Below are 54842 nucleotides of genomic sequence, written 5' to 3'. Positions count from 1 at the left end.
CGAGGATATCGACGGCGTCAGCCGTGGCGACGCGCTCGTAGGGATCGGCGAAGGCATCGGAAAAGGCCGGATGAGCCTTCACCATCTCGTTGAAGCGGGCTTCGCCCATCACCGGGATGTACTTGTTGTACAGGAAGGTGAAGGCCTGCTCGAAGTCGTTCTCGACCGCCAGCTTCTCCGAAAAGCTCTTCGAAGCCAGGCACTTGACGTCTTCGAAGCGCGGCAGCAGCAGGCGCCGATAATGGTTCAGCGCCGGCATCGCGTGGCCGTAGGGCAGCACGCAGACAGGGTCGCAGACCAACGCTTTGCGACCGACACGGCCAGCCGTCAGCATATCTTCCATAGGATCACCCGACCGGAATCGAATTGTGCAGCGTGGATTGGCGTCGCCCTCAGGCGGCCTTGGCCGCGCTTTCGGAAAGGAAGGCCTCGAAGGCCAGGGCGATGCCCTCTTCGAGGCCGTGCTTGGCGGTCCAGCCCAACCCTTGCAGCTTGCTGGTGTCGAGCAGCTTGCGCGGCGTGCCGTCCGGCTTGGAGGCGTCCTGGCGGATCTCGCCCTCGAAGCCCACCACCTTGGCCACCAGCAGGGCGAGCTCTCCGATCGAGATCTCCTGGCCCGAACCGACGTTGACGTGCTCGTAGCCGGAATAGGACTTGGTCAGGAAGATGCAGGCGTCGGCCAGATCATCGACATACATGAATTCGCGCAGCGGCTTGCCCGACCCCCAGACTTCCACGCTGCTCGCCCCCGAGCGCTTGGCCTCGTACATCTTGCGGATCAGGGCCGGCATGACGTGGCTGGAGTTCAGATCGTAGTTGTCGCCGGGACCATAGAGGTTGGTCGGCATAGCCGAGATGTAGTCGGCTCCGTGCTGCTTGCGGTAGGCTTGGCAAAGCTTGATGCCGGCGATCTTGGCGATCGCGTACCACTCGTTGGTCGGCTCCAGCGGGCCGGTCAGCAGCGCGCTCTCCGGGATCGGTTGCGGCGCCAGGCGCGGATAGATGCACGACGAGCCCAGATAGAGCAGCTTTTCGACGCCGCCCTCGAAGCACGAATGGATGATGTTCGTGGAGATCGCCAGGTTGTCGTAGATGAAGTCGGCCGGATAGCTGTCGTTCGCCAGGATCCCGCCCACCTTGGCGGCGGACACCAGGGCCACGTCCGGGCGGTTTTCCTGCACCCAACGCCGGACGGCGCCGGAGTCACGCAGGTCGAGCGTCGCCCGGTCGGCGACCAGGACTTCGCAATTCTCGCTGGCGAGGCGGCGAACGAGCGCCGAACCGACCATGCCGCGATGTCCGGAGACCCAAACCCGCTTTCCAGACAAATCCGCCATAATGGCCCCGTTCCCCGTAAAATCTCATAAACCCGCGATCGCGCGGACCGCTCGTGTGGAAAAGCCACGCGCCCCGCATCACCCCACGTGATGCGACGGCCGGGCGCCCATCCTCACCCAGCCGGTTTCCGATTGAGCCTCGTCGCCACGCGTCCACCGCGCGCGGCAATTTAGAGCTCCCGCTTCTCGACAAGCAACGTGAGGACGACCACGTAGCCCGCTTCCACCACATTCGGAGACGAGCGTCCAGAGCCGTTAAACACAGGAAGCGCCGGAATTCCTCGGCAGGCCGTAGCCTGGATCGATGTCGAGCTTTGATACTTTCGGTCGCATTCCGGTTCGGCTACAGCGGGAACATGGGCGCCAGCGTCTCAGCCAGGAAACAGTGATGCACGATTTGCCGACGTCCGAGGAGGGCCTGGACATGAGCTATGTGAAACCTCGGCAGACAGTCGATTGGAAGGGACGCGAGGTCGCCTTCTGCGACTGGAACCATCCGCTGGTCAACGAACCCCCGATCAGCGAACTGCTGCGCCGCTATTCGCAGACCTACCACTGGGACCGCCTGATCAAGCCGGGCTCGCTGTGCGTCGACGTCGGCGCCCACAGCGGCGACACGACCATCCCAATCGGCGTCTTCAGCTACGACCACGCGACCGGCAAGCCGGGCAAGGTTCTGGCCGTGGAGCCCAACCGCGACGTCTATCCCGTCCTGGAGGTCAACACCTCGCTGAACACGTCCTGGGCCGAGTTCACCCTGTCGCGCTACGCCGTCACCAAGAAGGACGGCGAAGTGGTCGAGCTGGTCGACAACGGCAATCAGAACTGCAACGGCGGCCTGATCGACCCCAACTTCTCCGAAGCCTTGCAGGCCCAGATGCAGGGCCTGGCCCAGGTGCGCACCACGGTCGAGGGCATCCGCCTGGATACGCTGCTGAAGCGCACCTACAGCGACGCCGAGCTCGCCACGCTATCGTTCGTCAAGACCGACTGCGAGGGCTTCGACAAGGAGATCCTGCGGGCGTCCAAGGATCTGATCGTCGAGTACAAGCCCTTCCTGTTCGTGGAATGGTACGACCTGTTCCCGACCATGGAAGACCACAACGACCTGTTCGACGCCATCAGCGACCTTGGTTTCGAGCCGCTGAACCCCGAGACGCTGCAGCCGGCCAGCTACGAGACGGGCAAGCTGACGGACCTGCTGCTGGTTCACCCGAGCCGCCGTCCGGAAATCGCCGACCTCTGAGCCGCCAGCCCCCTCGGCGCACCGCGCCGAGGGGGAGCCGCAATCAGCCGGCGGCCGCTTCGACCACCGCCTCGGTGGTGATGCCGAACTCCTTGTAGAGACGCTCGAACGGGGCCGAGGCGCCGAAGCCCGTCATGCCGACGAACTTGCCGTCCTCGCCGATGAAGCGTTCCCAGCCCTGGCGGATGCCCGCCTCGACGGCCACGCGAACCGGCGCCGAGCCGATCACGGCCTTGCGGTAGGCGGCCGGCTGCTGGTCGAACAGCTCCCAGCAGGGAACCGAGACCACGCGGGTCGGCTTGCCTTGCGACTGCAACACTTCACGCGCAGCGACGGCCAGGCCGACCTCGGTGCCGGTGGCGAAGATCGTCACGGCCGCTTCACCGCCTTGCGCGGCCAGCAGCTCGTAGGCGCCCTTGGCCACCTGGTTCTCGCCGGCGAAGGTGCGCACGTGCGGGGTCTTCTGGCGCGACAGGCACATCACCGACGGGGTGGTGTTCTGCTGTAGGGCCACCTGCCAGGCCTCGGCGGCTTCCACGGCGTCGGCCGGACGGAAGACCAGGAGGTTGGGGATGGCGCGCAAGCTGGCCACATGCTCGACCGGCTGGTGGGTCGGGCCGTCTTCGCCCAGGCCGATGGAGTCGTGGGTCATCACATGGATGACCTTGGCCTGCATCAAAGCCCCGAGACGGATGGCGGCGCGGCTGTAGTCGGCGAAGGCCAGGAAGGTTCCCGAGTACGGGATCACGCCGCCATGCAGGGCCATGCCGTTCATGGCCGCGGCCATGCCGAACTCGCGCACGCCGTAGTGGACGTAGCGGCCCTTGTAGTCGGGCGTGTCATAGGTGCCCATGCCCTTGACCAGGGTGTTGTTCGAGCCGGTCAGGTCGGCCGAGCCGCCGATCATTTCCGGGATGGCCGGGATCAGCTGGTCCAGCGCCGAGCCCGAGTGGACGCGGGTGGCGTTGACCGGCTTGCTCTCTACGGCCGAAGCGATGTGGGCTTCCAGCTTCTCGAAGGCGTTGGCGGGCAGCTGGTTCTTGACCACCGCTCGGGTGAACTCCGCGCCCTTGTCCGAGGCGGCGACGGCGGCTTCCCAGCCCTTGCGGACGCGGGCGCCGCGGCGGCCGACGCTCTTCCAGGCCTTGGCGATGTCGTCCGGCACGGTGAACGGCGCGGCGTCCCAGCCCATGGCGGCGCGGGCGGCGACGATCTCGCTGTCGAACAGGGTGTAGCCGTGGCTGTGGGGGTCGCCCTCCTTCGGGCCGGCGCCCTTCGAGATCAGCGTCTTGCACGCGATCATGGTCGGGCGGTCCTGCTTGGTCGCCCAGCGCAGGGCGGCGGCGATCTTGCCGTGGTCGTGGCCGTCGACGACCTTCACGGCCCAGCCGGCGGCCTTGAAACGGGCGACCTGGTCGCCGGTCTCGGAGATGGTGGCCACGCCGTCGATGGTGGTGTTGTTGTCGTCGAACAGCACCGTCAGCTTCGACAGCTTCAGGCGGCCGGCCAGGCTGATGGCCTCATGGCTGACGCCTTCCATCAGGCAGCCGTCGCCGGCGATGACCCAGGTGCGGTGATCGACGAGATCCTTGCCGTAGACGGCGGCGAGATGGGCCTCGGCCATCGCCATGCCGACCGAGGTGGCCAGGCCCTGGCCCAGGGGACCGGTGGTGGTCTCCACGCCCGGGGTGTGGTGCACTTCGGGGTGGCCAGGGGTCAGCGAGCCCCACTGACGGAAGTTCTCGATCTCCTTCATCGTCACGGCCTTGTAGCCGGTCAGGTGAAGCAGGCTGTAGAGCAGCATCGAGCCGTGGCCGGCCGACAGCACGAAGCGGTCGCGGTCGGCCCAGTCGGGCTTGGAGGCGTCAAACTTCATGAACTTGCTGAACAGCACGGTGGCCACGTCGGCCATGCCCATGGGCATGCCCTGGTGACCCGACTTGGCCTTGTGCACGGCCTCCATCGAGAGGACGCGGATGGCGTCGGCCATCTTGATCGGCGAGACGGGCATGGGCTCTGGCTCTTCGGCTTTTATGTCTGTGGACGGCGGGGGCGCCTGCGCGGCCCGCACGTGACATGCGAGGCCGCCAGGGTCAAGCAACCGGGGCGCAACGCCCGCGGGCTGAGGCCGCTATGCAACGGCGCGTGGACCGGATATAGCTGGACGCAGACTTATGCTCATTTTCAGCATAACCTCGAAAGGTCGACCGCGTGGGTAGCCCGTCGTTCTTCTCTCCCTATCGCCACGGCTTCGTCCGGGTCGCCGCCGCCGTTCCGAAGGTGAAGTTGGTCGATCCGGCCGCCAACGCCGCGAGCGTGCTCGACCTCGTGCGCCAGGGCCACGACCAGGGCGTGGCGGTCATGGTGTTCCCGGAGCTGGGCCTGACCGGCTACTCGATCGACGACCTGTTGCAACAGGACGTGCTGCTGGACGCCGTCGAGGCGGCGATCGCCACCCTGGCCGAAGAGAGCAAGACGCTTTCCCCGCTGTTCGTGGTCGGCGCGCCGCTGCGCGAGGCGGGGCGCCTCTACAACACCGCGGTCGCGATCCATGCCGGCCGGGTGCTGGGGATCGTGCCCAAGAGCTTCCTGCCCAACTACCGCGAGTTCTACGAGCGCCGCTGGTTCACCCCCGGCGCGGGCGTCACCGGCAGGACCCTGAGCCTGGCCGGCCAGGAGGCGCCGTTCGGGACCGACATCCTGTTCAAGGCGGACGGCTTCACCGTCGGCGTGGAGATCTGCGAGGACGTCTGGACGCCCAATCCGCCCAGCACCGCCCAGGCCCTGGCGGGGGCCGAGATCCTGCTGAACCTGTCGGCCAGCAACATCACCATCGGCAAGTCGGAGACCCGCCGCCTGCTGTGCGCCAGCCAGTCGTCACGCGCGATCGCCGCCTATGTCTATTCCGCCGCCGGCGCGGGCGAGAGCTCCACCGACGTCGCCTGGGACGGCCACCTCGACATCCATGAGATGGGCGCGCTGCTGGCCGAGACCGAGCGCTTCTCCACCGGGCCGACCTGGACCTTCGCCGATGTCGACGTCGAGCGCCTGCGCCAGGAGCGCATGCGCGTGGGCAGCTTCGGCGACGCGATGATGCTCGCGCCCCCGGCCGTCCCGTTCCGGATCGTCCCGTTCGAGTTCGTCCCGCCGGCCGGCGACCTGGCCCTGGCCCGGGCGGTCGAGCGCTTTCCGTTCACGCCGTCCGACCCCGCCAAGCTGCGCGAGAACTGCTACGAGGCCTACAACATCCAGGTCCAGGGCCTGGCACGCCGCCTGGAGGCCTCGGGCCTCAAGAAGCTGGTGATCGGCATCTCGGGCGGGCTGGACTCCACCCAGGCCCTGCTGGTGGCGGCCAGGGCCATGGACCAGCTTGGCCTGCCGCGCGACAACATCCTGGCCTACACCCTGCCGGGCTTTGCGACCTCCGACCGCACCAAGGACAACGCCTGGGGGCTGATGCGCGCCATCGGGACCACCGCCGCCGAGCTTGATATCCGGCCGGCCGCGACCCAGATGCTGAAGGACCTGGGCCACCCGTTCGGGCGCGGCGAGCCGGTCTATGACGTGACCTTCGAGAACGTGCAGGCGGGGCTGCGCACCGACTACCTGTTCCGGCTGGCCAACCACAACGGAGCGCTGGTGGTGGGCACCGGCGACCTGTCGGAACTGGCGCTGGGCTGGTGCACCTACGGCGTCGGCGACCACATGAGCCACTACAACCCCAATTGCGGGGCGGCCAAGACGCTGATCCAGCACCTGATCCGCTTCGTGGCCCATTCGGGCGACGTCGACGCGGCGACCACCGCCCTCTTGGAAGACATCCTGGCCACCGAGATCTCGCCCGAGCTGGTGCCGGGCGAGCAGACCCAGGCCACCGAGAGCTTCGTGGGCCCCTACGCCCTGCAGGACTTCAATCTCTTCTACATGAGCCGCTACGGCATGGCGCCGTCGAAGATCGCCTTCCTGGCCTGGAGCGCCTGGCATGACGCGGACAAGGGCGGCTGGCCGGTCGGCCTGCCGGAGACGGCCCGCCGCGCGTACGAACTGGCCGAGATCCGCAAGTGGCTAGAGCTTTTCCTCAAGCGCTTCTTCGCCAACCAGTTCAAGCGCTCGGCCGTGCCCAACGGGCCGAAGATATCGTCCGGCGGCGCGCTGTCGCCGCGCGGCGACTGGCGGATGCCCTCGGACGCGAGCGCCGAGGCCTGGCTGGCCGAACTCGCAGCCAATACAGCCACCTAGCGTTTCGGCCGCGACGCCGATGAGGTAGACTTGGGCGTAGACCGAAAAGGCAATGTCCTATAGGTCGCGCAACGTATCCGCGTGCGAGTTTGTGGGGGGAATCCTTTGGTCGACGCCATTTATCCGGTCATTCTCTGTGGTGGGTCGGGCACTCGACTCTGGCCGTCGTCGAGGTCGGATCGTCCCAAGCAGTTCCTCAAGCTGATCGGTGATCGCTCGAGCTTCCAGGAAACCATCCTTCGCGTGATGGACCTGCCCGGCGCCCACGAGATCGTGGTGGTGACGGGCCGTCACATGGCTGAGCTGGTCGAACGCCAGGCCCGCGAGATCGGCGCCAACCTGGTGGTGATCATCGAGCCTGAAGCCCGCGACTCCGCGCCGGCCATCGCCGCCGCCGCCGCCTATGTCCGCGCCAAGACGCCAGACGGCGTCGTCCTGATGCTGGCGGCCGATCACCACATCGCCGAGGTGGACGTGTTCCGAGAGGCGGCCCTGACGGCCGTGAGCGCCGCCCGCACCGGCCTGATCGTGACCTTCGGCGTCCAGCCGACCAGCCCCGCCACCGGCTTTGGCTACATCAAGCCGGGCGACGCCCTGCCCAGCGGCGTCAAGTCGATCGACGCCTTCGTCGAAAAGCCCGACCTCGAGACGGCCAAGCGCTATCTCGCCGAGGGCTATTACTGGAACAGCGGCAACTTCGCCTTCGCGGCCAAGACCCTGCTCGAGGAACTCGACACCTACGAGCCGGCGATCAGCAACGGCGCCATCGACGCCGTCGAGAAGGGGTCTCGCGACGGCATCACCCTGCGCCTCGACGCCGACGCCTTCTCCACGACGACCAAGAAGTCGCTCGACTACGCGGTGATGGAGCGCACGGACAAGGCGGCGGTCGCGCCGGCCGCCTTCACCTGGTCCGACCTCGGAGCCTGGGACGCCATCTGGGAAGCCTCGATCCGCGACCTTTCGGGCAATACCGCGACCGGCGACGTCCACCTGATCAACACCCGGGGCGTGCTGGCCCGCTCGAACGGGCCGTTCGTCGGCGCCATCGGCGTCGAGGACCTGCTGATCGTCGCCGAGAGCGACGCCGTCCTGGTCTGCCGCCGCGACGACGCCCAGGCGGTGAAGACCCTGGTCGACGTGCTGAAGGCCAGCGGCCGGGATATCGCCCACCGCCACGCCATCGCCTTCTCCGGCGGGATCGAGCGCCAGCCGGTCACCCGTTCGGCCAAGGCCGAGGTTTCCCTGTGGCGCTTCGAAGCCGGGGCGATGACCAGCCTGCCGGTCAGCTCCATCCAGGTTCTGGACGGAGCGCTTGAGGCAGAGACCGAAACCTACGCCCAGGGCGCCCGCGCCGACCTGCACTCGCCGGTGATGGTGCGCGCCGGCGAAGCCAGCACCGCGCTGGTCACGGTCTGGCGCTGACCACCCTGTCGAGCTCCAGGATGGCGCAGACGATGTGATAGAACGAGCTGGCCGGCGCCGGCTCGTCCACGAACGTCCCGTCGGCCTGGAGCTTGTCTCGCCAGAGACCCGGCACGGCGACGTCGAGGTACTTGAGCAAGGCCTCGGCGCCGTCGGCCGCCACCTCCAGCCAGGCGTCGTCGCCCGTGACCTGGGCGGCCAGGACGCCGGCCTTGATCCATTCGGTCTGCGCCCACAGGCGCGCGACGTCGTCATGCACGCTCATGTCGTCGAGCAGCGCGAAGATGGCCACGCCGCGCGCGGGATCCACGCCCGGCCCCTTGCCGATCTCGATCATCCGCAGCGCCGCGGCGCGAGCGTCGGCCCGCCCCGAGAGTTGGCTCCAGCGGAGCAGCAGCCAGGCCCACTCGAACTGATGGCCGGGCTCGACGATGCGGCCGGCCACGCCAGGGGCCGCGTTCCAGTCGCCGTCGTAATATTCGCGCAGGCCGCCGCTGGCCGGATCGATGAACTTGGCCAGCGCCAGTTCGGCGATCTCGTCGGCCAGGGCCCGCCAACCGGCGTCGCCGCCCGCCTCCACCCAGGCCAGGCTGGCCTCGAAGAGGTGCATGTGCGGGTTGGACAACAGCGGCAGGGTGCGCGGAACGCTTTCCTCGAACCCGGCCACGGGGTGCTTCAACGTCGCCTGCAGGGCGTTCCTAAGCTCGACGGCGATGCGGGGCAGATCCTCGCGCTCGGGCAGGGCCTGGCTCGCCATGGCCAGGCCGAACAGGCCGAAAGCCTGATCGTAGAGATCGACCTTGTCGTCCAGCGGCGAGCCGTCCGACGCCACCAGCGTGCGGAAGAAGCCGTCCGGACGACGGTAGCGCGCCAGATAGAACTCCAGGCCATGAGCCAGGGCCTCGCGCCAGGGTCCTTCCCAGCCTAGGGCCCCCGCCGCAGCGTACGAATAGATCTGGCGCGGCTGCACGCGCGCGCGGCGCGGCGCCTCGACCGGCGCGCCGTCCAGGGCGATCTTCTCGAAGAAGCCGCCCTTCTCGCGATCCGCGCCGACGGTCCACCACAGGGGGAAGGCGTCGTTCAGCGCCCAAGCCTTGAGCTGGTCGCGCAGGCGGACGATGCGGGCCGAAGCGGTCATGCTGTTCTCCAGTAGAGTCGAGCGGTTTTCTAGCGTCCGGGCGCCGCTACGCAAGCCTCGGCTTGTGACCGACCGGGCCGTCGCGTAATGGCGAGACAACATGCATGACCACAACCCCTTGAAGGCCGTCTTCTTCGATCGCGACGGCGTCCTCAATGTCGACCGGGGCTACGTCCACGATCCGGCCGACCTGGAATGGGTCCCCGGCGCCCGCGAAGCGATCGCGGCCCTGACCCTGGCGGGCGTCCGCTGCATCGTGGTCACCAACCAGTCCGGCGTCGCGCGCGGCTACTACGGCGAGGAGGCGGTCCACGCCCTGCACGCGCACATGCAAGGCGACCTGCGGCGTCTCGGCGGCCAGGTCGACGCCTTCTATCACTGCCCGTTCCATAAGGACGCCGTGGTTGAGGCCTATCGCTGCGACGATCATCCCGACCGCAAGCCCAACCCCGGGATGATCCTGCGCGGCCTGGCCGAGGCCGGCCTGTCGCCGCAGGAATGCGTGCTGGTCGGCGACAACGACAGCGACGTCGAGGCCGCTCGACGGGCCGGCGTCGAAGGCTTCCTGTTCACGGGCGGCGACTTGCTGCACTTTCTCAGAACCAAGCTCGGCCGGCGTTTCCCGGCCGGCCCGGGAGGCCCGGCTTGAAACTCCTGATCACCGGCGGCGCCGGCTTCATCGGCTCGACGCTGGTCCGGTCGGCCCTGGCCGCCGGCCATGCGGTGGTCAATGTCGACGCCCTGACCTATGCCGGCGACCTCGCCAACCTGGTCGAAGTCGCAACCCACCCGGCCTACGCGTTCGAGCAGGCCGACATCGCCGACGCCTCGGCCATGGCGGCGATCTTCGACCGCCACGACCCCGAAGCCGTGCTGCACCTGGCGGCGGAGTCGCATGTCGACCGCTCGATCGACGGTCCGCTGGCCTTCGTGCGGACCAACGTCATGGGTACGGCCGTGCTGCTCGAGGCCGCCCGCGCCCACTACGGCCAGCTGAGCCCGGACCGCGCCGCGCGCTTCCGCTTCGTGCATGTCTCGACCGACGAGGTCTATGGCGCGCTCGGCCCGGACGACGCCCCCTTCGACGAGCGCTCGCCGATCGATCCGACCTCGCCCTACTCGTCCAGCAAGGCCGCCTCGGACCTGCTGGCCCGCGCCTGGGGCCGCACCTATGGCCTGCCGGTGATCGTCACCTCGTGCTCGAACAACTACGGCCCGCGCCAGCATCCCGAGAAACTGATCCCGACGGTGATCTTCAACGCCCTGGCCGGGCGCCCCATCCCGGTCTACGGCGACGGGCGGCAGGTCCGCGACTGGCTGCACGTCGAAGACCACGCCGCGGCCCTGCTGCGGGTGCTCGAGGCCGGCGCCCCCGGCGAGACCTATCTGATCGGCGGCGACGCCGAGCGCGCCAACATCGACCTCATCCGCACGATCTGCGCCGCGCTCGACCGCATCCGCCCGGGCAACACGCCGCGCGAGGACCTGATCACCCACGTCACCGACCGCCCCGCCCACGACCGCCGCTACGCCATCGACGCCGGCAAGCTGCAGCGCGATCTCGGCTGGTCGCCGGCCCTGACCGTCGAGGAAGGCCTGGAGCGGACCGTGCGCTGGTACCTCGACAACGACGGCTGGTGGGACGCGCTGCGCGCCAAGGGTTTCGCTGGCCAGCGACTGGGCGTGACCGCGTGATCCGGATCCTGCAGTTCGGCGCCACCGGCCAGGTTTCGCGGGCGATGATCGCCGCCGCGCCGGGTCGCGCCGTTCTCGTTCCGCTCTCGCGCAACGAGGTGGATCTCGCCGACGCAGCCGCGATCGAGGCGGCGATCGCGAAAACCGACTGCGACCTCGTGGTCAACTGCGCCGCCTTCACCCTGGTCGACAAGGCCGAGGCCGAGCCCGAGGCGGCCCGCGCCGCCAACGCCCTGGCCCCCGCCGCCATGGCCAGGGCCTGCGCGGCCCGCGGCCTGCCGCTCGTCCACCTGTCGACCGACTGCGTGTTCGACGGCGCCCTCGACCGCCCCTATCGCGAGGACGACGCGCCCAACCCGCTGTCGGTCTACGGCGCGACCAAGCTGGACGGCGAGACCGCCGTCCTGGCCTGGGAAAAAGGCGTGGTGCTGCGGGTGTCCTGGGTGTTCTCGCGCTTTGGCCGCAACTTCATCCGCACCATGCTGCAACTGGGCCGCGCGCGGGACGAGCTGCGCGTGGTGGCCGACCAGTACGGCTGCCCGACCGACGCGGCAGCCCTGGCCGACTTCATCCTGGCCGCCGCGCCGCGCTGGGCCGCGGCTGACGCGGGCGATCCGGCCTTCGGCCTGTTCCACTTCACCAACGGCGGGGCGACCTCGCGTCACGACCTGGCCGCCGCCGCCCTGGCCCGCGACCCGCAGACCCGCGCGCGGCTGTCGCCGATCGCCAAGCGCGACTTTCCCGAGCCCGCCGCGCGGCCGCTCAACGGCGCGCTCGACAACAGCCGGGTTTCCGCCGTTTTCGGCTGGCAAGCCGAGCCCTGGACTAGCGCCGTGGCGCGCGCCGCCGACCAAATCATCGCCGAAGGACTGGACACATGAGGCGTGGGATCATCCTCGCCGGCGGCTCTGGCAGCCGGCTGGCGCCCCTGACCCTGGCTGTTAGCAAGCAGCTGCTGCCGGTCTACGACAAGCCGATGATCTACTACTCGCTGACCACCCTGATGCTGGCCGGGGTGCGCGAGATCCTGATCGTCACCAATCCGCATGACGAGACCGCGTTCCGGCGCTTGCTGGGCGACGGCTCGCAACTGGGCCTGCGTATCGAATACAAGCCCCAGCCGTCTCCCGACGGCATCGCCCAGGCGCTCATTCTCGGCGAGGACTTCCTCGACGGCGCCGACAGCGCCGTGGTGCTGGGCGACAACATCTTCTTCGGCGCCGGCTTCGCCGACCTCCTGCAGAAGGCGGCCGGACGCCAGAGCGGCGCGACCGTGTTCGGCTACAGCGTGGTGGATCCGCAGCGCTACGGCGTCGTCGAGATCGGCCCCGACGGCCGGGCCCTGAGCATCGAGGAAAAGCCGGCCAGGCCGCGCTCGCGCCACGCCGTGACCGGACTCTATTTCTACGACGGCCAGGCTTCGGCCATCGCCAGGAGCCTGAAACCCTCGGCGCGCGGCGAACTTGAGATCACCGACGTCAACCGCGCCTATCTCGACGCCGGCGACCTGACGGTCGAGCGGCTGGGCCGGGGCTACGCCTGGTTCGACACCGGCACCCACGACTCCCTGATGGAGGCCGCCGAGTACGTGCGCGCCATCGAGCTGCGGCAGGGCTTCCGCATCGGCTGCGTCGAGGAAGTGGCCTTCCAGATGGGCTTCATCGACGCCGACCAGCTGCGCGCCCTGGCCGGCGAGACCCCCAAGACCGGCTACCACCGCTATCTGCGCCAACTGGCGGACGGCGAAATCTGAAATCCTGGCGCGGCGGCCCCCGAGGGGCTAAACCCGCTGCAAATTCTCCACAACAACAAGGCCCGCGCGCAGAGCCATGCAGATCTTCCTCGACAGCACCGACACCAAGGTCATCGCCGACTTCGCCGCGACCGGCCTGATCGACGGCGTCACCACCAACCCGACCCTGATCGCCAAGTCGGGCCGTCCGATGCTCGAAGTGATCGCCGAGATCTGCGACCTGGTCCCCGGCCCGATCAGCGCCGAAGTCGCCGCCACCACCGCCGACGCCATGATCGCCGAAGGCGCCAAGCTGGCCCAGATCGCCCCCAACGTCGTGATCAAGCTGCCGCTGACCCGCGATGGCCTGATCGCCTGCGGCCACTTCGCCAACGAAGGCGTCAAGACCAACGTCACCCTGTGCTTCTCGCCGGCCCAGGCCCTGCTGGCCGGCAAGGCCGGCGCGACCTACGTCTCGCCGTTCATCGGCCGCCTCGACGACTACGGCTTCGACGGCATGGACCTGATCCGCGACATCCGCGCCATCTACGACAACTACGGTTACGAGACCGAGATCCTGGCCGCCTCGGTGCGCAACACCAACCACGTCAAGGAAGCCGCCATCGCCGGCGCCGACGTCGTCACCATCCCGCCGGCGGTGTTCGGCGACATGTTCAAGCACCCGCTAACCGACAAGGGCCTCGAGCAGTTCCTGAAGGACTGGGCCAGCACCGGCCAGTCGATCCTCTAGGTCGACAATTTTCTGATCGCCGCAATCCCTTGCGGCTCAAGGCGCGGCCCCGGATTCGTCCGGGGCCGTTTCTTTTTGCGACTGCGAAGGTGGTTCGCAAACGCGAACTGGCGCGTTAGGGTCGGGAAACCTCGAGTTCTGAGGAGCGCGCCCATGAAAGCCGCCGACATCGCCGTCGACATCTGCCTGGCCTCGGCCGAGGAAGCCCTGCGCTTCTCGCGCTTCGTGCAGAGCTTCCTGGCCAGCAACGGCTTTCCGTTCGTGATGATCCACAACACCCCCGAACTGGGCGCCGAGCGCCGCAAGGTGGTGTTCGAGGACGTCGGCGTCGGCAAGAAATTCGCCCGCGAATGGCGGATGGACCGGCTGGCCGCCGCCGGGGCCTGACGGCCAGGCTTTCAGAACGGCGTTTCCTGTTTCCGGTTTTGGGCGTTACACAGGGTGATCGTTTCGCCCTGCCCCAGAGTCGCGCCATGAACGACCCCAAATCCGCCCTTCCTCCGGTCGCCGGTTCCGCGCTCGACCTGATCGGCCGCACGCCGATGCTGGAGGTGCGCAACCTCGACACCGGCCCCTGCCGGCTGTTCCTGAAGCTGGAAAGCCAGAACCCCGGCGGCTCGATCAAGGATCGCGTGGCCCGCTCGATGATCGAGGCGGCCGAGGCCGACGGCAGCCTCAAGCCGGGCGGGACGATCATCGAGGCCACCGCCGGCAACACCGGCCTTGGCCTGGCGCAGGTGGCGACGCTGAAGGGCTACAAGCTGATCCTGATCGTTCCCGACAAGATGGCGCGCGAGAAGATCCTGCACCTGCGGGCCATGGGCGTGGACGTGCGCCTGACCCGCAGCGACGTCGGCAAGGGCCACCCCGAATACTACCAGGACATGGCCCAGGCCCTGGCCCAGTCGATCCCCGGCGCGATCTACGTCAACCAGTTCTCCAACCCGGCCAATCCGCTGGCCCACGAAACCGGCACCGGCCCTGAGATCCTCGCGCAGATGGACGGCGACGTCGACGCGGTGGTGGTCGGCGTCGGCTCGGGCGGCACCCTGACGGGCGTCGGCCGCTACATGGCCGCCCACTCTCCCAAGACGAAGATGGTGCTGGCCGACCCGGTCGGCTCGATCCTCTGCGACTACGTGGCCACCGGGACCTATGGCGAGGCCGGCTCGTGGATCGTCGAGGGCATCGGCGAGGACTTCATCCCCGACAACGCCCAGATGGACCTTGTCTCGAAGGCCTATTCGATCAGCGACCGCGAGAGCGTCGACACCGCCCGCGAGCTGCTGCGCAAGGAAGGCGTGCTGGCCGGCTCGTCCTCGGGCTGCCTGCTGGCCGCGGCCCTGAAATACTGCCGCGAGCAGACGCAGGCCCAGCGGGTGGTCACCCTGGTCTGCGACACCGGCGCCAAGTACCTGACCAAGATGTTCAACGACATGTGGCTGGCCGCGCACGGCTTCGACCAGCGCGAGCTGCACGGCGACCTGCGCGACCTGATCGCCAAGCGCTACGCCGACGGCGGGGTGATCGCCATCGGCCCGCAGGACACGCTGCTGACCGCCTACAACCGCATGCGCTCGTCCGACATCAGCCAGCTGCCGGTGGTCGACCACGGCAGGCTGGTGGGCATCCTCGACGAGAGCGACATCCTGGCCGCCGTCGAGGGCGGCGATGAGCACCACGAAGAGCACCGGGGCGCCCGCTTCAAGACCCCCGTCGCCCAGGCCATGACCCGCGAGATCAACACCCTGCAGGCCCACCAGGGCGTCGAGGCCCTGCCCGAGGTGTTCGACCGCGACGAGGTGGCCCTGGTCGTCGACGGCGACGAGTTCGTCGGCGTCATCACTCGCGTCGACCTGCTCAACCACCTGCGGCTGGAGGCGTGATGGTTGCGGTTTTGTTCCCACAGAGTCATGCTGCGATCGAAATCGACAAGAGGGTCGCATGACCATCCAGGTGAAACTGACGCCCGCCTTGGAGAAGTTCGCCGAGGATTGCGTGGCGGACGGGCGTTTCGGCGACGTCAACGAAGTCGTCGAGGCCAGCCTGCGCCTGCTGCAACACCAGGAGCAGAAACGGCAAGCCTTCTTGCAGTCGCTCAAGGACGCCGAGGACGAGGCCGACCGGGGAGAGGTGTTCACGCTCGAGGAGGTCATGGCGGATCTGGACGCCATCATCGAGGCCGCCGAAGCCCACGCCGCCGAATAGATGCCTCCCGCCACGCTTTCAGCCACGGCTCGCCGCGACATGATGGCTGCGGCCAGCTGGATCGCCGGAGACAGCCCGAAGGCTTCACGCCGGTTCCAGATAGGCGCTGGCCCTGCTGGGAAGCTTCCCCATGACCGGCGCGAGCCGCCCAGAGCATGCGCCCGAGCCCTATCGGTTCTCGCTCCTGCCCGACTTTCCCTATGTCCTTGTCTACAACTGCCAGCGCCGACCACCCGTGATCATGCGCATCCTGCATGGATCCCAGGACTTACCGGAAATTCTGAGCACGCTGCCGTCCGCCGACGACAGCGCCCCATGAAAGCCCTTCCCGCATGACCGACATCCCCGGCAAGAACCGCCTGGCCTTCGCCACCCGCGCCATCCACGGCGGCCAGTTCCCCGATCCCACGACCGGCGCGGTGATGGTGCCGATCTACGCCACCTCGACCTACGTCCAGTCGAGCCCGGGCGAGCACAAGGGCTTCGAGTACAGCCGCAGCCAGAACCCGACCCGCTTCGCCTTCGAGCGCGCCATCGCCGACCTGGAGAGCGGGACGGCCGGCTTCGCCTTCGCCTCGGGCCTGGCGGCGGCTTCGACGATCCTGGAGATCCTCGACAGCGGCGCCCACGTGATCGCCAGCGACGACCTCTACGGCGGCTCGTTCCGGCTGTTCGACAAGGTGCGCAAGCGCTCGGCGGGCCTGTCGTTCAGCTTCGTCGACATGGGCGACGTCTCGGCCATCGAGGCGGCGATCCGGCCCGAGACCAAGATGATTTGGGTCGAGACCCCGACCAACCCGATGCTGCGCCTGGCCGACCTGGAGGCCATCGCGGCCCTGGCCAAGCAGCGCGGCCTGATCACCGTGGCCGACAACACCTTCGCCAGCCCCTACGTCCAGCGACCGCTGGAGCTGGGCTTCGACATCGTCATGCACTCGGCCACCAAATACCTGAACGGCCATTCCGACGTGGTCGCGGGCGTGGCCGTGGTCGGCGACAATCCCGAGCTGATCGACAAGCTGAAGTTCCTGCAGAACGCCGTCGGCGCGGTGCTGGGACCGTTCGACAGCTTCCTGGCCCTGCGCGGGGTCAAGACCCTGGCGCTGCGCATGCAGCGGGCCTGCGACAGCGCGCTCGAGATCGCCCAGTGGCTGGCCACCCGCAAGGACGTCGAGCGGGTCATCTATCCGGGCCTGGAAACCCACCCGCAGCACGACCTGGCCCGCCGCCAGATGCACGGCGGCTTCGGCGGCGTCATCTCGGTGGAGCTGAAGGGCGACGAGGCGACGGCCCGGCGCGTGCTGGAGCGCACGCGCCTGTTCACGTTGGCGGAGAGCCTGGGCGGGGTCGAGAGCCTGATCGAGCATCCGGCGATCATGACCCACGCCTCGATCCCCGCCGATCAGCGCAAGGCGCTGGGCATCAGCGACACCCTCATTCGGCTTTCGGTGGGGATTGAGGACTGCTCGGACCTGATTTCCGACCTCTCCTCGGCGCTCGCAACTTGAACAGGTGATGGTCCTTGTCGCCGGGCATGGCCGGCGACGGGTCCGGAGCCTTGGAGGCCCGGGGCGGCGGCAGTTCCCGCGTCGGGTCCTCGGCCCACAGGTGGGCGGCCAGCATGAGGTCGGTCTTGACCGGGCCGAAGTCCTCCTTGGCCGTCCAGACGCGGATGGCGGCCTGGGCGAACACCTCCGACAGGTCGGTGACCTCGATCATCGGCGCGGGATCCTTGCGCACCCGGGGATCGTGCTCGGCCCGCTCGCGCATCTTCTGCAGCACCACGACGAGATCGGTCTTCAGCGGCACCTTGAACAGGATGTCGGCCCGGCGCGTGCGGTGGGTCGAGTAGTTGAGGATGACGTCGCCGAACACCTTGCTGTTGGGGATCATCACCTTGACGTTGTCGGGCGTAGCGATCTCGGTGAACAGCAGGTCGAGCGACTTGACCGTGCCCTGGCGTGTGGCGGTCTCGATGACGTCGCCGACGCGATAGGGGCGGAACAGCAGGATCATCACCCCGGCCGCCACGTTCGACAGCGCGCCCTGCAACGCCAGGCCGATGGCCAGCGAGGCCGCGCCCAGCACGGCGATGATCGAGGTCGCCTGCACGCCCAGCTGCTGCAGCACCGCCACCAGGCCGACGGCGACGATGGCGTAGCGCACCAGCGACGAGACGAAGCTCTCCAGGGTCGGGTCGGGATTGGTCCGATGCACCCGGCCCAGCGCCCGCCTGGCCACCCCGGCCAGCCAGCCGGCGGCCCAGAAGGTGACCACCACGATGATCGCGGCCACCACCAGGTTGACGGCGATCTTGCCCAGCCAGTCGAGGAAATGCCCGAACATGGTCTCGTCGGCCTTGATGTTGGCGATGGACGGCAGGGAAAGGTCTTGCGGTACGATGGTCGGCTTGCTCATGAAACTCTCGATGGCGCCCCCGCGCCGGCCGGTCAACGACACGCGGCCAAGGTTCGTTCCCGCGTCAGGATCCTCCCCCTGAAGGGGGAGGTGGCCCGGAGAGCCGGAGGGGGAAGTTCCTGATGAGGTCGAGGCGGCTGCCAGACGAGCAACGCCTTCCCCCTCAGTCGCTCCGCGACAGCTCCCCCTTCAGGGGGGAGCATTTGGCGAAACAGTCGGTTACATCAATTGGCTCGAAACCGCCGCCTTTGAACTCTAAGAGCCGCGCCCATGAGCATGCCCTTCATCGACCTCGCCGCGCAGCAGCGCCGGATCCGCGACAAGATCGACGCCGCCGTGGCGGCCGTGCTGGACAGCGGCGCCTATGTCTTGGGCCCGCAGGTCCGCGAGTTCGAGGCCCAGCTGGCCGCCTTCGGCCAGGCCGGCAAGGCGCTGTCCTGCGCCAACGGCACCGACGCCATCGCCCTGCCGCTGATGGCCTGGGGCGTGGGCCCCGGCGACGCGGTGTTCTGCCCGTCCTTCACCTTCGCCGCGACGCCGGAAGTCGTGCCGTGGGTCAACGCCACGCCGGTGTTCGTCGACGTGCTCCCGGACACCTACAATCTCGACCCCGCCAAGCTGGAAGCCGCCATCGCCGAGGTGAAGGCACAGGGCAAACTGACCCCGAAGGTGGTCATCGCCGTCGACCTGTTCGGCCAGCCCGCCGACTATCCGGCCATCAAGGCCATCTGCGAGCGCGAAGGCCTGAAACTGATCGCCGACAGCGCCCAGGGCTTTGGCTGCACCCTGCACGGCAAGCATCCGCTGCACTGGGCGGACGTGGCCACCACCAGCTTCTTCCCGGCCAAGCCGCTGGGCTGCTACGGCGACGGCGGCGCGGTGCTGACCAACGATCCGGTGCTGTGGGACCTGATGGACAGCTACCGTGTCCACGGCAAGGCGGTCGGTCCCGACCTCGAAGGCAAGACCTTCGACCACGACCCCAAGTACCTCAACACCCGCATCGGCATGAACTCGCGGCTGGACACCATCCAGGCGGCGATCCTGATCGAGAAGCTGGCGATCTTCGCCGAGGAAATCGAGCTGCGCCAGGCGGTGGCCGATCGCTACGCCGAGGGCCTGGCCGGCGCGGTGCTGTCGACGCCCCAGGTCATCGACGGCGGCGTCTCAGTCTGGGCCCAGTACGTCATCGAGCACGAGAACCGCGACGGCCTGGCCGCCCACCTGAAGACCAAGGGCGTGCCGACCGCCGTCTACTATCCGGTCCCGATGCACGTGCAGGCGCCGTACGCGGCCTTCCCGCGCGGCGCCGGCGGCCTGCCGGTCACCGAGGCCAAGGCCGAAACGGTGCTGGCCCTGCCGATGCACCCCTATCTGCCGGAAGCCGACCAGGCGGTGATCATCGACGCGATCCGGGGGTTCAACGGCTAAGCTAGGCCTCATTGAGGCCTCAACTTCTGGCATTGTGCACTGCGCAAAACCCAGGCAGAAGGCCCGCATGCACGATCCCGTCACCAGCTTCGTCGTAGCCGTCTTCAGCGCCCCCAGCGCCGCCCTGATCATGGCCGGGGCGATCCTGGCCCTGGCGGTCGGCCTGATCTTCCAATCGGGCCATTTCGAATATGCGCCGCTGCGGGACGACCTGAGCCGCCGCAGCGACCTGCTGGCGGAACTGGGCGGACCAGACCGGCAGAAGGCCTTCGCCGAAGCCTTCCCGCAGATCGACAAGCGACTGGGCGGGGCGGCTCACCCTGCCCTCGAACTGGGCTGGGCCAATTATCGCGGCCAACTGGCGGAAACCGGCGATGGGCGCCTGGCTTCCTCGATCCATGCCTCAGACGCCTTCGAACATGCGGATTCGCCGGCCCGCAGCCTGGAATGGTGGGCCAACCTGATGGTCGCCATCGGCCTGGTCATCACCTTCATGGGCATCGTGGCCGCGCTGACCGAGGCCGTCGACGCCATGCAGCGCCAAGGCGGCGCGGGCATGCAGACCGCTCTGATGGGCCTGCTGGCCGTGGCGGCGACCAAGTTCTGGACCTCGATCGCCGGCGTGCTGGGCTCCATCATCCTTCGCCTGGTCGCGCGACGTCGCCGGCAGGCCATCGAGGCGCTGGAAGCCCACTTCTTCGCCCAACTCGACGGCTGCGTGCGCTTCGCCCCGCCCGAGAAGGTCATGCTCGAGCAACTGGCCGTGCTGTCGCGCATCGAGACCGCCCTGGCCGACGCTCGCGCGTCCCAGGCCCTTCCGGCGCAGAGCCTCGCCTGATGGCGGCCCTCGGTCGCGCCCGTCGGCGCCGCACGCCCGACCTCGAGGAGGGTGAAAGCTACTACGTCTCGATGACCGACATGATGGTGGGGGTGATCTTCATCTTCATCATCATGCTGAGCTATTTCGCGCTGCAATTCCGGCAATCGACCCAGGCCCTGACCGAGGCCAAGCACCCCGAGACGGCCGCCCTGCTGCAAACGGCGACGGCCCTCACCCCGCGCGACGTCACCGTCGAGATCGACGAGAAGGCCCGGGTGCTGTGCGTGCCGGAAACCGTCATCGGCGGCGCGGGCCAGGACCGCCGCTGCTTCTCGTTCGGTCCGCCCACCAAGACCACCCGCAAGAGCGCGGCGGCTGGCGAGGCGCAGAGCACGCTGATGCACTTCCTCGACGCCGATCTGCGCGACGCTGGCGCTCCACTGGCCGGCGATACGGCCGGCGGCACGCTGTACTTCCGGGCCGACCAACTGTTCGAGCCGAACTCCGCGACCCTGTCGGCCGGCGGCCGCAAGATCGCCGACGATGTCGCCGCCTCGCTGGCCAAGCGCCTGCCCTGCCTGTCCTACGGCGGCCCGACAACGAGCACCTGCCCCGAGGGCGAAGCCAAGCTGGCGCTGGTCAACGTGGTCAGCCAGACCAGCATCGACGCCTTCACCCCGGAAGGCCAGAACGCCGCCGCCCTCGCTCTCAAGCGTTCGGCCGCCTTCCACCAGGCCCTGACGGGCGCCCAGCCGGTTCTGGGCGTGCTGCGCAGCACGCCGGCCGACCAGCCCGGCTCGCAGCCGCTGCTGCGCGTCGCCAGCCTGGGCCAGTCTCAGGAGGGCGCATCGCGGGGCGGCGACGACCAGACGGTCAGCATTCAGTTCCAGATGGCGCAATAGCCGACCCGCGGCGGTTGGCGCGCAACGCCCGGCGGCCTATATGCCGGTCATTGCGTTCCGCGCCGGCCGGCGCCTCGCGCGTCCCGGCCCAAGAAAGCGCGTCATGCCCCGCGACACGACCCCAACCTCGATCTCGCCCCACCAGGGCATGGGCTTCGCCCAGTTCGTCGCCCTGATCGCGGCGATGATGGCCACCAACGCCCTGGCCATCGACTCGATGCTGCCCGCCCTGCCGCAGATCAGCCAGAGCCTGGGTCTGACCGCCGACAACCAGCGCCAATGGGTGATCACCGCCTATCTGCTGGGCTTCGGCGCGGCCCAGATCGCCTACGGCTCGCTGGCCGACCGCTACGGCCGCAAGCCCGTGCTGCTGGCGGGCCTTGGCCTCTACGTCCTCTTCAGCCTGGCCTGCGCCCTGACCACCTCGTTCGAGATGCTGCTGGTCGCCCGGGCCCTGACCGGGGTCGGCGCCGCGGCGACGCGGGTGCTGTCGGTGTCGATCGTCCGCGACTGCTATTCGGGCCGACGCATGGCCGAGGTGATGTCGCTGTCGTTCATCGTCTTCCTGGCCGTGCCGATCGTCGCCCCGTCGATCGGCCAGGCCATCGTGCTGGTCGCGCCCTGGCGCTGGATCTTCGGCGTCATGGCCGTGTTCGGCGCCGCCGTGATCGCCTGGACCGCCCTGAAGCTGCCCGAGACCCTGCATCCGGAAGACCGCACCCCGATCTCGCCCGGCGCGATCCTGGGCGCCTTCCGCACGGCCCTGACCGACCGCGTGGCCATGGGCTACACCATCGCCGCCACTCTGGTGCTGGCCGGTCTGTTCGGCTTCATCAACTCGGCCCAGCAGGTGTTCGTCGACGCCCTGGGCGCGGGCGAATGGTTCACCCTCATCTTCGCCGGCATCGCCGGCGGCATCGCCATCGCCTCGCTGGTCAACGCCCGCATCGTCGAGCGCCTGGGCATGCGCAAGGTCTCGCACGCAGCCCTGTTCGGCTTCATCGCCTTCGCCGGCGTGCACGCCGTCGTCGCCCACACCCAGCACGAGACGGTGTGGACCTTCGCCCTGCTGCAGGGCGGGATGATGTTCTGCTTCGGCCTCGTCATGTCGAACTTCGGGGCCATCGCCATGGAGCCGCTGGGCCACATCGCCGGCGCGGCCGCCTCGCTGCAGGGCTTCATCACCACCATCGGCGGGGCCTTGGGCGGCTTCCTGATCGGCCAGTTGTTCGACGGCACCGTCGGTCCGCTGACCCTGGGCTTCTTCGGCTTCGGCCTGGCCGGGCTGATCGCCGTGCTGGTCACCGAAAGGGGCCGCCTGTTCCAGAACGGCTCGGGTTCACCCGCCTAGGAGCCGGGCGAACCGCCGCCGGCGGCCCGTCGCTTCAGTGTTCGCGTCCAGCCCGCCAGAAGGTCTGCCCCATCGGTTCGACCAGGTAGTCGAGGGCGGTGCGACGGCGGAGCGGCACGATCACCTCGACCGGCAGGCCGGGCTGGATTCCGGCCTGGGCGCCGCGAATAGCCGTGATCTTGGCCATCTCGCTGGGCAGCACCTTAACCTCGGCCCGGAAATAGCGCGTCTCGGACTTCTCGTCGGCGAAGCTGTCGGCTGAAAGCTTGGTCAGCACGCCGCTGAGGATCGGCAGGTTCCGCTCATGCAGCGAGCTGAAGCGCACCTGGGTCTGCTGGCCCGGGCGCAGATCATCGGCGTCGGCGGTCGACACCCGCGCCTCGACCACCAGGTCGCGGTCCTGGGGCACGATCTCCATCAAGGTCTGGCCGGGCGAGATCACCCCGCCGACGGTGAAGACCGACAGGCCCACGATCTTGCCGCTCGCCGGGGCGCGGATCACCGCGCGGGCCAGTTGCTCGCGGACGGCGACCCACTTGGGCTGGAGATCGTCGAGCCGCACCTGGATGTCTCGCAGTTGCCCGGCCACCTCTTCGGCGCGCTCGCGATTTAGCGACATGATCTGCAAGCGCGTTTCGCCCACCGCTTCGCTGGAGCGGGCGATCTGGGCGCGATGAGCGCCGTTCTCGCCTTCCAGCGAAGCCTCTGCGCGCTTGAGCGCCAGCAGGCGCGTCTTGGGCGCATAGCCCTTGTCGGCCAGCTCCTTGACGCCCTGATACTCCTCGCGGATCAGCTGCTGCTGGTCGACATTGGCCTTGAGCTGGCGCTCAGCGCCGCCGGCCTGCTCGTTGAGCTGGAGCACGCGCTGACCCAGCACGCCCCGCTGGGTTTCGAGCGCCTGCCGGCGAGCGCGGAACTGCAGCTGCTGCAATGTCATCGCTTCGTTGGCCAGCGATCTGTCCTGCGGCGGCAACGACGCGAACTCAGGCGGCGCAACAAAGGCGCTCCGCCCATCGCGCTCCGCGACAAGGCGTGCACGCTGGGCCAGCAGGGTCAGGACCTCGCCGGCCAGGCCCCGCTCGGAAGCCTTGATGTCGGTGTCGGAGACCTCGACCAGGGCCTGGCCGCGCGTCACCAGCTGGCCCTCCTGCACCTTCAGCGCGGTGACGACGCCGCCCTCACGATGCTGTACGGCCTGACGGTTGCCGGCGACGACGATCGTTCCCGGCGCATAGGCTCCGGCGTCCAGCGGCGTGAGCGCCGCCCACCCCAGGAAGCCGACGAAGAACAGGCCCGCGATCGCCGAACCGGCCAAGACCATGCGGCGAGGATCGTCGGAGATCGTCCGCGAACTGTCGCGGGGACCGGTAAGGGAACGGGTCATGGCTTGACCGCCTTGGGCTTGGGACCGCCGGCCATGGCGTTCAGTTCGGCAATCACCTTGTCACGCGGCCCGACCTTCTCGATCTGGCCCTCGCGAAGCACGGCCAGCCTGTCGGCGATGCCGAGAATGCCGCTGCGATGGGCGACGATCATGATGGCGCAGCCGCGCTTTCGGGCGTCGATCAGCGCATTGGCCAGCGCCGCCTCGCCCTCGCCGTCCAGGGCAGAGTTGGGCTCGTCCAGGATCAGCACGGACGGCGCGCCGTACAGCGCCCGCGCCAGGGCGATGCGCTGGGCCTGCCCTGCCGACAGCCCTCGCCCGCTTAGTCCCAGTTCGGTGTCGTAGCCGTGCGGCAACCGCAGGATCAGTTCATGCACCCCGGCGGATTTGGCGGCGTTGACCGTTTCGGTGTCGATCAGGCCCTGGTCATCCCCGACGGCACCCGCGAACCGCGAGATGTTGTCACGCACGGACCCGGCCATCAGGGACGGCTCCTGCGGCAGATAGCCGATCAGGCGACCCAGCCGGTCGGGCTCCCAGTCCGCGTAGCTGGCCTGATCGATGCGGACCGTGCCAGCGTCCGGTGTCAGCGCGCCGGCCGCGATCTTGGCCAGGGTGGTCTTGCCAGCGCCGCTGGGGCCGAGGACACCCAGAATCTCTCCGGGAACCAGGTTCAGCGACACGCCGCGCAACAGGAACTGTCCCTCGCGGCTGCGGACCATCACCTGCTCCAGCCGGACGTCGCCGTTGGGGATCGGCAGGGTGGTGCCCGTCGGGCGGTCGCCCGAGGTGTCCAGCAGAGCCAGGATGTTCGACAGGGCGTTACGGGCCTGGTTGACCACGCCCCAGGCGCCGACGATCTGCTCCACCGGCTGCAGCGCGCGGCTGATCAGAACTGAAGACGCGATGATCGCGCCCGACGAAATCTGGCGCTCGATCGCGAGCCAGGCCCCCAGGGCCAACGCCAGCGATTGCAACGCCAGGCGCACGAACTTGGTGACCGCGACATAGCCGCCGCCCGCCATCTGGGCGCGTGCAGCCAGGTCCAGGCCCAGCGATCTCTGGTCAAGCTGGCGAGCCTCCATCGCCCTCTGCATGCCCAGCGCCCTGACCACTTCGGCGTTGCGCGCCGCGGCGTCCTGGGCGGCATAGGCGGCGGCCTGGGACTCCATGGCCCCCTTGGCCGAGGCCTTGGTGGCCCTCTCGTTGAGCAGCGCCAAGCCGAACAGGAGGATCGAGCCGGCGAGCGCCAAGGCCCCGATCGCCGGATGAACGACGAAGGCGATGATGACGTAGATCGGGGCCCAGGGCGCATCCAGGATCGCCAGGGCGGTGGGTCCAGACAGGGCCTGGCGAAGAACGTCGAAGTCACGCATTCCCTGGGCGGACCCCGCACGGCTGGCGATCAGGCGCCGCAGGATCACCGGCGCCAGCAACCGGTCGAGGCGCAAGCCCGCCAGGGTCATGAGCCTGGCGCGCACCAGGTCGAGCGCCGCCAGGGTGCCCAGGGCGAACGCCATCACCACCGTCAAGTACAGCAGCGTCAGGTGGCCGCTGGTCGGCACCACGCGGTCGTAGACCTGCAGCATGAACAACGTCGGTGCGAGATAGAGGAGGTTGAGCAGTGCGCTGAATATGGCCGTCGCCACGAAGTGCGTGCGGCAGGCCCGCAGGACGTCGGCGAGCGGAAAGGAAAACGACTTCACAAACCTGCTCCATACTTGCCCCGAAGCGAAGTTCTCAGCCCCGACGCAAGACAAGTGCCTTAGCTGAGTTTGCGTCACGCGCAAGGGACTAGTGCGCGGGGCGGCGAGCCTCGGAAGTTGAACCTCCCCCCAAGTAACGCTGGCGACGCGCGTCTGGGCGAAGTCACCCCTCCAGCATCCGCTCCAGGGTCGAAAGCTCGTCGGCCTCGCGCGACGGCTTGTCCCAGCGGATGCGGTTGATCCGTGGAAAGCGCATGGCCACGCCCGACTTGTGCCGAGTCGAGCGTTGCAGCCCCTCGAACGCCACCTCGAAGACGAGACCGAACTCCAGGTCGGCGCGCACCGACCGCACCGGCCCGAAGCGCTCGATGGTGTTGTCGCGAACGAACTTGTCGATCTGCTTGAGCTCCTCGTCGGTGAAGCCGAAATAGGCCTTGCCCACAGGGGTCAGCTTGCGCTCACCCGTCTCGTCCTGCCGCCAGACGCCGAAGGTGTAGTCGGAGTAGAAGCTGGAACGCCTGCCGTGGCCGCGCTGGGCGTACATCAGCACCGCGTCGACCAGATGCGGATCGCGCTTCCACTTGAACCACGGCCCCTTGGGACGGCCCGGCTCGTAGACGCTGTCCCAGCGCTTGAGCATCAGGCCCTCGGCGATGGCCGGATCGCCCGGCGGCGGCGCGGCGCGCAGGGCGGCCAGACCCTCCCAGGTCTCGAACGGCTGCATGGGCGACAGGTCGATGCGGGTCGTCGAGAGACGGCTGACGAAGGCCTCCAGCCGCTGGCGGCGCTGGGCGAAGGGCAGGCTCCGCAGATCCTCTTCCCCGTCCAGCAGAAGGTCGTAGGCGCGGATCCCGGCCGGGTGGGCGGCCATCAGCTTGGCGTCCACCGTCTTGCGGTTCAGCCGCTGCTGCAAGTCGCCGAAGCTGGCGATCGCGCCGTCGCGCATGACCAGGAGTTCGCCGTCCAGCGCGCCCTCGAAGTCGAGCGCTTCGAGCACGTCGGGAAAGGTCGCCGAAATGTCGTCGCCGGTGCGGGTGTAGAGCCGCCGCTCGCCGCGCTCGCTGACCGCCTGCACGCGGATGCCGTCCCACTTCCATTCGGCGGCGTAGTCGGCCGGATCGAGCCTTGCGAAATCCACCGCCTCGTCGATGGCCTGGGCCAGCATCACCGGCCGGAAGCGGCCCGGCGCATCCGGCGAGGGCCGCTCGGACCGCCCCTCCAGCCAGGCGAAGAGGTCGCCATAGGGCGGCTCGATCGCGTGCCAGACCTCCTCGATCTCGCCGATCGGCACGCCGCCCAGATTGGCGCAGGCCTGCTTGGCCAGCCGCGACGACACCCCGACCCGCAGGCCGCCGGTCATCAGCTTCAAGAGCGCCCAGCGGCCGTCGGCGTCCAGGGCGTCCAGCCAGCCCTCGATCAGCGCCTGGGCCTGGGCGCGGGAGGTCGCCTTCAGCGCCTCGACCACCTCCGACAGCTCCGGCTCGCGGTTGGCGCCGGGCCGGGCGGGCCAGACCAGGGCCACGGTCTCGGCCAGGTCGCCGACATAGTCGTAGGACCAGGCGAACAGCTGGGCGTCCATCCGCGCCTCGACCGCCTTCCTGATGAAGGCCGGCTTGGCGGCGTCGAACGACAGGGCCCCCGTCAGGGCCGCCAGGGCGTAGCCGCGGTCCGGGTCCGGGGTCACGCACAGAAAGCCCTCGATCAGGGTCAGCTTGGCGTTGCGCGAGGCCGTCAGCGACAGGCGGTCGAGAAGATGGGCGAAGGCGCGCATGGCTAGAGAATGTCGCGCGGGGGCGCAGGTTCAAGCCGCCATGCTTGCGCATAATTCAAACGTTCGTTTAACTTGTGGCGGAGGGAGACGACCGATGACCTTCCAGCCGCCCCAGCCCTTCACGCCCCACACCCGCACCAGCCCGCTGACCGCGCCGTGGGAGCCGATCTACGCCGACGTGCGCGAGGATCGATGGGTGCTGGGGCTGGAGGCCCGCGACGTGCACGCCAATTCGCGCGGCGGACCGCACGGCGGCCTGATCGCCGCCCTGGCCGACAACGCCATGGGCCTGTCGTGCGGGGTGCGGATGCGGCGCGAGGGCCTGGCCTTCAACGGCTTCGTCACCGTCTCGCTGGGCGTCGACTATCTGGCCGCGGCCACCCTTGGCCAATGGCTGGAGTTCGACACCGACTTCATCAAGCCGGGCAAGAGCCTGTGCTACGCCGAGTCCACCGTCCGCGCCGACGGCAAGCCCGTGGCCCGGGCGCGGGAAACCTTCAAGGTCGTCTGAAGCGGCTACTCGCCGTCGTCCTCGTCATAGCCGACCAGGCGCAGAGCGCGGGCGGGGATGCCCTCCAGCTCGCACCACCGCTCAAGGGCCTCCTCGCGACCGTGGGTGATCCACACCTCGCCGGGGCGCAACTCGGCCAGGGTGTCGGTCAGCTCGTCCCAGTCGGCATGGTCGGAGATGATCAGCGGCAGCTCGACGCCCCGCTGGCGAGCCCGCGCCCTCACCCGCATCCAGCCGCTGGCGAAGCAGTCGACCGGATCGGGAAAGCGACGGCTCCAGCGGTCGGCCAGGGCCGAGGGCGGGGCGACGATGATCGAACCGGCGAAGTCGCCCGTCTTGCCGCGCTCGATGGTCGCCGGCTCCAGGGGCCCCAGATCGACGCCGTGCGCCTCGTAGAGGCGGTTCAGCCGCTCCATCGCGCCGTGGACGTGGATCGTCCGGTCCCAGCCGGCCTCGCGCAGCAGCCTGATCACCCGCTGGGCCTTGCCCAGGGCATAGGCGCCGACGATGTGGGCGCGATCGGGAAACTGATCGACCGACTTCAGGAGGGCGGCGATCTCGCCCGCGTCGTCGGGATGGCGAAACACCGGCAGGCCGAAGGTCGCCTCGGTGACGAAGACGTCGCAGGGCGTCGGCTCGAACCGCGCGCAGGTGGGATCGCGACGGCGCTTGTAGTCGCCCGAGACGACGATGGTCAGGCCCTTCCAGCGCACCACCGCCTGGGCCGAGCCCAGCACGTGGCCGGCGGGGACGAGAGAGACCTCGACATCGTTGATCGTGACGCTCTCGCCATAGGCCAGGGGCTGGCGGCCGACGACGGCGAAATCCTCGCCATAGCGCTCGGCCATGATCGCCAGCGTCTGCGGCGTGGCCAGCACGGTGTTGTGGCCGGCGCGGGCATGATCGGAATGGCCGTGGGTGATCACCGCCCGGTCCACCGGGCGGACCGGATCGATGTAGAAGTCGCCGGGCGGGCAGTAGAGCCCTCCGGGCTTCGGACAGAGAAGATCCTGGGGCTTGATCACGGCTGGATAAGACAACGCGCGATCCTGTAAGCCTATCCCTCATGAGCGAGACGGATATTGGCGAACAGCACCGCCTCATCGCCAAGGCGATGAACGAAGGAAGCCCCCAGGCCAAGGCCCTGGGCTTTTCCACCCTGGAGATCGGCGACGGCGTCGCCATCCTCAAGGCTCCCTACAGCACCGAACTGGTCGGCGACCCCGACACGGGGGTCATCGCCGGCGGGGTGGTCACCACCCTGCTCGACCACGCCTCGGGCCAGGCGGTGCACGCGGCCATGAGCCACTGGACCTCGATCGCCACGCTGGACCTGCGCATCGACTACATGCGGCCGGCCGAGCCGGGGAAGGACATCCTGGCCCGGGCCCACTGCTACAAGCTGACCCGCTCGGTCGCCTTCGTCCGCGCCGTGGCCTACGAGACCGACCCCGAAGACCCGATCGCCGCCGCCCAGGCTGCGTTCATGCTGGATTCCAGCGCCGGCAAGAGGGCGGGCGCCAACCTCAAGCCGCCAGGCTCCAGCAAGCCGGGCGAAAGCAAGAAGGAGGGCGGCCAATGAGCGAAGCCCAGGATCGCCTGGTCGCCGTGCTCGGCGCCATTCCCTATGCCCGCTTCATCGGCATGAAGGCCGAACTGGCCGGCGACGAGATGACAGCCATCCTGCCGTTCTCGCCCGAGATTGTCGGCAATCCGATGCTGCCGGCCATCCACGGCGGCGTGCTCGGGGCCTTCATGGAGATGACGGCCCTGGCCCAGCTATCGATCGCCGAGACCCTGAAGCGCCAGCCGCGCACCATCGACGTCTCGATCGAGTACCTGCGCTCTGGCCGGCCGCTGACAACCTATGCCCGCGCCCAGATCAAGAAGGTCGGCCGTCGCATCGCCAACGTCCATGTCGAGGCCTGGCAGGAGCAGCGCGCGGCCCCGATCGCGGCCCTGCGCGGCCACTTCCTGCTGACAGGAACCGAGGACTGATCCTCCCCCGGTTGCGGCGGCGGGGCGCAAGGCGCGCCCGCCGCCCGACCGGCATGCTGGGCAATAATTTTCGAAAACATCGACCACTGCGCCCACATTAATCCAATGTAATTCGCATTACAGGTCTGATAGTTTCTTAAAATGGCGTCATGACGCAAAGGTAACGGGTGTTCGTCCCTGGCCCCGCCTATACCTCTTTTCACCGGACGCGGACGTCGCGCCGGGCCAACAACTCAGGGACTAGACCAATGACCTTCTCGAACAACGCCTTCGCTTCGCTCGCCAGCCTGGTGCTCGCCGTGCTTCCCCTCGTCGTCGTCGCCGGCTTCATCTCGCCGAGCTTCTAAGTGAACGCCGCGTAGCTCCGCCGGCCCGATCCCGGCGGAGCATGGCGCCCGACGAAATCATTCCCCAAAGAATAGATCGGAAAGAATTGGAAACTTACTTGTTTCCATAGATATCAGAACGTTGCCTTTGCAGCGAACTTGCAGCGATACCGTCGATTTTCGACCCCATAATCGCTCAAATATCGTCATCAAACATTGAATTACGATCTCTAGAAATCCCGCTTCCGCAGGATTTTACTTCGCATATCGGCGGAGTTGTTGCGGACAAGGGGATATTCTTAGAGATGAACAGAACCAAGCTGGCCTGCCTGGCCACGACGGCGCTGTTCGGCGGCCTGCTCTCGGCCGCCGGCGCCTACGCCCAATCGACCGCCACCACCGAACTCGACACCGTCGTCGTCACTGCCGCCTCGGGCCCCAAGACGATGGACGGGACCATGGTCGCCGAGACCGCGCCGAAGGGTAAGTACACGGTCACCAACGAGTTCCTGAACCGTCAGGCCGACGGCCAGACCGTGCTTCAATCGCTGAACCTGGTGCCGGGCCTGGTGTTCACCAACAGCGACCCATACGGCTCGTCGGGCGGCAGCATCCGCCTGCACGGCCAGGACGGCGCCCACATCGGCTTCCTGGTCGACGGCGTGCCGCTGAACGACGGCGGCAACTACGCCATCTATTCCAACCAGCAGGTCGACGCCGAGCTGATCCAGCAGGCCAACGTCAACACCGGTTCGACCGACGCCGACTCCGTCACCGCCTCCTCGACCGCCGGCGTCATCAACTACACGACCCTGCGCGCCACCAAGGACTTCGGCGTGGTCACCAAGGCCGGCGTCGGCACCGACAACTTCCGCCGCGCCTTCGCCCTCTTGCAGACCGGCGAGTTCGGCCCGCTGGGCACGCGCGCCTGGATCACCGGCAGCTGGCAGAAATACGACAAGTTCAAGGGTCCGGGCACGCTCGAGAAGAAGCAGGTCAACGCCCGCATCGAGCAGGACCTGGCCAAGCCGGGCGACTTCCTGGCGCTGAACTTCAACTACAACGAGAACCGCAACAACAGCTACTACGCGCCCTACCTGACCAACGCCGACGCCTCGGTGGCCGGCGACGTGGCGACCTACGGCGAGGACTACGACTTCAGCACCACGCCGGGCGCCTCGAACTACTACGGCCTGCGCCTGAACCCGTCGAACACCGGCACGATCCGCGGCCAGTCGCGCTTCACCCTGCTGCCGAACCTGAAGCTGACGGTCGATCCGTCGTTCAACTACACCCTGGCCAACGGCGGCGGCTCGACCAGCCTGTCGGAGACCTCGATCCAGCTGAAGAACAGCGCCGGCAAGGGCGTCGACCTCAATGGCGACGGCGACACCAGCGACACCGTGCTGGTCTATTCCCCCAGCAACACCAACTCCCGCCGCTGGGGCCTGAACACCTCACTGATCTGGGACGTGGCCGACCACCACCGCGTGCGCTTCGCCTATGCCTGGGACGAGGCCCACACCCGCCAGACCGGCGAGTACAGCGTGCTGAACAGCAACGGCGACCCGACCGACGTGTTCAGCGGCAAGGACGGCTACGGCGTGGCCGTCCAGACCGCGGACGGCGACGTTGCCCAGAAGCGCAACCGCGCCTCGGTGGCCACCTTCAACCAATTCAGCGTCGAGTACCGCGGCGAATTCCTGGACGAGAAGCTGATCGCCAACATCGGCGTACGCCTGCCCACGCTGGATCGCGAGCTGAACCAGTACTGCTACTCGCGCGCCGGCTCGACCACCTACTACTGCTCGTCGATGACCCCGACGGCCACGGCCGCCAAGGCCGACGGCGCGGTGGCCTCGGTCGTCACCGTCAACGGCGCGACCTACTTCTCGCCGTTCTCGGCCAAGAAGAGCTATGACGACATCCTGCCGAACGTGGGCCTGTCGTACCGCATCGGGGACAACCACTCGGTCTATGGCAGCTATTCGGAGCAGATGTCGGCCCCGAAGGTCGACAACCTCTACACCCTGACCAGCACCGGCGCCCTGGGCAATGTCGAGCCGGAAACCGGCCAGACGGTGGAGGTCGGCTACCGCTTCCGCACGCCGACCGTGATGGCCTCGGCCAGCGTCTACCATACCAACATCCAGAACCGGATCGTCACCACGGTCGACCAGAACGACGGCACCTACATCGACCGCAACGTCGGCGACGTCGAGATCCAGGGCTTCGACGCCCAGGCCCAGTGGCGCCTGGACGACAGCCTGACGATCTACGGCTCGATGGCCTATACCGACGCCAAGCTGCAGGACGACCTGGCCGTCAGCTACAGCTCGACCACGGGCCTGGCCACCTATGCCGACACCGCCGGCAAGCAGGTGGTGGAAACCCCCAAGTGGACCTTCGCCGGCCGCCTGACCTACGACATCGGCAAGTTCCAGATCGGCGTGCAGGGCAAGTTCATCGGCGAGCGGTACATGACCGACGTCAACGACCAGAAGCTGCCGCACTACACGGTATGGGACGCCGATGTCCGCTACGACCTGGGCGGCGACGGCTGGAAGAAGTCGTATCTCCAGCTCAACGTCACCAACATCTTGGACAAGTTCTATTACGGCAACCTGTCGGGAACCCAGACCAGCGCCACCCCGGGCGACCCCGGCTATGCGCGCACCTACGCCTATGTGGGCGCGCCGCGCGCGGCGGTGCTCAGCCTGCGGACGGCCTTCTAGGGCCGGACTTCAGATCGCGTGAGGAAGGGGCGGCTCGGCGACGGGCCGCCCCTTTTTCGTGGCCGCCAGAGCCGCCGCCGTGCGGTGCAGTATGGCGTGACGATCAGCCAGGCGGTCGATGTCGGGATCGTAGCCGCCGCCGATCACGCCCACGACCGGGATCTCGCGTTGCAGGCAGGCGCCCAGCACCCGCGCCTCGCGGGCGGCAATGCCGGCGTTGGTCAGGGACAGGCGACCCAGCCTGTCGTCCGTATGCGGATCGACACCGGCGTTGAAGAACACGAGGTCGGGATCCACCCGCGCGATCAGCTCGGGGAGGATCGCGTCGAGGCGGGCCAGGTAGGCGCCGTCGTCGGTTCCGTCCGGCAGTTCGACGTCGAGGTCGCTGGCGGCCTTGCGGTGCGGGAAGTTCTTTTCCGCGTGCATCGAGAAGGTGAAGACGCTGGGATCGTCCTCGAAGATCCGCGCCGTGCCGTCGCCCTGGTGGACATCGAGGTCGACGACCAGCACCTGGGAGACGCGCCCCTCGGCCTGGAGCAGCCGGGCGGCCACGGCCACGTCGTTGAACACGCAGAAGCCCGCGCCGGAAGACGCCTCGGCATGGTGGCTGCCGCCGGCGGTGTTGCAGGCGATCCCATGCTCCAGCGCCAGCCGCGCGGCCAGGATCGTGCCGCCGGTCGCCGCGCGGGCGCGGATGGCGACGCTGTCGCTGTTGGGCATGCCGATGCGGCGCACGATGTCGGGCGGCAGGGAAAGCTCGACGACGCCGCGCACATAGTCATCCGTATGCGCCAGGCGCAGCACCTCCAGGGCTGCGAACTCCGGCCGGTGGAAGCCCGCCGGGCCCGGCAGCCCCTCTGCCTCCAGCAGGCTGGCCAGCTTCGAGAACTTGTCCATCGGGAAGCGGTGGCCGGGCGGCATTTCGGCCCGGAAGGCGGGGTGATGGACAATAGGCGGCATGGTCGAAAGGATGGGAGCCGCGACCATGCGGCGCAAGGCTGACGTTATGGGCAGCCTTGCCCTGGCCGTCCGTGAAGCTTATCGCAGCGCACCATGCAGACGCCCGAGAACCTCGCCGAGATCCTGACCCTCGAACCGATCGAGGTGAACCTGTTCCGGGGCGTCAGCCCCAATGACGGCTTTCCGCGTATCTTCGGCGGCCTGGTCATCGCCCAGGCCCTGACGGCGGCCTACCAGACCGTGGGCGACCGGGTCTGCCACTCGCTGCACGCCTACTTCATCCGCCCGGGCGACGTGAACGCCCCGGTGCTCTACGAGGTCGAGCGGGCCCGCGACGGCGGCACCTTCACCACCCGCCGGGTGGCCGCCATCCAGCACGGCGAGCAGATCTTCAACCTGGCCGCCTCGTTCCAGACGCCGGAAGTCGGCCTGGAGCACCAGTTCGAGGCGCCCGACGTTCCCGCGCCCGAGACCCTGCCGACCGAGGCCGAGTACCTGCGCAGCCTGGGCGACCAGATCCACCCCAAGATGCTGGCCTTCATGGAGCGCCCGCGCCCCGTCGACCTGCGCTGGATCGACCCGCAGAACCCCGTGGCCCCGGTCAAGAAGTCGGGCGAAAAGCAGGTGTGGATGCGCGCCGTCGCTCCGCTGGGCGAGGACATCCGCATGCAGCAGGCCGCCCTGGCCTATGCGTCGGACATGGCCTTCATGGAAAGCGCCCTGCGCCCGCACGGCCTGATCTGGACGACGCCGGGCCTGCAGGCCGCCAGCCTCGACCACGCAATGTGGTTCCACCACCCCTTCGACTTCAACGACTGGACCCTGTTCTCGCAGGACAGCCCTAGCGCCTCGCAGGGCCGCGGCCTGGTGCGCGGCCAGATGTTCAGCCGCGACGGCAAGCTGGTCGCCTCGGTGGCGCAAGAGTGCCTGATGCGGATCCGGAAGTAGGGCGCATCGCGCATCCCCCTCAGTCGCTTCGCGACAGCTCCCCCAGAGGGGGAGCATCTTGGAGCCGGCGCTTTCAGATCCTCCCCCTCTGGGGGAGGTGGCCCGGAGGGCCGGAGGGGGTCACCCCCGCCCTGTGACCGAGGCCAGCGCCTTGGCGATCTGGTGGACGTTGTAGGGCTTGCGCACGATCGGGGCGTCGAAGCCCATGGGCGCGGCCTTGTCGGCATAGCCGGTGGCGAAGACGAACGGCCGGCCTTCCTTGCGCAGCACCTCGGCGACCGGCGCCACGGACTGGCCGTTGAGGTCGGCGTCCAGCACGGCCGCGTCGAATCCCAGCTCCAGCATCGACAGGGCCTCGCCCAGTTCGGCCGCGCAGCCCACGACCTCGACGCCGCTGTCCTCCAGGCCCGCCTCCAGCTCCATGGCCAGCAGCAGCGAGTCCTCGACGATCAGCACCTTGAGGCCGGCTATGGCCCCGGCCCGGAAATTGTCGTCGCCGCCGCCGATGGTCTCGACGATGCGTTCGGGCTCGGCCGGCGCCGGTTCGGGCTCGGGGGCGTCGGCCAGGGCCGAGGCGGCGGCGTGGATCATCGCCGTGACGCCGCTGCGGCGGTAGTCGATCTTGGCCTCGCCGCCCAGCTCGCGCCCGACCACGTCCTCGACCAGGGTGGCGCCGAAGCCCCGCGTCACCGGCTCGCTGGTCAGCGGGCCGCCGGTCTCCAGCCATTCCAGGCTGAAGCCGCCGTCGGGCGAGCGGCGCCAGACGATCTCGACCCGGCCGGTCTCGGTCGACAGCGAACCGTACTTCACGGCGTTGACCGCCAGTTCGTGCAGGGCCAGCGACAGGGCGGCCGCCGCACGGGGCGTCAGGAACAGTTCGGGCCCGTCCCAGCGGGTCTGGTTGGGCGCCAGCCCGCCCAGCTCGGCGGCGGCGATGCGGCCCAGGGTCGCCCCGCGCCAACGCGCGGCGCTGATCAGATCATGGGCCGAGCTCATCGACTTCAGCCGCGCGGCGAAGGTCTTGAGGAAGGCGTCCAGCGACGAGCTCTTGCGCGCTGACTGGGCGGCGACCGACTGCACCACCGCCAGGATGTTCTTGATGCGGTGGTCGAGCTCGGCCACCAGGTTGTCGCGCCGCTCGTCGGCCTCGCGCTGGTCGGTGATGTCCTGCACCACGCCCATCAGCAGGTCGGGCCGGCCCTCGTCGTCCAGCACCATGACGCCGCTGCCCCGGCTCCACTGCTCGTGGCCGTCCACGCCCTGGGCGCGGCGATACTCGACTTCGTAGCGGCCGGTGTCGCGCAGCTGGGCGCGCAGGTCCTCGCGCGTGATTTCGCGGTCTTCGGGATGGATATAGGGCCAGACGGCCTTGCCCTCCTCGGCGGCGACCTCGCCGGCGGGAATGCCGCTGATGCGGGCCATCCGCTCGCTGATCCGCAGGCGGTCGGTCTTGACGTTCCACTCGAACTCGCCGAGCCGGGCCGCGCTGAGGGCCAGGGCCAGGCGCTCGGCGTCCAGCAGGCGCTCGGCCGCCGCCCGCGCCTGGTCGGCGCCGCGGATCAGCTCCTCGGTGGCCAGGTCCGCCAGCTCGCCCAGGGCTTCCAGCTGACCGGGCGTGACCCCGTCGCGGGGACGGTCGTCCTCGACGGCCAGCACGCCGACCACCAGGCCGCGCGGATCGCGCAGCGGCGCGCAGGCGAAGAAGGCCGCGCCGGACACGTCGGCATGCAGCGCCGAGCGGCTGCAACGCAGCACGACGTCGGCCAGCGCCGCATCGCGGGGAATCGAATCGGCGGCGTGCCCGATGCGGCCGGCCAGGCGAATGCGCTCGGGCTCGATCAGCATCAGGGCGGCGCGGGGCGCGTCGAACAGGCGCGCGGCCAGCCGCGTCAGGCGGGAAAGGCGCGGGTCGTCGGCGTCCTTCCACGCTCCGGCCAGAGCCGTCGCCGCCCGCAGCCTGCGAGCCTCCTGGTCCGATGCTCGTTCTGCATCCGCGTCCGCCATGATTCGAACATAGACCGGCTTCTCGCGTGGCGCGAGCGGGGATCGGACGCTCTTGCGCGATCTCCTGTGGTGAAGCTTTTCCGGTCGCGCTAAGGTGGGAACTGGCCGTACGGGCTCCGCGTTGACGGGGCGCAGCTTCAGCTGCACTTCCCGTAAAGCCTGCCGCGAACCGGAGACGAGACATGCCCGCGAACGCCTTGAACACCGTTCAGAAGGAAGCCGACAAGGCGACGGCCGCCGCTGGCGCGGCCGCCGAGCACGCCGAACGTTCCTTCGCCGAGGCCGCCAACGCCGCCAAGGCCAGCTTCGCCGACGCCGCCAAGCGCCTCGAGAAGAACCTGGTCGACAGCTTCGACACCCTGCGCGCCCAGAGCCGCACCTACACCGACACCGCCGGTCAGCAGCTGGAAGACGCCCAGAAGTACGTCTCCGAGCGCGTCCGCGAGCGTCCGATCACCGCCACCCTGGCCGGCCTCGGCGTCGGCGTCCTCCTGGGCCTCCTGCTCGCCGGCAGCCGCAGCCACAACAAGTGATCTTCGAAAAGACCCTGATGACGCTGGCAGCGGCCGCGGCGATCGCCGCGGCCGCTGCCGTGAGCGTGTTCGCCGCCGCCTTCGCGCTGTACGCCGTGCTGGCGCCGTTCCTGACGCCCGCCGGCGCGGCCGCCGTGGTCGCCGCCGTCACCGCCTTCATCGTCGCCGTGGCCGGCATGGTCGCCGCCAATCGCGCCGAGGCCGGCCGCACGCGCCATGCGCCGCCGCCGGAGGTCAACGGCTTCGCCGAGCGCATCGTCGACATCGTCAAGGATCGCCCGATCCTGTCGATCGGCGCGGCCCTGGCCGCCGGCGTCTTCGCGCTCAAGAATCCGACTTTCACCGCGGCTGTCGCCCAGGCCTTCATGGCCTCGCGTCCGCCGCCCAAGCGCTGAAGTTTTTTCAGCGTCGAACCTAGCTTTCAACCGCCCCCGGCCCATCTTCCGGGGGCGTTTCGCCATGGAGTGACCATGTTCAAGCTGCCCGACCTGCCCTACGCCTACGAGGCGCTCCAGCCGACCATCTCGGCCAACACCCTCCATTTCCACCACGACAAGCACCACGCCGCGTACGTCAACGCGCTGAACGGCCTGCTGCCAGAAGACGACGCCCGCTCGCTGGAAGCGGTCATCGCCGACGCCGGCCCGGGCAAGGTGTTCAACAACGCCGCCCAGGCCTGGAACCACGCCTTCTTCTGGGAATGCATGGCTCCCGCCAGCGCCGGTCCGGGCGAAGCTCTGGCCAAGGCCATCGACGCGACCTTCGGCGGCCTGGCCGGCCTGAAGGAAAAGTTCGTCGCCGAGGGCGTCGGCCACTTCGGTTCGGGCTGGGCCTGGCTGGTCGCCGAAGGCGACAAGCTGTCGCTCATCTCGACCCACGACGCCGACGGCGCCATGACCAAGCCGGGCGTGACCCCGCTGCTGGTCTGCGACGTGTGGGAGCACGCCTACTACCTCGACCACCAGAACAACCGTAAGGGCTTCCTGGAAGCTTGGTTCGACGCCCTGCCCAACTGGGCCTTCGCCGACGCCCAGTACGCCGCGGCTCAAGGCCAGGGCGAAGCCTGGACCTACCCGGTCTAAGCAACCGACCGAGGGCCGACCTCGAGAAGGGCGGGATCGCAAGGTCCCGCCCTTCTTGCGTTCAAGGGTCTTCCGTCTTGCAGTTGGGCCGGCGGTTCACCGCCCAGGTGCGCCAGACGACGAAGCCGGTGCGCTCGAAGGCCATGGCGGTGATGCGCATCTCCGCCTCGTCGGCCTCGATGATGTTGAAGCTGGGCGGCACGCCGCGTTCGCGCACCGACAGCGTGCCCGAGCCCACCGCCTGGGTGCAGCCGCCGGCATAGGGATAGGCGTGCACGAACGGCGCATGGATGTGGCCGGTCAGCACAAGATCGGCGCCGGCGTTGGCGAAGGCCAGGGCGGCGGCCTGCCCGCCCCGCACCTTGGCGGTCATCGGCCCGCCCATCATCTCGATCAGGGGATGGTGGCAGACCACCACCTTCAGCCGTCCCGGCGGTTCGGCGGCCAGCCGTCTGGCCACCGCCCTGGTCTGGAAGCGCGACACCGCCCCCTTCGACCAGTTCCAGCGGATCTGCGCCCCGCGCGCCGAGTTCAGCGTGAACACCGCCGCCCGCTCGTCGCGGAAGGCCAGGCCGTCTGGCTCGCCGAACCGGGCCTCGTAGCGCCGCCAGGGCATGAACAATCGCTCGAAGACCTCCACCGGCCCCTTGAACGGACTGTCGTGATTGCCAGGGGCCAGCAGTTGCGGCCTGGGCAGGCGCTCGAACCAGGCGCGGGCGGCGTCGAACTCGACCTGGGCCCCGTCCTTGGTCAGGTCGCCCGCCCCGATAACGAGATCCGGGCGCGCGGCGTGGATGCACTCCACAGCCGCCTCCACCGCCTGCGGATGCTCGCCGCCGAAATGGATGTCGGAAACCTGGACCATCTTGAAGACAGATCCGGACTTGAAGACGGGACCGGTCACGGCGCGTCGTCCCTCAGGGCCAGGGCGCGGAAGGCCTTGGGGCGGAAGCGGATCGAGACGTGGTCGTCCAGCCGCACCGGCTCGCCGTCGAGGATGGCCGGGATCCGCCCGCCGGCCCAGGCCTTGCCCACCCGGCAGCGGCCGACGCTGACCGATGGGTCGTCGCGCCAGGCGCCGGTGACGGTCTTGACCCCCAGGCGGAAGATGTCGAGGGCGTTGGTGGGGTCGAGGGCGGCGGCCTCCAGGGCCCGTTCGTCGGCGGCCAGCGCCGTCGAGACCAGCGGGCACATCAGGGTCAGGGCCTCGGCCTTCTCCTTGGGCCGGCCGTCCAGCACATAGCGCAGGCGGCTGGAGAAGGCCCGGCGTAGGGCGCGCTGGGCCCGCATCAAGGCCAGGTCGGCCCGCCCCTGGCGGGCGGCCTCGCGCGCCTCGGCCCACAGGGCGGGACTGCCCAGAATGGCGGCGACGAAGAACAGGCGCCCCGCCACCTCGCCGCCGGAGATCATCCGCTCCTCGCCATGGGTCAGGCAGGCCTTCAGCGCCTCGGGCCAGGCCCGCTCGCCATAGAGGGCGCGGGGCAGCATGTTCATGGTGCCGCCAGGCAGAGGGGCCACCAGCGGACCGTCGGGGCCGGCCATCTCGGCGGCGGCCCGGGCCGTGCCGTCGCCGGCCAGGACGAACAGCGCGTCGGGCTTTCGCGACAGGGCCTCGGAGAGACAGGACTCCAGCTCGCCCCCGGCCGGCGCATGCACGGTCGCCTCGACGCCATGCTCGGCCAGGATCGCCTCGGCCCTCTCGGGACCGTCCCGTCCAACCGAGCCCGAAGCGGTGTTGGCGACCAGTTCGACGCGCATGCAAACTCCCGTCGGCGCGGCCGAAAGCGGCCCCCATGCGGAGCAAACGGCGGCGCTTGGCCGGGGTTCCCCGATGCGGGGGCCGGAACTTCCGCCGCTCATGCTCCGTTTGAGTGACCGGGACACGCTCGAACGGAGAGCCAAGATGAAGACCACAGTGATCGCCGTGGCGGCCGCCGGCTTGCTGGCCACCGCCTGTACGGCCACCGGCAACACCGAACGCAACGCCGCCGGCGGCGCGGCTCTCGGCGCCCTCGCCGGCGCCGTGATCGGCAACAATGTCGGCGCGGGCGACGCAGGGACCGGGGCCGCCATCGGCGCAGCCATCGGCGGCACCGCCGGCGCCATCAAGGGCTGCCGCGAGGACGGCGGCTGCGGCGCCACCAACGTGAATCGTCGCCAGTACTATGACGAGCGCGCTGGACGGTATTACTACTACGACTCGCGCAGCGGTCGTTATTTCTGGGAAGACGGCAGCCCCCGCTAAGGCGGCTTCGTCCAAACAGGATTTCGAAGGCGGTCGGCGCGCGTCGGCCGCCTTTGGCATGTCCGAAGCGGCGTAGTTGGGTGCAACAAGAGGGCGACGGATGAGCAAGGCGGGCGTTTGGATCGCTATGGCGGCGATCGGTGTTGCGGCGGCTGGTTGCGCGAGCAGCCCCTGGCCCAAGTCCCGGGCGCAGATCGAGGCCGTTCCGGCCGCCTGCGAGGACTTTTCGGTGTCGATCTATTTCGAGCGCGACTCCGCGGCGGTGACCCGCGAGGCCCGACAGGTGCTGCGCGGCGCCGCCGACCTGGCCAAGGGCTGCACGGCCAAGAACGTCCACGTCGTGGGCCTAGCCGACGCAGTGGGGGCGCCCGACGCCAACCTGGCCTTGTCGGAAAAGCGCGCCGCGGCCGTGACCGGGGCCCTGGCCCGGGTCGGCTTCCGGCAGGTGTCGTTCGAGGTGACCGCGGCGGGCGACGCCGGGGCGACCACCCGCGACGGCGAGGCGCGCCCCCTGCGCCGTCGCGCCGACGTGCGCATCGACCTGGAAGGTCCTACCAAGCCCTAACCCTGAGCCACGCATACGGAAAAAGGCGGGCCGGTGATCCGATCCGCCTTGAGGCTCGACAGAGAAGGGGGTTGCGGAGACGGCAGGCTGGCTGTCGCCAGCCTCAAGTCGGGGGGGCGTCGCCGCCTCCGCAGACATAGAACGACCTCCCCCGATCGGCGTTCCCGACTTTTCGAAAAATTTTTCGCCTGACCGGCGAACCGCGTGGCCAGGCATGCGCAGCGGCCTCGGAACGGCGCCGTGCGCGAAACGTTGTTCTCATGATCCCGCGACATCGCGGGGCGAATGGGGAGCGACGTGATGATCCGCGCCTATCAAGCCGCGCATGGCGGACTGGTCTTCGAAACCCAGCGTCGCCGCAGGCAAGCCCGGAGTTCACGCCTGCTCGCCGTGGTGGCGGTGCTGGGCATGGCGTTGGCGGTCGGGACCGTCCAGCATTTCGCCGCCGCCCAGCTCGACGCCGGCCGCACGGCCCCGGCCGGGTGGAACGACGCGAAATAGGAGGCGCCCATGGCGACCGACATCAACACCGAACATTCGCCGACCCTGAAGGCCACGCCTGCCCGCCAGGGCCGCTGGGGCCGCCACATCTTCTGGGTGCTGGTGATCTCGATCGTGCTGGCCGCCATCGCCCTCTTCGGCAGCTGGGGCATGCGCTCCGGCGAGCTGGCCTCGGTCGAGGGCAACCGGGGCGCCAACACGCCGGCCGAGGCCCAGCAGGGCACGACCGAGCTGGCCTCGCCCAAGCAGGCTCCGCAGGAACAGACCGCGCCGGCCCACTAGCCGCGCGGAACTGAGGGAAGGGCTCGCCAGAAGCCCGATGGAACCGCACCAAAGAGAAGGCCCCGGCGATCGCTCGCCGGGGCCTTCGTCGTTCGGGGGTCCTGTCCAGGCCGTCAGGCGGCCTGGCGGGTCCGGCGCGGGTGGAAGAACAGCGCCTGGCCAATCGCCGCCTTCACCGTTTCCGGCTGGAAGGGCTTGGTGATCAGGAAGGTCGGTTCCGGACGCTCGCCGGTCAGCAGGCGCTCGGGGAAGGCGGTGATGAAGATCACCGGCACGTCCAGACGCGCCAGGATGTCCTTGACCGCATCGATGCCCGACGAGCCGTCGGCCAGCTGGATGTCGGCCAGGACGAGGCCCGGGGTCTTGCGGGCGACGGCGTCGACCGCCTCGCCGCGGGTGGCGGCGATATCGATCACGTCGTGGCCCAGTTCACGCACCAGCGCCTCGATGTCGGCGGCGATGACCGGCTCGTCCTCGATGATCAGCACCTCGGTCGCCAGTTCGGCGTCGATCTCGGCCTGGGCGTCGGCGATCAGCCGCTCGACCTCGCCGAAGTCGCAGTCGAGGATCTGGGCCGCCTCGGTGGGCGTGAAGCCCTCAAGCGCGGTCAGCAGGAACGCCTGGCGAGAGCGCGGGGCGATGCGCAGCAGGCGCTGCGAGGCGTCGTCCGAAATATCGTCCCGGCGGGCTTCGAGCTGGGCGCCCGAGGTCAGCCAGATGGCGTGGAAGACGCGATAGAGCGCCACGCGCGGCGACAGCGCCGCGTCGAGCGAACGCTCGCCGGCGGCCAGCGCCTCCAGCGCTACCCGCACATAGTGGTCGCCGGTCGTCTGGTCCCCGGTCAGGGCGCGGGCGTAGCGGCGAACGTAAGGCAGGTGCGGCGCCAGTCGGGCAAGAAGACTCATGACCCCTCCCGTAGAGTGTCTTCGAAACAAAAAAGGCCTTCTGTCACGGCAAAGCTATGCCGTTCAGTCGAGTGCATAACGTGCCCTGTGCGAGGGCGGTTCCGCACCGATCCGAATTTTGGCAGTCTATGCTCAAGCTTATGGAACCCGATGCGGAATGTGGCGTTGACCTCCAGCATTTACACATTCGGCCGCAGGGGGCGGACGCTGCGCACAACCGGCGTCGAGGACATGATCGAACACGTACCCATGGAAGATCAACGCAAGGGAGCCGCCTCGCTCGACGAGGCGCGGCTTCGGCAGCAGGCCATCGGCGTCAAGCTTCGGCAGATGTTCGACGAGGTGGTCAACGAGCCTGTCCCGGATGAATTCCTCGACATCCTGCGCAAGGCTGACAAGCCTTCGGGAGAGCGTTGAGCATGAGCGAAGCGCAAGTCGGCCGATCGCCCATCGATCCGGCCCGTGACGGGATCTTCAAGAAAGAACTCGTCACCCTCATCCCGCACCTGCGGGCCTTCGCGCGCACCCTGACCGGTGACCCGACGGCCGCGGACGATCTGGCGCAGGACGCCATGATGAAGGCCTGGGACGCACGCGCCAGCTTCCAGCTGGGCACGAACATGAAGGCCTGGACCTTCATGATCCTGCGCAACCAGTTCTACTCGGAGAAGCGTCGCTCCTGGCGCCAGAGCCAGCTCGACCAGGAAGCCGCCGAGCGGACCCTGGTGGCCGTGGACGATCCGGAAGCCCCCGTGGCCCTGGACGAGCTGCGCATGAGCCTGGCCATGCTGCCGCCCGAGCAGCGCGAAGCGCTGATCCTGGTCGGGGCCGGCGGCTTCGCCTACGAGGAAGCGGCCGACATCTGCGGCTGCGCGGTCGGCACGGTGAAGAGCCGCGTCAGCCGGGCGCGCCGCGCCCTGCAGGCCATTCTCGAGTCAGGCGGCTATGACCGCGACGGCGGCGCCGCCGGCGACGCGATGCACGCCATCCTGGCCGATGCGGAGCGCCTGAGCACCCAGCGGTGAAGCGCGTGTACGGCCGCGCGGCGGAAGTCGTCGGCACGATCCGGATCCGGCTTGGCCTGACGCTGGTGGTCTTCCTGCTGCCGGTGCTGATCATCGGCGTGGTGCAGTCCTACCTGGCGTTCCGTTCCGACGGCGACTCCCGGCGGCAGAGCCTCGAGCTCGCCGCCGGCCACAGCGCCGCCACGGCCCGGGCTCGCATCGAGGCGGCCGGCGTGCTGCTCCAGACCCTGGGCCCCGGCTCGGTCGGCCTGGAGTGCGCCCGGCGGCTTGACGCAGTGAAGTCGCGCCTGCCCGGCTACGCCAACCTGATCCGCTTCGATGCCTATGGCCGCGTGGCCTGCGCCGCCGGCACCACGCCGCGCGACCCCGAGCGCGCGCAACGCCCCTGGTTCCTCGACCTGGCGGCGGGCGCCCACCTGGCGGTCGCGCCGGCGCCGGGCGCCGTCTATGCGGGCGAGCCTTCGGTGCTGACGGCCGTCCGCGCCGAGGACGGCGCCGGCGTGTTCGACGGGGCCATGGCCGCCGTCCTGACCCTGTCGAGCCTCAAGCCCCAGACCGCCAATCGCTTCCTGCCCGACGGCGCCGAGATCGGCCTGGCCGACGCGCGCGGCGCGATCTTCTCGGCCACAGATCCCAACGCCTTCGGCCCTTCGAACACGCACCTGCGCGAAGAGAGCCAGGCGGGCCAGAAAACGATCCTGTGGTCGGGCAAGGACACGCAGGGACGCCACCGCCTGTTCTCGGCCGCCCCGCTCGTCGAGGACGACGTCTTCGTGGTGCTGTCGGCGCCCGCTCCCGGCCTGATCTCGTGGGCGACCCTCAGCCCGATCTCGCGACTGCTGCTGCCGTTGCTGGCCTTCGCCCTGGCCCTCGCAGGCGTCTTCTGGACCACCGAGCGCGAGGTGATCCGCTGGATCGTCTATCTGCGCCGGGTGGCGGCGATCTACGCCAAGGGCCGCTTCACCGTCCGCCCGGTCCAGGCCTCTGAGCGCGCCCCGCCGGAAATCCGCGAACTGGCCAAGACCCTCGACGACATGGCCGCCGGCATCGTCCAGCGCGACGCCTCGCTGCGCGACAGCCTGGCCGAGAAGGACTCGCTGATGCGCGAGATCCATCATCGGGTGAAGAACAACCTGCAGATCATCACCTCGCTGCTGAACATGCAGCAGCGCGCCCTGACCGATCCGGCGGCGCGCACGGCGATGAACGACACCCGCCAGCGGATCACCGCCCTGGCCCAGATCTATCGCGCCCTCTACCAGGGCCCCGACCTCAAGCGCGTCGACCTGCGTCCGTTCCTCGAGGAGCTGACCGCCCTGCTGCTGGCCGGCGACATCAACGGCCAGGGCACCGTGCGCACCGAGGTCCACGCCGACCCCCTGGTCATCGATCCGGACCGCCTGGCGCCGCTGGCGCTGTTCGCCGTCGAGGCCATCACCAACGCCCAGAAGCACGCCCTCTCGGAGCGGGGCGGCGTGCTGACCGTCGACTTCTTCGTGCGCGGGGAAGAGGCAGAGCTGGCCATCGGCGACGATGGTCCCGGCGCCCCGGCCGGCCCCGGCGAGGGCGTGGGCCGCACCCTGATGACCGCCTTCGCCCGCCAGCTGCGCGGCCAGGTGAAGTTCGACGCCAGCCCGATGGGCGGCCTCCTCGTGCGGCTGGTGTTTCCGACGCCCCAGGCCCTGCCGCCGCCCCAGCATCAGGCCGGAACCTAGACCGGCGGGCCACGTTTGCTCTGGGCAATCTCAAGCGCCCGTCAGGGCCAGCACCGGAGAACTCTCATGCGCAAGTTCGTCATCCTGGCCGCCCTCGCCGCCAGCCTCAGCGTCGCCGCCTGCAACACCGTCGAAGGCGCCGGCAAGGACGTCTCCTCGGCCGGCCAGGCCGTCAGCGACACCGCTCGCGACGCTAAGAACTAAACCGGATCTTCCGGTCCCAGACCGAAGGACCCGCCTCCATCGGGGGCGGGTCTTTTGCTGTCCAGGATCGCCCTGTTGCGCTCATGGCGCCGAACCGGCGCCGGCGCGTCTCGGATGCGCATCAAGCGTTGCGGCGCTGACAAGAACGCCCTGCTTTTCCTGTCGGCGGCGAGATAAGCCGGACAACCGGGCCGCCGATCCTGGCGGCCATGACGATCCCGGTCGCCCATCCCGATCCCGCCCAGCCCCCGGTCTTCGTGCACAGCGGCTGGCGCTGCTCGAGCACCTATGTCTGGAGCCGCTTTCGCGCCCTGCCGGGCGTGCGGGCCTATTACGAGCCCTGGCACGAGCAGCTGGCGACGCTGACGCCAGAGCGCATCGCCCGCGAGACACCGCGCGCCAGCGGCCTGCGCCATCCCGGGGACGACGTTCCCTATCTCGCCGAATTCGCCGGCCTGCTGGCGCCCGGCGGCGGCGTCGCCGGCTACCAGGCGCGCTTCGCCCTCGACGACTATTTCCTGCCCGCCGGCCAGCAGGACGCCGCCCAGACCGCCTATGTCGCCGGACTGGTCGGCGACGCCCAAAGCGACGGACAGAGGCCTGTTCTGGCCTGCTGCCGGACCCTGGGCCGCATCGACTGGCTGCGCCGACGGTTCGGCGGTTTCCACGTGGTGCTGATCCGCGACCCGTTGCAGCAGTGGCTGTCGTTCCACTCGCTGCGCAAGCGGCCTCGCCCGACCTATTTCGAACTCTGCCAGTACGTCCTGCTGTCGGAAGCGGCCGAGGCCGGACCGTTGGCGCGGCGGCTGGGCTTGCCCACGCCCAGGGGCGGCGCGCTCGTCCAGCGCATCTCCGCCGTCCGCCGGCGGCTGAAGCGGGCGCCGGCGCGGACCTCGTTCACCGCGTTCCTAGCGGTATACCTGCTGTCCTACCTGAAGGCCCTGCCGCAGGCCGACCTGGTCATCGACGTCGACCGCCTGGGCCAGGACGCCGATTACGCCGCCCAGATCACCGAAGCGCTGCGGGCCGGCTGCGGCCTGGCGCCCGACTTCTCCGACTGCCGCACGCCGGCCGCCCACGCCGCGGTTCCGGCCGCGCCCTACCGGCGGATCTCGCGACAGGTGATCGACGCCCTCGACGCGCGCGCGGCCCTGGCCGCGCCGGGTCCGGCCGCCCTGCTGTTCGCCAAGCTGTCGAAGGCCATGGCGGACGCGCCCGAGCCGCCCGCGTCGATGCGGCGACGCCTGGCCGGCTGGATCTCGGAAACGATGGAAACCCTGGTCCCGCGCCGTCGGCGCCGGGCGAGGATCTAAGCGGCCGCGGCGCGGAAGGCCGGATCCCGGGCGAACAGGCCTGGGCGTCCCGGCAGCGGGTGCAGGGCGTCGGTGACGCCCGCCAGGCTCTCGGTCTCGCCCAGCACCAGCAGGCCGTCCTCGGTCAGGCGGGCGGCCATGCTCTCGATCACCCGCGCGCGCACCGACGGGTCGAGGCCCGGCAGCACGTTGCGCAGCACAATCAGGTCGAAGACCCCCATGGCCGACAGGTCGGAAACCAGGTTGATCCGCCGCCAGCGCACCGCCTGGCGGATGCGCGGCGAGATCGCCCATGTCTCGTCCTGGTTCTCGAAATGCTTGATCAGCAGCCGGATCGGCAGGCCGCGCTGCACCTCGAACTGGGTGTAGAGGCCGCTCTGGGCCTTCTCCAGGCAGCGTTCGGACAGGTCGGAGGCGAAGAACTCGAAGCGCACGCCCGGCTCCAGGCCCCGCGCCTCGTCGGCGGCGATGGCCAGGGAATAGATCTCCTGGCCGGTCGAGCAGGCCGCGCTCCACACCCGCACCGAACCGTCCTTGCGGCGGCGCGACAGCTCCGGCATCGCCACGTCGCGCAGGAAGGCGAAGGTGGCGCGATCGCGGAAGAAGGCGGTCTCGTTGACCGTCAGAGCCTCGACCACCGCCCAGATCAGCCGCTCCTCGCGCTTGGCGCGCAGGGCCGCCATAAGGGCGTCGATCGACGCATAGCCTTCGCGCCGGGCCAGCGGCGACAGGCGGCTCTCGACGACATAGTGCTTGTCGGTCTCGACCTTGATGCCGGCGCGGGCGCGGCCCAGGGCCGCCAGCAGATCCATGTCCTCGGGGGTCATAGCAGGCCCGCCTCGGCGAACTTGGCGGCGATGATCTCGCCGTCGAAAGGCTTCATGATGTACTCGTCGGCCCCGCTGTCGAGCGCCAGGCGAATGTTGTCGACCCTGTTCTCGACCGTGCAGAACACCACCACCGGCGCGTCGCCGCCCGGCTCCTGGCGCAGGCGCTGCAGGAATTCCAGGCCGTTCATCACCGGCATGTTCCAGTCGAGCAGGACAGCGTCGGGCATGGCCGCGCGACACCAGGCCAGCGCCTCCATGCCGTCGGCGGCCTCGGCGATCTCGAAGCCGATGTCCTCCAACGCACGGCGGGCCACCTTGCGGATCACCCGGCTGTCGTCGACGACGAGGCAGGTCTTCACGGCGCGCTCCAAATCGGCGAGCGCGTCAGGCGAAAGTGTGTGCGGTTTCGCCGACTGACGCGCTCCAAATCCTAGATCGGCAGGATTGGCCGATCCGGGTTAAGGAGCGGTGACGGCGCGCAAAAACGTACGGTTCAGTCGAGCGCCGGCGTCCAGGCGGCGATGCTGACGCGCTCCTCGGCGATCTCGACGCCGATCTGGCCGCCGGCGGCGCGCACCACCGAGAACAGATAGGCCGCCTGCACCCACGGACCGCCCAGGCCCTCGCCCAGCGGTTCGCCCTTGAGGCCGGCCAGAACCTCGGGGCGCAGGCGGGCGCGGGGACCGACCGCGTCGGCGGTGATCGCCGTGCGGCCGTCGGCGACGACGGCGCGCAGCGTCGCCGCGCCGCCGGCCGGCAGGGCGCTGGCGGCGATCTGGGCGATGTTCAGCAAGGCGCGCGAGGCGGCCTTGTTCAGCGGCTGCGGCGCGATGTCCCAGGTCAGGTTCGGGCGCACATGGGCGAAGACGCCCTGCTGGGCCAGCCGCTCCAGCTCGCGCGAGTCGAAGGCTTCGGCCGAGGCCGAGGCGCCGAAGGCCACGCGGGTGAATTGCAGGAGGTCGGCCAGCTTGCGGGCCGAGCTGCTGATCAGGCTCATGGCGTCGTCGCGCATGTCCTGGGCGCTGGGGTCCTCCAGCAGGTCCAGGCCCGAAACGATGGCGCTGGCCGGGCTGATGAAGTCGTGACACAGCCGCGCGGCCACCAGGGCGGCGAAATCCGGGCCGTTGACGTCCAGCGTGACGGCGGGCGCGGGCGAGGCGGGGGCGGCGGTGTCGGTCATGGCGCGATCTTTGGCGTGATTTGGGGCTTTGGCAAACGTCGCCGCGAAATCGGGTTCAACCAGGCCGCGCACAGATCGACGCCGGACGGCGCCGAAAACCGCTCACACTTTGGCGCGCCAGGCACTATCAGGGAGCCGTGATGGATCCGTTTCTCGAACCCGGCGTGCTGGTGCGCCATCCGGGCCAGCCCGACTGGGGCCTTGGCCAGGTGCAGTCCGTGACCGGCCATCGCGTCACCGTGAATTTCGAAGAGGCCGGCAAGCAGACGATCGACGCCCGCGTCGTGAGACTGGTCTTCGTCGGCGACGACCCCCGAGGACAAGCATGAGCTCCGCCCCCCTTCCGGCCGACATCGGACGCGACCTGGCCCGTATCGTCGAGGCCGCCGCCGAGGTGATCCTGCCGTTCTGGCGGACCGAGCTCGACGTCGTGCGCAAGGCAGACGAGAGCCCGGTGACCGAGGCCGACAAGGCCGGCGAGAAGGTGATCCTGGCCCTGCTGGCCGAGCACTACCCCGACATCCCCGCCATCTCCGAGGAACACGCCTGCGAGTACGGCACGCCCGACCAGATCGGCCCGCGCTTCTTCCTGGTCGACCCAGTGGACGGCACCAAGGCCTTCGTGCGCGGCGATCCGAACTACACCGTCAACATCGGCCTGATCGACAACGGCGCGCCGGTCGCCGGCGCCGTCTGCGCCCCCGCCACCGGCGAGGTGTGGTTCACGGCCGACGGCGGCGTCATCAAGCGCGAGGGGCCGGGCGGCGCCGAGACGCCGGTGCGCGCGCGCGCCTGGCCCGAGGGCCAGGCCCTGGCCCTGGTCAGCCACACCATGAAGGAAGACAAGGCCACCGCCCTGGCCGACCAGTACGGCTTCAGCTTGCGCGCGCCGATGGACTCGTCGATCAAGCTGGCCCGCATCGCCGAGGGCGCGGCCGACATCTATCCGCGCCACGGGCCGACCATGGAATGGGACACCGCCGCCGGTCACGCCCTGATCGTCGCCGCCGGCGGCCGCTTTACCACTCCGGAAGGCGAGCCCTTCACCTATGGCAAGGCCGACCAGGGCTTCCGAAACGGCTGGTTCGTCGCCCGCGGCGCCTGATACGCGAACGATACGTTGCATAATGGTCACGGTTGTCGCGTGCAGCGGCGACCGTGCTCCTCCTGCGACTGATTATTATTGCACCCCGGCAATTGCGAAAATAAGAACGCCTCGCAATTTCAGGACAGCGGCCGCGGATCCTCCCCCGCGACCCGAGCTGGGGTCTCTCGACAAGATGCATAAGCCTTCCTCGCCCGCCGCCGGCGTTCGCAGCCAAGCCCGCCGCGCCCTGGGCGCCGCCGCCGTCGCCGGCGTCGCTGGTCTCGCTCTGGCGCCCGCCGCCTTCGCCGCCGACGCCGACGCGCCGGTCGCCACCGCGCCGGGCTCGGCCGACGTGCAGGAAGTCTCCGGCGTCGCCGTCGACGCCCGCAAGGCCACCGACATGCAGTCGGGCAAGTACACCGCCCCGCTGGTCGACACCCCGCGCTCGATCACGGTGATCTCGAGCCAGATCATCGAGCAGACCGCGGCCACCTCGCTGACCGACATCCTGCGCACCTCGCCGGGCATCACCTTCGGCGCCGGTGAAGGCGGCCAGCCGCTGGCCGACCGTCCGTTCATCCGCGGCCAGGCCTCGGGCAACAACATCTTCGTCGACGGCATCCGCGACACCGGCGGCCAGACCCGCGAAGTGTTCAACCTCGAGCAGGTCGAAGTCATCAAGGGTCCGGACTCGGTCTACAGCGGCCGCGGCTCGGGCGGCGGCAGCATCAACCTGTCGACCAAGTCGCCCAAGGCCCGCAATTTCGCCAGCGGCTCGGCCGCCGTCGGCACCGACAACTATCTGCGCGCCACCGCCGACGCCAACTACACCTTCGCCGACAACGCCGCCTTCCGCCTGAACCTGATGGCCACCAAGGGCGACACCCCCGGCCGCGACGCGGTCGGCTTCGAGCGCTGGGGCATCGCCCCGTCGCTGGCCTTCGGTATCGACACCGACACCCAGCTGACCCTCAGCTACTACCACCTGGATACCGACCAGGATCCGGACTACGGCATCCCGCTGACGACCAAGCGCACCTGGGGCGTGGCCGGCACCGACACCCGCACCAAGCCGATCAGCGGCATCCTCGATGTCTCGCGCGACGCCTATTACGGCCTCGACCGTGACTTCATGAAGACCAAGGCCGACATCGGCACCCTGGCGATCCGCCACAAGATCAGCGACAGCCTGTCGGTCCGTCAGGCCATCCGCTACTCCAAGACGGTCAACGACTACGTCGTCACCAACCCGGGCGACGGCGGCGCCGCCCAGTTCGTGGCCGGCGAATGGTGGATGAAGCGGGGCACCAAGTCGCGCCTGAACCCGACCACCACGATCGCCGCCGTCACCGACATCAGCGGCCAGTTCAACCTCGGCTCGCTGAAGAACAGCTTCAACGCCGGCGTCGAGCTGTCGCGTGAGAAGAACGAGAACTCCAGCTACCTGATCTACACCACCAACGGCTCGGCCTGCCCGACCGGCTTCACCAACAACGTAACCACCGCCGGCGTGGGCGACTGCACCCGTCTGTACGCCCCGAACCCGAACGACTCCTGGCAGGGCGTGATCAACAAGGGTCCGGTCTCGAACTCGGTCACCAAGTCGGCGGCGATCTACGCCTTCGACACCGTGACCATCACCGAGAAGCTGCTGCTGAATGTCGGCGCCCGCTATGACAGCTACGAGACCCGCGGCCTGAACCAGACCGTGGCCGCCAGCAGTAACGGCGTGGCCACCTCGATCACCCTGCTGCAACTGCCCAAGGCCAGCTGGGACTTCTTCAACTACCAGGTCGGCCTGAACTACAAGCCGACCCAGTCGAGCAGCATCTACGCCTCGTACGCCACCTCCTCGACGCCGCCGACCATCCAGGGCGGCGACCAGAACACGGCGGCCACCGCGGCCCAGGAAGTGCTGGATCCGGAAGACACCACCAGCATCGAGCTCGGCGCGAAGTGGAACCTGTTCGGCGACCAGCTGGCGCTGTCGGGCGCGGTCTTCAAGACCGAGCGCAAGAACGCCCTGATCCTCGTCGCCCAGAACAAGTCCGAGCAGGTCGGCGAGACCCAGGTGAAGGGCCTCGAACTGGGCATCTCCGGCAAGATCACGCCCAAGTGGCAGGTCTTCGGCGGCTACACCTACATGGACAGCGAACTGGTTCGCGGCGCCGTGACCGTCGTCAACGCCAACACCGGCGAGACGGCGATCAACGTCAACACCGGCGACCCGCTGGCCAACACGCCCAAGAACACCTTCAGCCTGTTCACGACCTACCGCGTGCTGCGTCCGCTGACGATCGGCGGCGGCGCCTACTACGTGTCGAAGACCTTCGGCGGCAACCAGGGCGGCGCCGGCGGCGGTACGAACCGCATCTACATCCCGTCCTACACCCGCTACGACGCCTTCGCCTCGTATCAGGTCAACGACAAGGTCGACCTACAGCTGAACGTCCAGAACCTGACGGACGAACGCTACATCCTGCGCACCAACGGCGTACACCACGCCGACCCGGCGCCGGCCCGCCAGACCATGCTGACCCTGAACGTCCGCTACTGATCCCATTCGCCTCGGCGAACGATCGACTGAAGACCCCGCCCGGAGCGATCCGGGCGGGTTTTTTGCTTTCGGGCGACGGCCGACGCGATTTTCCCCCCGCGTGACGCGACCCCCGCGAGAAATCTCGCGCGCAACGCGCCGACGCCAACCTTAAGTTTACCCTTGGGCGTGACAATCCGCCTCACCTTCCGCCGGGAGCTGGGATGTCCTCGCCGCGCTCGCCAGACACGCCGCCCGCGCCTCTGAGCCAGGCCGAGAGCGCGCAGTGGTTCTTCGAGAACGCCCACGACCTGTTCGCGGTCGTGGCCGAAGGGCGTTTCGCCACCGTCAATCCCGCCTGGACCCGCCTGACGGGCTGGACCGCCGCCGATCTGATCGGCCAGCCGCCCCTAAAGTTCGTCGATCCCGCCGACCACCAGGCGCTGCTGGAATCGGGCAAGGTGATCCAGGGCATGGGCGGGGCGGTGTTCCGCGTCCGCATGATCTGCAAGGACGACCGCCGCATCTGGCTCGAGGCCCACGCGCGTCTGGGTCCCGCCGGCGAGATCGTCGGCACCCTGCGCGACGTCTCTGCCGAGGTCGCCCGCAAGGCCGAACAGGCCGTTTCCCGCCGCACCCGCGAGATGCTGGCCTCGGCCGCCGGGGTCGGCGTCTGGAGCTTCGATCCCATCGCCGACCGCATCGAATGGTCGAGCGACATTCTCAGCCTGACCGGCCTGCGCCCCGAGGAAGTGTCGACCCCCGAGGCCTTCTACGCCCGGCTCGACGAGCCCGAGCGCGGCCGCGTGCGCGCCACCTTCGCCCGCGCCGTGCGCACCGGCCAGGGCGGCACGATCGAGCACCACATGCGCGGGGCCACCGGCCAGAAGTTCGCCTTCCGCGCCACCTTCCAGACCGAGCCGCGGCCCGGCGGCCTGTTCGCCCTGCGCGGCATCTCGCAGAACATCACCGACGTCGCCCGCGATCGCGACCTGGCCCGCTGGGGCGAGGAGAAGGCCCGCAAGCTGGTCGAGGGCGCGCCCTTCGCCGTGGCCCTCTACGACCGCGAACTGCGCCTGACCGTGGTCAGCCCGCGCTTCCTCGACATCTTCCAGGCCACCGAGGCCGAGGTTATCGGCAAGTCGCTGCACGAACTGACCTACGGCGTGCGCAAGCGCTTCGTCGCCGCCGTCGAGCGGGCCCTGACCGGCCATACGGTCGTCCGCCGCGAGGACAGCCTGACCGACGGCCACGGCCGCGAGCATCGCCTGCGCTGGGAGGCCCGGCCCTGGCGCGACGCCACCGGCGCCATCGCCGGCGTCATCACCTACATGGACGACGTCACCGCCCTGACCGAGGCCCGCCGCGAGGCCCGCGCCAACGCCCGGCGGCTGAAGACCGCCCTGGGCGCGGCCCAGGCCGGGGTCTACGAGATCGACCACGCCGAAAGGACCTTCTGGGGCTCGCCGGAGTTCCACCGCATCCTGGGCCAGCGCATCACCTTCGACGACGTGCGCCAGGCGATCTGGCCGATGATCCGCTCCGAAGACGTGGCCGCCGTCTACGCCGCCGGCGCCGTCGGTCGCTGGGGCGAGCGAGCCTTCGACGCCCGGGTGGTGCGCCCCAACGGCGAGGAGCGCTGGATCCGCCTGTTCCACGAGATCCGCCGCGACGCCTCCGGCCGGGTCAGCAAGGCCTACGGCCTGGTGCTCGACATCGACGAACAGAAGCGCGCCGAGTTGGCCCTGGTGGAGGCCGAGCGCGCCGCCCAGGCCGCCAACGAGGCCAAGGCCCAGTTCCTGG

At 69.1% G+C, this 54842-nt stretch carries 56 protein-coding genes (2 of these 56 only partly in view); 39 read left to right on the top strand and 17 right to left on the bottom strand.

Going from position 1 to position 54842, the window contains the following annotated elements; all coding sequences use genetic code 11:
- Positions 1–334, bottom strand: the 5' portion of a protein-coding gene (locus SGCZBJ_RS24675) for a glycosyltransferase family 1 protein (protein WP_133149321.1). Its footprint begins 881 nt before the window's first position; the window shows 334 of its 1215 coding nt (coding positions 1–334); its start codon is at positions 332–334; the stop codon falls past the left edge of the window.
- Positions 335–392: 58 nt separating this feature from the next.
- Positions 393–1337, bottom strand: a complete 945-nt coding sequence (gene fcl / locus SGCZBJ_RS24670; RefSeq protein ID WP_101720543.1) for a GDP-L-fucose synthase — start codon at positions 1335–1337, stop codon at positions 393–395.
- 388 nt (positions 1338–1725) lie between these two features.
- Here fcl and SGCZBJ_RS24665 point away from each other — a divergent pair, with 388 nt between their 5' ends.
- Positions 1726–2583 (top strand): FkbM family methyltransferase, encoded by an 858-nt coding sequence (locus SGCZBJ_RS24665; RefSeq protein WP_165799430.1) that lies wholly within the window; start codon positions 1726–1728, stop codon positions 2581–2583.
- A 43-nt stretch (positions 2584–2626) separates the two neighbouring features.
- On the opposite strand, the gene tkt is transcribed toward SGCZBJ_RS24665, so the two are convergent.
- Complete coding sequence (gene tkt, locus SGCZBJ_RS24660) at positions 2627–4594, bottom strand: transketolase (protein ID WP_101720541.1); 1968 nt, start codon at positions 4592–4594, stop codon at positions 2627–2629.
- Positions 4595–4794: 200 nt separating this feature from the next.
- Between tkt and SGCZBJ_RS24655 the strand changes: the two genes are divergently transcribed.
- Complete coding sequence (locus SGCZBJ_RS24655; protein ID WP_101720540.1) at positions 4795–6822, top strand: NAD(+) synthase; 2028 nt, start codon at positions 4795–4797, stop codon at positions 6820–6822.
- A gap of 105 nt (positions 6823–6927) precedes the next feature.
- A complete protein-coding gene (locus SGCZBJ_RS24650; protein ID WP_101720539.1) occupies positions 6928–8247 on the top strand; it encodes a mannose-1-phosphate guanylyltransferase/mannose-6-phosphate isomerase in 1320 nt (439 codons plus the stop codon).
- Here SGCZBJ_RS24650 and SGCZBJ_RS24645 read toward each other — a convergent pair.
- Entirely contained in the window at positions 8231–9385 is a 1155-nt protein-coding gene (locus SGCZBJ_RS24645; RefSeq protein ID WP_101720538.1) for an AGE family epimerase/isomerase, read from the bottom strand. The genes SGCZBJ_RS24650 and SGCZBJ_RS24645 overlap by 17 nt on opposite strands.
- Positions 9386–9485: 100 nt before the next feature.
- On the opposite strand from SGCZBJ_RS24645, the gene SGCZBJ_RS24640 reads away from it, so the two are divergent.
- The 10 genes from SGCZBJ_RS24640 (at position 9486) to SGCZBJ_RS24595 (ending at position 17279) form a co-directional block, all read left to right on the top strand.
- On the top strand, positions 9486–10034 hold the full coding sequence (locus SGCZBJ_RS24640; protein WP_101720537.1) for a D-glycero-alpha-D-manno-heptose-1,7-bisphosphate 7-phosphatase: 549 nt from the start codon (positions 9486–9488) through the stop codon (positions 10032–10034).
- The gene (gene rfbB / locus SGCZBJ_RS24635) at positions 10031–11080 is read left to right on the top strand and encodes a dTDP-glucose 4,6-dehydratase (protein WP_101720536.1); all 1050 of its coding nucleotides are present in this window, start codon (positions 10031–10033) and stop codon (positions 11078–11080) included. Before SGCZBJ_RS24640 ends, rfbB begins: the two co-directional genes overlap by 4 nt.
- The gene (gene rfbD, locus SGCZBJ_RS24630; RefSeq protein WP_240621636.1) at positions 11077–11961 is read left to right on the top strand and encodes a dTDP-4-dehydrorhamnose reductase; all 885 of its coding nucleotides are present in this window, start codon (positions 11077–11079) and stop codon (positions 11959–11961) included. The genes rfbB and rfbD overlap by 4 nt, the downstream gene beginning before the upstream one ends.
- Positions 11958–12833 carry a glucose-1-phosphate thymidylyltransferase RfbA gene (gene rfbA, locus SGCZBJ_RS24625; RefSeq protein ID WP_101720535.1) on the top strand — a complete coding sequence of 292 codons (876 nt, stop codon included), beginning with the start codon at positions 11958–11960 and terminating at the stop codon, positions 12831–12833. Before rfbD ends, rfbA begins: the two co-directional genes overlap by 4 nt.
- 76 nt (positions 12834–12909) lie before the next feature.
- On the top strand, positions 12910–13563 hold the full coding sequence (fsa, locus tag SGCZBJ_RS24620; protein ID WP_101720534.1) for a fructose-6-phosphate aldolase: 654 nt from the start codon (positions 12910–12912) through the stop codon (positions 13561–13563).
- A gap of 153 nt (positions 13564–13716) precedes the next feature.
- On the top strand, positions 13717–13950 hold the full coding sequence (locus tag SGCZBJ_RS24615; RefSeq protein WP_101720533.1) for a hypothetical protein: 234 nt from the start codon (positions 13717–13719) through the stop codon (positions 13948–13950).
- A gap of 86 nt (positions 13951–14036) precedes the next feature.
- A complete protein-coding gene (locus tag SGCZBJ_RS24610) occupies positions 14037–15449 on the top strand; it encodes a pyridoxal-phosphate dependent enzyme (RefSeq protein WP_101720532.1) in 1413 nt (470 codons plus the stop codon).
- Between the two features lie 58 nt (positions 15450–15507).
- Complete coding sequence (locus SGCZBJ_RS24605; protein ID WP_101711142.1) at positions 15508–15771, top strand: type II toxin-antitoxin system ParD family antitoxin; 264 nt, start codon at positions 15508–15510, stop codon at positions 15769–15771.
- A gap of 130 nt (positions 15772–15901) precedes the next feature.
- Positions 15902–16090 carry a hypothetical protein gene (locus SGCZBJ_RS25920; RefSeq protein WP_205685471.1) on the top strand — a complete coding sequence of 63 codons (189 nt, stop codon included), beginning with the start codon at positions 15902–15904 and terminating at the stop codon, positions 16088–16090.
- Between the two features lie 13 nt (positions 16091–16103).
- The gene (locus SGCZBJ_RS24595) at positions 16104–17279 is read left to right on the top strand and encodes a trans-sulfuration enzyme family protein (protein WP_101720531.1); all 1176 of its coding nucleotides are present in this window, start codon (positions 16104–16106) and stop codon (positions 17277–17279) included.
- On the opposite strand, the gene SGCZBJ_RS24590 is transcribed toward SGCZBJ_RS24595, so the two are convergent.
- The gene (locus tag SGCZBJ_RS24590; protein ID WP_101720530.1) at positions 17206–18189 is read right to left on the bottom strand and encodes a mechanosensitive ion channel family protein; all 984 of its coding nucleotides are present in this window, start codon (positions 18187–18189) and stop codon (positions 17206–17208) included. The genes SGCZBJ_RS24595 and SGCZBJ_RS24590 overlap by 74 nt on opposite strands.
- Before the next feature lie 270 nt (positions 18190–18459).
- Here SGCZBJ_RS24590 and SGCZBJ_RS24585 point away from each other — a divergent pair, with 270 nt between their 5' ends.
- The 4 genes from SGCZBJ_RS24585 to SGCZBJ_RS24570 all read left to right on the top strand — a co-directional run bounded on the left by SGCZBJ_RS24585 (position 18460) and on the right by SGCZBJ_RS24570 (position 22693).
- Positions 18460–19620, top strand: a complete 1161-nt coding sequence (locus SGCZBJ_RS24585) for a DegT/DnrJ/EryC1/StrS family aminotransferase (RefSeq protein WP_101720529.1) — start codon at positions 18460–18462, stop codon at positions 19618–19620.
- Positions 19621–19687: 67 nt separating this feature from the next.
- Positions 19688–20458 carry a hypothetical protein gene (locus SGCZBJ_RS24580; protein ID WP_101720528.1) on the top strand — a complete coding sequence of 257 codons (771 nt, stop codon included), beginning with the start codon at positions 19688–19690 and terminating at the stop codon, positions 20456–20458.
- A complete protein-coding gene (locus SGCZBJ_RS24575) occupies positions 20458–21342 on the top strand; it encodes a hypothetical protein (RefSeq protein WP_101720527.1) in 885 nt (294 codons plus the stop codon). Before SGCZBJ_RS24580 ends, SGCZBJ_RS24575 begins: the two co-directional genes overlap by 1 nt.
- 148 nt (positions 21343–21490) lie before the next feature.
- Positions 21491–22693: a multidrug effflux MFS transporter gene (locus tag SGCZBJ_RS24570; RefSeq protein ID WP_101720663.1), complete on the top strand. Its 1203-nt coding sequence runs from the start codon at positions 21491–21493 to the stop codon at positions 22691–22693.
- Positions 22694–22727: 34 nt separating this feature from the next.
- Here the strand turns inward: SGCZBJ_RS24570 and SGCZBJ_RS24565 are convergent, their stop codons facing one another.
- From SGCZBJ_RS24565 to SGCZBJ_RS24555, 3 genes are all read right to left on the bottom strand, one after another.
- Positions 22728–24077 (bottom strand): HlyD family type I secretion periplasmic adaptor subunit, encoded by a 1350-nt coding sequence (locus SGCZBJ_RS24565; RefSeq protein ID WP_101720526.1) that lies wholly within the window; start codon positions 24075–24077, stop codon positions 22728–22730.
- The gene (locus SGCZBJ_RS24560; protein WP_101720525.1) at positions 24074–25783 is read right to left on the bottom strand and encodes a type I secretion system permease/ATPase; all 1710 of its coding nucleotides are present in this window, start codon (positions 25781–25783) and stop codon (positions 24074–24076) included. Before SGCZBJ_RS24560 ends, SGCZBJ_RS24565 begins: the two co-directional genes overlap by 4 nt.
- Positions 25784–25946: 163 nt before the next feature.
- Positions 25947–27554, bottom strand: a complete 1608-nt coding sequence (locus SGCZBJ_RS24555) for a cisplatin damage response ATP-dependent DNA ligase (protein WP_101720524.1) — start codon at positions 27552–27554, stop codon at positions 25947–25949.
- Between the two features lie 94 nt (positions 27555–27648).
- On the opposite strand from SGCZBJ_RS24555, the gene SGCZBJ_RS24550 reads away from it, so the two are divergent.
- Positions 27649–28065, top strand: coding sequence for a PaaI family thioesterase (locus tag SGCZBJ_RS24550; RefSeq protein ID WP_101720523.1), 417 nt, complete (start codon positions 27649–27651; stop codon positions 28063–28065).
- Positions 28066–28070: 5 nt separating this feature from the next.
- On the opposite strand, the gene SGCZBJ_RS24545 is transcribed toward SGCZBJ_RS24550, so the two are convergent.
- Positions 28071–29105, bottom strand: coding sequence for a ligase-associated DNA damage response exonuclease (locus SGCZBJ_RS24545; RefSeq protein ID WP_101720522.1), 1035 nt, complete (start codon positions 29103–29105; stop codon positions 28071–28073).
- Between the two features lie 26 nt (positions 29106–29131).
- Between SGCZBJ_RS24545 and SGCZBJ_RS24540 the strand changes: the two genes are divergently transcribed.
- The 4 genes from SGCZBJ_RS24540 (at position 29132) to SGCZBJ_RS24530 (ending at position 33124) form a co-directional block, all read left to right on the top strand.
- Entirely contained in the window at positions 29132–29647 is a 516-nt protein-coding gene (locus tag SGCZBJ_RS24540) for a PaaI family thioesterase (protein WP_101720521.1), read from the top strand.
- Positions 29644–30063, top strand: a complete 420-nt coding sequence (locus tag SGCZBJ_RS24535) for a PaaI family thioesterase (protein WP_101720520.1) — start codon at positions 29644–29646, stop codon at positions 30061–30063. Before SGCZBJ_RS24540 ends, SGCZBJ_RS24535 begins: the two co-directional genes overlap by 4 nt.
- Positions 30064–30311: 248 nt before the next feature.
- Positions 30312–30410: a hypothetical protein gene (locus SGCZBJ_RS26305; protein WP_240621635.1), complete on the top strand. Its 99-nt coding sequence runs from the start codon at positions 30312–30314 to the stop codon at positions 30408–30410.
- A 284-nt stretch (positions 30411–30694) separates the two neighbouring features.
- Positions 30695–33124, top strand: a complete 2430-nt coding sequence (locus SGCZBJ_RS24530) for a TonB-dependent receptor (protein ID WP_101720519.1) — start codon at positions 30695–30697, stop codon at positions 33122–33124.
- 9 nt (positions 33125–33133) lie between these two features.
- Here SGCZBJ_RS24530 and SGCZBJ_RS24525 read toward each other — a convergent pair whose 3' ends face one another.
- Entirely contained in the window at positions 33134–34111 is a 978-nt protein-coding gene (locus SGCZBJ_RS24525) for a histone deacetylase family protein (protein ID WP_101720518.1), read from the bottom strand.
- Positions 34112–34177: 66 nt separating this feature from the next.
- Between SGCZBJ_RS24525 and SGCZBJ_RS24520 the strand changes: the two genes are divergently transcribed.
- Entirely contained in the window at positions 34178–35032 is an 855-nt protein-coding gene (locus tag SGCZBJ_RS24520) for an acyl-CoA thioesterase (RefSeq protein WP_101711155.1), read from the top strand.
- 120 nt (positions 35033–35152) lie between these two features.
- Here SGCZBJ_RS24520 and SGCZBJ_RS24515 read toward each other — a convergent pair whose 3' ends face one another.
- Positions 35153–37036 carry an HWE histidine kinase domain-containing protein gene (locus SGCZBJ_RS24515; RefSeq protein WP_101720517.1) on the bottom strand — a complete coding sequence of 628 codons (1884 nt, stop codon included), beginning with the start codon at positions 37034–37036 and terminating at the stop codon, positions 35153–35155.
- 182 nt (positions 37037–37218) lie between these two features.
- Between SGCZBJ_RS24515 and SGCZBJ_RS24510 the strand changes: the two genes are divergently transcribed.
- From SGCZBJ_RS24510 to SGCZBJ_RS24500, 3 genes are all read left to right on the top strand, one after another.
- Positions 37219–37569, top strand: coding sequence for a hypothetical protein (locus tag SGCZBJ_RS24510; protein WP_101720516.1), 351 nt, complete (start codon positions 37219–37221; stop codon positions 37567–37569).
- A 17-nt stretch (positions 37570–37586) separates the two neighbouring features.
- Positions 37587–37964 (top strand): hypothetical protein, encoded by a 378-nt coding sequence (locus SGCZBJ_RS24505; RefSeq protein WP_240621634.1) that lies wholly within the window; start codon positions 37587–37589, stop codon positions 37962–37964.
- A gap of 75 nt (positions 37965–38039) precedes the next feature.
- Complete coding sequence (locus tag SGCZBJ_RS24500; RefSeq protein WP_101720514.1) at positions 38040–38651, top strand: superoxide dismutase; 612 nt, start codon at positions 38040–38042, stop codon at positions 38649–38651.
- A gap of 61 nt (positions 38652–38712) precedes the next feature.
- Here SGCZBJ_RS24500 and SGCZBJ_RS24495 read toward each other — a convergent pair whose 3' ends face one another.
- Complete coding sequence (locus SGCZBJ_RS24495; protein ID WP_338065473.1) at positions 38713–39555, bottom strand: metallophosphoesterase family protein; 843 nt, start codon at positions 39553–39555, stop codon at positions 38713–38715.
- Complete coding sequence (locus SGCZBJ_RS24490) at positions 39552–40409, bottom strand: diacylglycerol/lipid kinase family protein (RefSeq protein ID WP_101720513.1); 858 nt, start codon at positions 40407–40409, stop codon at positions 39552–39554. The genes SGCZBJ_RS24495 and SGCZBJ_RS24490 overlap by 4 nt, the downstream gene beginning before the upstream one ends.
- Before the next feature lie 145 nt (positions 40410–40554).
- Here SGCZBJ_RS24490 and SGCZBJ_RS24485 point away from each other — a divergent pair, with 145 nt between their 5' ends.
- The 4 genes from SGCZBJ_RS24485 (at position 40555) to SGCZBJ_RS24470 (ending at position 42244) form a co-directional block, all read left to right on the top strand.
- Positions 40555–40896, top strand: coding sequence for a YMGG-like glycine zipper-containing protein (locus SGCZBJ_RS24485; RefSeq protein WP_058348995.1), 342 nt, complete (start codon positions 40555–40557; stop codon positions 40894–40896).
- 100 nt (positions 40897–40996) lie between these two features.
- On the top strand, positions 40997–41461 hold the full coding sequence (locus SGCZBJ_RS24480; protein ID WP_101720512.1) for an OmpA family protein: 465 nt from the start codon (positions 40997–40999) through the stop codon (positions 41459–41461).
- A gap of 300 nt (positions 41462–41761) precedes the next feature.
- Entirely contained in the window at positions 41762–41962 is a 201-nt protein-coding gene (locus SGCZBJ_RS24475) for a hypothetical protein (protein WP_116489163.1), read from the top strand.
- A gap of 9 nt (positions 41963–41971) precedes the next feature.
- On the top strand, positions 41972–42244 hold the full coding sequence (locus tag SGCZBJ_RS24470; protein WP_101720510.1) for a hypothetical protein: 273 nt from the start codon (positions 41972–41974) through the stop codon (positions 42242–42244).
- Between the two features lie 113 nt (positions 42245–42357).
- On the opposite strand, the gene phyR is transcribed toward SGCZBJ_RS24470, so the two are convergent.
- Positions 42358–43149, bottom strand: a complete 792-nt coding sequence (phyR, locus tag SGCZBJ_RS24465) for an anti-anti sigma factor/receiver protein PhyR (protein ID WP_101720509.1) — start codon at positions 43147–43149, stop codon at positions 42358–42360.
- 231 nt (positions 43150–43380) lie between these two features.
- Here phyR and nepR point away from each other — a divergent pair, with 231 nt between their 5' ends.
- The 5 genes from nepR to SGCZBJ_RS24440 all read left to right on the top strand — a co-directional run bounded on the left by nepR (position 43381) and on the right by SGCZBJ_RS24440 (position 47406).
- Positions 43381–43566 carry an anti-sigma T factor NepR gene (nepR, locus tag SGCZBJ_RS24460; RefSeq protein ID WP_101720661.1) on the top strand — a complete coding sequence of 62 codons (186 nt, stop codon included), beginning with the start codon at positions 43381–43383 and terminating at the stop codon, positions 43564–43566.
- 2 nt (positions 43567–43568) lie between these two features.
- Positions 43569–44174, top strand: a complete 606-nt coding sequence (locus SGCZBJ_RS24455; protein WP_101720508.1) for a sigma-70 family RNA polymerase sigma factor — start codon at positions 43569–43571, stop codon at positions 44172–44174.
- A complete protein-coding gene (gene phyK, locus SGCZBJ_RS24450) occupies positions 44171–45889 on the top strand; it encodes a sensor histidine kinase PhyK (RefSeq protein ID WP_101720507.1) in 1719 nt (572 codons plus the stop codon). Before SGCZBJ_RS24455 ends, phyK begins: the two co-directional genes overlap by 4 nt.
- 66 nt (positions 45890–45955) lie before the next feature.
- Positions 45956–46093, top strand: coding sequence for an entericidin A/B family lipoprotein (locus SGCZBJ_RS24445; protein WP_101720506.1), 138 nt, complete (start codon positions 45956–45958; stop codon positions 46091–46093).
- A gap of 209 nt (positions 46094–46302) precedes the next feature.
- On the top strand, positions 46303–47406 hold the full coding sequence (locus SGCZBJ_RS24440) for a hypothetical protein (RefSeq protein ID WP_101720505.1): 1104 nt from the start codon (positions 46303–46305) through the stop codon (positions 47404–47406).
- On the opposite strand, the gene SGCZBJ_RS24435 is transcribed toward SGCZBJ_RS24440, so the two are convergent.
- The 3 genes from SGCZBJ_RS24435 to chpT form a co-directional block, all read right to left on the bottom strand.
- On the bottom strand, positions 47403–48233 hold the full coding sequence (locus SGCZBJ_RS24435; protein ID WP_101720504.1) for a CheR family methyltransferase: 831 nt from the start codon (positions 48231–48233) through the stop codon (positions 47403–47405). The two genes, SGCZBJ_RS24440 and SGCZBJ_RS24435, sit on opposite strands and share 4 nt — an antisense overlap.
- Positions 48230–48607: a response regulator gene (locus tag SGCZBJ_RS24430; protein ID WP_165799429.1), complete on the bottom strand. Its 378-nt coding sequence runs from the start codon at positions 48605–48607 to the stop codon at positions 48230–48232. Before SGCZBJ_RS24430 ends, SGCZBJ_RS24435 begins: the two co-directional genes overlap by 4 nt.
- Positions 48608–48729: 122 nt before the next feature.
- Entirely contained in the window at positions 48730–49416 is a 687-nt protein-coding gene (chpT, locus tag SGCZBJ_RS24425; RefSeq protein WP_101720503.1) for a histidine phosphotransferase ChpT, read from the bottom strand.
- A 137-nt stretch (positions 49417–49553) separates the two neighbouring features.
- On the opposite strand from chpT, the gene SGCZBJ_RS24420 reads away from it, so the two are divergent.
- From SGCZBJ_RS24420 to SGCZBJ_RS24405, 4 genes are all read left to right on the top strand, one after another.
- Positions 49554–49745, top strand: a complete 192-nt coding sequence (locus SGCZBJ_RS24420) for a DUF3553 domain-containing protein (protein ID WP_101711171.1) — start codon at positions 49554–49556, stop codon at positions 49743–49745.
- Positions 49742–50521, top strand: a complete 780-nt coding sequence (gene cysQ, locus SGCZBJ_RS24415) for a 3'(2'),5'-bisphosphate nucleotidase CysQ (protein WP_101720502.1) — start codon at positions 49742–49744, stop codon at positions 50519–50521. The genes SGCZBJ_RS24420 and cysQ overlap by 4 nt, the downstream gene beginning before the upstream one ends.
- A 175-nt stretch (positions 50522–50696) precedes the next feature.
- On the top strand, positions 50697–53060 hold the full coding sequence (locus tag SGCZBJ_RS24410; RefSeq protein WP_101720501.1) for a TonB-dependent receptor: 2364 nt from the start codon (positions 50697–50699) through the stop codon (positions 53058–53060).
- Positions 53061–53263: 203 nt separating this feature from the next.
- Positions 53264–54842, top strand: the 5' portion of a protein-coding gene (locus tag SGCZBJ_RS24405) for a PAS domain S-box protein (RefSeq protein ID WP_101720500.1). It continues 1091 nt past the right edge of the window; the window shows 1579 of its 2670 coding nt (coding positions 1–1579); the start codon lies at positions 53264–53266; its stop codon lies beyond the right edge, outside the window.

The sequence above is a fragment of the Caulobacter zeae genome, assembly GCF_002858925.1.
GTDB classification, from domain to species: Bacteria; Pseudomonadota; Alphaproteobacteria; order Caulobacterales; family Caulobacteraceae; genus Caulobacter; species Caulobacter zeae.
Note: the sequence above shows the minus strand (reverse complement) of the source record. Positions and strands in the feature narration are given on the sequence as shown.

Bases quoted from the DNA above. Each gene is read 5' to 3' on its own strand.
- fcl (WP_101720543.1), bottom strand. From the start codon at position 1,337: ATGGCGGATTTGTCTGGAAAGCGGGTTTGGGTCTCCGGACATCGCGGC.
- SGCZBJ_RS24665 (WP_165799430.1), top strand. From the start codon at position 1,726: ATGCACGATTTGCCGACGTCCGAGGAGGGCCTGGACATGAGCTATGTG.
- tkt (WP_101720541.1), bottom strand. From the start codon at position 4,594: ATGCCCGTCTCGCCGATCAAGATGGCCGACGCCATCCGCGTCCTCTCG.
- SGCZBJ_RS24645 (WP_101720538.1), bottom strand. From the start codon at position 9,385: ATGACCGCTTCGGCCCGCATCGTCCGCCTGCGCGACCAGCTCAAGGCT.
- SGCZBJ_RS24640 (WP_101720537.1), top strand. From the start codon at position 9,486: ATGCATGACCACAACCCCTTGAAGGCCGTCTTCTTCGATCGCGACGGC.
- rfbA (WP_101720535.1), top strand. From the start codon at position 11,958: ATGAGGCGTGGGATCATCCTCGCCGGCGGCTCTGGCAGCCGGCTGGCG.
- fsa (WP_101720534.1), top strand. From the start codon at position 12,910: ATGCAGATCTTCCTCGACAGCACCGACACCAAGGTCATCGCCGACTTC.
- SGCZBJ_RS24615 (WP_101720533.1), top strand. From the start codon at position 13,717: ATGAAAGCCGCCGACATCGCCGTCGACATCTGCCTGGCCTCGGCCGAG.
- SGCZBJ_RS24610 (WP_101720532.1), top strand. From the start codon at position 14,037: ATGAACGACCCCAAATCCGCCCTTCCTCCGGTCGCCGGTTCCGCGCTC.
- SGCZBJ_RS24605 (WP_101711142.1), top strand. From the start codon at position 15,508: ATGACCATCCAGGTGAAACTGACGCCCGCCTTGGAGAAGTTCGCCGAG.
- SGCZBJ_RS25920 (WP_205685471.1), top strand. From the start codon at position 15,902: ATGACCGGCGCGAGCCGCCCAGAGCATGCGCCCGAGCCCTATCGGTTC.
- SGCZBJ_RS24595 (WP_101720531.1), top strand. From the start codon at position 16,104: ATGACCGACATCCCCGGCAAGAACCGCCTGGCCTTCGCCACCCGCGCC.
- SGCZBJ_RS24590 (WP_101720530.1), bottom strand. From the start codon at position 18,189: ATGAGCAAGCCGACCATCGTACCGCAAGACCTTTCCCTGCCGTCCATC.
- SGCZBJ_RS24585 (WP_101720529.1), top strand. From the start codon at position 18,460: ATGAGCATGCCCTTCATCGACCTCGCCGCGCAGCAGCGCCGGATCCGC.
- SGCZBJ_RS24580 (WP_101720528.1), top strand. From the start codon at position 19,688: ATGCACGATCCCGTCACCAGCTTCGTCGTAGCCGTCTTCAGCGCCCCC.
- SGCZBJ_RS24575 (WP_101720527.1), top strand. From the start codon at position 20,458: ATGGCGGCCCTCGGTCGCGCCCGTCGGCGCCGCACGCCCGACCTCGAG.
- SGCZBJ_RS24570 (WP_101720663.1), top strand. From the start codon at position 21,491: ATGGGCTTCGCCCAGTTCGTCGCCCTGATCGCGGCGATGATGGCCACC.
- SGCZBJ_RS24565 (WP_101720526.1), bottom strand. From the start codon at position 24,077: ATGACCCGTTCCCTTACCGGTCCCCGCGACAGTTCGCGGACGATCTCC.
- SGCZBJ_RS24555 (WP_101720524.1), bottom strand. From the start codon at position 27,554: ATGCGCGCCTTCGCCCATCTTCTCGACCGCCTGTCGCTGACGGCCTCG.
- SGCZBJ_RS24550 (WP_101720523.1), top strand. From the start codon at position 27,649: ATGACCTTCCAGCCGCCCCAGCCCTTCACGCCCCACACCCGCACCAGC.
- SGCZBJ_RS24540 (WP_101720521.1), top strand. From the start codon at position 29,132: ATGAGCGAGACGGATATTGGCGAACAGCACCGCCTCATCGCCAAGGCG.
- SGCZBJ_RS24535 (WP_101720520.1), top strand. From the start codon at position 29,644: ATGAGCGAAGCCCAGGATCGCCTGGTCGCCGTGCTCGGCGCCATTCCC.
- SGCZBJ_RS26305 (WP_240621635.1), top strand. From the start codon at position 30,312: ATGACCTTCTCGAACAACGCCTTCGCTTCGCTCGCCAGCCTGGTGCTC.
- SGCZBJ_RS24530 (WP_101720519.1), top strand. From the start codon at position 30,695: ATGAACAGAACCAAGCTGGCCTGCCTGGCCACGACGGCGCTGTTCGGC.
- SGCZBJ_RS24525 (WP_101720518.1), bottom strand. From the start codon at position 34,111: ATGGTCGCGGCTCCCATCCTTTCGACCATGCCGCCTATTGTCCATCAC.
- SGCZBJ_RS24520 (WP_101711155.1), top strand. From the start codon at position 34,178: ATGCAGACGCCCGAGAACCTCGCCGAGATCCTGACCCTCGAACCGATC.
- SGCZBJ_RS24515 (WP_101720517.1), bottom strand. From the start codon at position 37,036: ATGGCGGACGCGGATGCAGAACGAGCATCGGACCAGGAGGCTCGCAGG.
- SGCZBJ_RS24510 (WP_101720516.1), top strand. From the start codon at position 37,219: ATGCCCGCGAACGCCTTGAACACCGTTCAGAAGGAAGCCGACAAGGCG.
- SGCZBJ_RS24505 (WP_240621634.1), top strand. From the start codon at position 37,587: ATGACGCTGGCAGCGGCCGCGGCGATCGCCGCGGCCGCTGCCGTGAGC.
- SGCZBJ_RS24500 (WP_101720514.1), top strand. From the start codon at position 38,040: ATGTTCAAGCTGCCCGACCTGCCCTACGCCTACGAGGCGCTCCAGCCG.
- SGCZBJ_RS24490 (WP_101720513.1), bottom strand. From the start codon at position 40,409: ATGCGCGTCGAACTGGTCGCCAACACCGCTTCGGGCTCGGTTGGACGG.
- SGCZBJ_RS24485 (WP_058348995.1), top strand. From the start codon at position 40,555: ATGAAGACCACAGTGATCGCCGTGGCGGCCGCCGGCTTGCTGGCCACC.
- SGCZBJ_RS24480 (WP_101720512.1), top strand. From the start codon at position 40,997: ATGAGCAAGGCGGGCGTTTGGATCGCTATGGCGGCGATCGGTGTTGCG.
- SGCZBJ_RS24475 (WP_116489163.1), top strand. From the start codon at position 41,762: ATGATCCGCGCCTATCAAGCCGCGCATGGCGGACTGGTCTTCGAAACC.
- SGCZBJ_RS24470 (WP_101720510.1), top strand. From the start codon at position 41,972: ATGGCGACCGACATCAACACCGAACATTCGCCGACCCTGAAGGCCACG.
- phyR (WP_101720509.1), bottom strand. From the start codon at position 43,149: ATGAGTCTTCTTGCCCGACTGGCGCCGCACCTGCCTTACGTTCGCCGC.
- nepR (WP_101720661.1), top strand. From the start codon at position 43,381: ATGATCGAACACGTACCCATGGAAGATCAACGCAAGGGAGCCGCCTCG.
- SGCZBJ_RS24455 (WP_101720508.1), top strand. From the start codon at position 43,569: ATGAGCGAAGCGCAAGTCGGCCGATCGCCCATCGATCCGGCCCGTGAC.
- SGCZBJ_RS24445 (WP_101720506.1), top strand. From the start codon at position 45,956: ATGCGCAAGTTCGTCATCCTGGCCGCCCTCGCCGCCAGCCTCAGCGTC.
- SGCZBJ_RS24440 (WP_101720505.1), top strand. From the start codon at position 46,303: ATGACGATCCCGGTCGCCCATCCCGATCCCGCCCAGCCCCCGGTCTTC.
- SGCZBJ_RS24435 (WP_101720504.1), bottom strand. From the start codon at position 48,233: ATGACCCCCGAGGACATGGATCTGCTGGCGGCCCTGGGCCGCGCCCGC.
- chpT (WP_101720503.1), bottom strand. From the start codon at position 49,416: ATGACCGACACCGCCGCCCCCGCCTCGCCCGCGCCCGCCGTCACGCTG.
- cysQ (WP_101720502.1), top strand. From the start codon at position 49,742: ATGAGCTCCGCCCCCCTTCCGGCCGACATCGGACGCGACCTGGCCCGT.
- SGCZBJ_RS24410 (WP_101720501.1), top strand. From the start codon at position 50,697: ATGCATAAGCCTTCCTCGCCCGCCGCCGGCGTTCGCAGCCAAGCCCGC.